Source organism: Variovorax sp. GW821-FHT09B01 (genome assembly GCF_059418345.1).
The window spans coordinates 1,289,669-1,345,243 of the sequence record NZ_JBWKPQ010000001.1 but is presented as its reverse complement, the minus strand read 5'-3'; the positions used below and the strand labels follow the sequence as shown (position 1 = coordinate 1,345,243).

Sequence of the window (55,575 nt, the reverse complement as noted above, 5' to 3'; positions counted from 1 at the left end):
GCGCGCCGATCGGCGATCCGAAGTCGTGCAGGTAGAGCGCGAAGCGCGACAGGCCCAGCGTCTTCACGAAGCGGTCGAGGAAGGTCGCATAGCCGTCGAAGCTGTAGTCGAAGTCCTCGGGCGTGGCGCTGTAGCCCGCGCCCGGGTAGTCGGGCGCGACGAGGCGCCAGCGGTCCGCCAGCCGCGGCATCAGGTTGCGGAACTCGTAGGACGAGCACGGGTAGCCATGCGGCAGCAGCACGGCCGGCGCATCCGGCGGGCCGGCTTCGCGGTAGAAGGTGTCCACGTTGCCGACCTGGATGCGGCGGTGTCGAACGGTGGAGGTCATGCGGTGCTTCCCGTCTCGACCACGAAGGCATGCAGCTCGGCCAGCTTCCCGTCGCGAAAGCGCCAGACATCGCAGTAGCTGTGATGGGTCGCCTTGCCCGCCTCGTCCTTCAGCGTGATCTCGCCGATGGCGGCCACGATATCGCCCTCGGCGACCAGCCGGTGCACGTCGAACTTCGGCGGCTCCTTGTACGTCTGGGCCATCCACTGGCGAACGGCTTCCTTGCCGTCGAGCGTCTGTTCGCCCACGAAGGTCCACTTCGTGTCGTCGGTGCAGGCGCTCAGAAAACCTTCGTAGTCGCCCTCGACGATGGCCGCGTTGGCCTGCTCGAGGGTGGCTTTGTTCGTCTGTGACATCCGGAACTCTCCTTCGTTGAACCAGGAACAGGTCCCGGTATAGAGCTCCGGCGTGTCGCGATCGTCAGCCCATGGGCAACGATGGCGTACGCGATCGGCTGACAGCTAGCGCAGATCGAAACCGAAATGCATCCCGCGCGCGAGCAGGCCGTTGCGGAAGTAGAAGCGCTGCGCGAGCGCGTTGTCCATGCCGGTGTCCAGCGTGAGGCGCGTGCAGCCGGCCTCGCGCGCCAGCGTCTTCAGCGCGCCGAGCAGCGCGCTGCCCACGCCGCTGCTGCGCTCGTCCTGCGTGGTCACGAGGTCGTCGACATAGAGAAAGCGCCCGTGGATCAGATTGCGCTGGAAGCGGTAGCCCGCGAAGCCGCCGGGTGCATCGTGCTGCCAGGCCGCGAGCATGCGATAGCCCTCGCGGCGCTGCTCGGCCACGGCCTGCTGGAAGGCCTCGGGGCTCGCGAGATGCGGACGCAGTTGCCGCACGATGGGGTAGCAGGCGAGGAGGTCCGCGTCGGAATCGACGGGGCGGAAACTGATCGGGGTGGCGGTCATGGGGGTGAAGTCGATGAAAGGACCCGGGCAGTGTGCGGCCGCGACTTCCCCTCCCATTGGACCAACTTCGATGATTCGGGTTGGGCCATGTCGCCATGGCCCCCGCCCCTTGCGTGCAGGCCGTTGCTCAGTTGAGCTTCATCACGGCAACGGGATTCGCCTTTGGTACGAGCGGCATGTCCAGGGTCGTGTTGGCCAGGTCCAGCGAGACCGTCTCACCGCCCCAGTTGTCGTACCCCTCGATCACCACGGAAATCTTTCTGCCCGGCAAGACGGTGAAGTCGCGCGGCATCATCTCCAGCGAGACCTTGTAGGCCGTATCGGGCGCAATGGTCTCCGGCTTCTCGAGGGACTTGTGGAAGCGAGGATTGGCCCAGCCCCAGGTCACCGCTTGTCCATCGACGAACAGCTTTGCCTTGAGATTGCTGACGCCGTTGGAGAGCTTGACGGTTGTCGTCACGTAGATCGTGCCGGCAAAGCGGGTTGCATTCGCGAGAGGCCGGGACACGAAGCTCCCGCTGTCGGCGCCATAACTCAGCGTCAAGGGTTCTCCTGCCGATCCCTCCCCGGCGTCCGGCGTCAACAGAAGACCCGTGTCCGAGGCGGCGTTGCGATGCAGGTAGTACGAAACCGTCTTCGTTGCCGGCCAGGCGTCTTCCTTCACCATGATTCCGCCCGAGGTGACGCAATCCCTCGGGTTGTGAGCACCGGAGCCAGGCTGATTGCAGTGACCTGTCAGTGTGTCGCTCAAGTCGGTCCGCGGCTCGCCGCCGAGGTCTCCGGCAACCTTGTCTCCGGGTGGTGTTTCCCGCACATAGGTCGGCTGGGCCTCGACGCCGTTGTTCACGCCAAAGAGATAGCGCGAATACCACAGCATGATCTGCTTCTGCCATTCCTTCTGCCAGGCAGGATCGTCGTGATCCTTGGCATGGAACCACAGTTGCACCGGCTTCTTCATCCGATGGAGCGTTTGATACAACTGAACGGCGTTCTTCGTCTTGACGTTGTTGTCGCTCTGACCGTGCGAGATGAGCGTCGCGGCCTTGATGTTGCCCGCCAGTGCGAGCGTATTGCGTTCTTTCCAGAAGTCGGTGTAGGCGAGTGTTTCGTCGTCGACCCCTGCGTCCAGTTTGGCAAAGCTGGCGGTGCATTCGGCCGGCGGGCTTTGATCGTTGTATATCTGGGCATAGCCGTTGAGAGTGATGACGCCGAGCTCGTCGGGGACCACACCGTTGTACCGTGAGAAATAGTCGTAGGCATTGCTGATGCCAGCCACCGGAACGATGGCTTCGAGTCCGGTGACCCCCATCGCGGCGGCCATGATGGGCAGGGTCCCACCGTAGGAAATCCCTTCCATGGCGACGTGGTTCGTCGACCAGGAGGCCGCGGTCACCGCAGCACCGTTCTCGTCGAAGCCTTGTGCGGACGGATCGCTCGCCAGCCAGCGAACGACGTCGGCCATGGCCTGACGCTCCGCGCTGTCCATGATGCTGGCGCAACCCTCCGACTGGTAGGTCCCGATCGTGTCGGCGTAGACGACGGTGTAGCCCATTCGCAGGTACTGATCTTCGCCAAGAAAGGGTTGTCGCTTCCCGACGTAGGCCGGGTCCCCGTAGTAGAAGGACGGCCGAACGATCACCGGTGTCTTCAACCCATCGGCCACTTCCGCCGGTTGCACGATGCGCAGCGCGAGGCGATCGGGTTTGCCGTTGTTGTCGGTATCGAGCGCCGTCTGGACCTTGACGCTGAACTTCAACGGTTCCCGGTTCGGAGAGAGCCACGGCAGCACCATGCCGTTCTCGACGGTGGGGCCGTCGTGCCCGGGGTAGAGGCCGGCAAGCTTGGGGTACGGCACGCCCGTCGGGGAGTTCTCGAACTGAGGCCCCACATCGGGCAACGGCACCGGCGCCGGGATCGGCCCGGGAGGCGGCTCTTGCGTGATGGTCTGCGGTGCGTTTGCCACGGGCAGGTAGACAACGGAGGAGGTACCGTCCCCGCCGCCGCAGGCGCCGACGAGCAGAGCCGCCGCGGTGGCTCCGGCGATCTGGCGTCCTCGCGCTGTCAGCCTTCGGCCCTTGTTCGTTGCGGTGTTCGACGCTTCGACATTCTTTTTCATTTCGACATTCCCTTGTGTGGTCGGTGGAGGCGAGCTCAGTCGCCGGCTTCGCTGGCCCGGACAGGTCGTGAACCGAGCGCGCCGATCCCGACGCGACATGCCGCCAGCGCGGCGGCTGAATAAGCCATGAAGATGGTTTGAATTAATCTTCTATTAAGCATTCGTGTTGTTTCCCTAAAGGCAAAAGAAGAACGGCCGATTTGTCATACGGCGTTCACCCACGTGTCGATCACGAACCGCCACTCGCATTGCAAATGGCCGCGCGAACGTCACGTATCGGCACTCTTTCCATGAGCGCCGAATCTCGACAATCTTTGGGTTATTGCTCTAGGCGACAGGCCCTTCGCAACCGGCAATGCGGCGAGCTGGGCATTGCGATGCCTGGGCGTGGCAAGCCCGATGGCATCGAGAGAAGGGAGTCGGGGTGCAACGGAACAGAAGGTGCAGCGAAGACTTCTGTGCGTTGGCGAAAGCGCGATGCTTTGATTCTGAAAAAAGAATGTCGCCCTGGGATTATTTCAGACCGAATCCGTGAATCATTGTTCATTTACTCTCCCTGTTGACTCCAGAAAAAGTCTGCACGAACTGTGCCAATTGGAGGAAATGAACTGGTGATATTTCTTATTTGGCTGAATCGCCTGTTGGATGTGTCACGGTCGTCCGAGGGACATGCAATGCACGCGCCCAGCGAGGCGCCGGGCCCCAGGGACGAGATGACCGAGAAGCTGGCGGCCCGCTAGACGGCCGCGCGATCGCCGCGCGCCGGCGCCACCATGTTGCGGCAGGCGATCAGGTACGCCTGCTCGGTGCTCTGGATGTGCTCGCGCAGGATCGCCTGCGCGCGCGCCGCGTCGTTGGCGCGGATCGCGTCGACCACCACGCGGTGGTTGTCCTGGCAGTGCGTGACCTGGCTGTTCTCGGCCGGCAGCCGGTAGCGCAGGGCGGTGAGCTGCGCCGCCACCAGCGTGTACGCGGACTGGATGTAGCCGTTGGCGCAGCTCTCGATGATGGCGTTGTGGAACTCGGTGTCCAGCCGCGGGAACTCGTCGTGCTGCTGCTTCGAGAAGGCGGCGGCCATGTCGTCCAGGCATTTCTCGAGTGCCTGGATCAGCGCCTCGGGTCGGTGCTCCATGCCGTCGGCCAGGGCCTCGCATTCGATCATCGAGCGGAAGCGGCAGATGTTCGCGACCTCGGCCTCGCCGAGCTGGAACACGAAGGTCCCGCGCTGCGGATGGACCTCGACCAGCCCTTCCATCTTGAGGTGCAGCAGCGCCTCGCGCACCGGCGTCTTGCTGATCCCCAGCGTGGCCGCCAGCACCGACTCCGACAACGCCTCGCCGAAGCCCAACTCGCCTCTGACGATGGCGGCGCGGATCTGGTCGATCGCGAGTTCGGTGAGCGATTTGGGCCGCTCGACCTTGACGGAGAGGGCGGATTGACGGGGCGGGGCCATGCGCGATCCTAACAGGACCGTCCCTCGGGAAATACCGGATCTGATCTCTGGCGTTCCATATCTGGCATCTGATATATTTGTTGCCATAGAACAGGAGACAAGATGAATGCAGCAATGGACCGGCTCTACCGGTGGTTCGAGCACGCGCTCGTGGGTGGCCTGGCCGTGATGTCGCTGATGGTGTTCGCCAACGTGGTGCTGCGCTATGTCTTCGACACCGGCATCACCTTCACCGAGGAGGTGTCGCGCATGCTGTTCGTCTGGCTGACCTTCATCGGCTCGATCGTCGCGCTGCGCCAGGGCACGCACCTGGGCATGGACACGGTGGTCAGCCGGCTGCCGCATGCGGGCAAGCTGGCCTTCTTCGTCCTGAGCCACCTGCTGATGCTGGGCTGCATCGTGATGCTGTGGCTGGGCTGCTGGGAGCAGACCCGGGTCAACCTCGACAACCACGCGCCGGTCTCGGGCATCCCGGTGGCGGCGGTCTATTCGGTCGGGCTGGTCGCCGCGGTGCTGATGGGCATCACCCTGCTCGCCAACCTCTGGCAGGCACTGCGCGGCGACCTCAGCGACGCGCAGCTGGTGACGGTGCGCGAGAGCGAAGACCGCGCCGCCGACTGAGCGCAAGGACAGAGGCCATCCCATGACCGTCTTCACCTTCATCGCATCGCTGCTCGGCGCCATGACGCTGGGCATGCCGATCGCGTTCGCCCTCATGGTCTGCGGCGTCGCGCTGATGCTGCAGATGAACAGCTTCGACGTGCAGATCCTGGCGCAGAAGCTGGTCGACGGCGCCGACAACTACCTGCTGATGTCGGTGCCCTTCTTCCTGCTGGCCGGCGAGATCATGAACCTCGGCGGCCTGTCGCGGCGCATCGTCGATGCCGCGATGGCCGTCATCGGCCACATCCGCGGCGGCCTGGGCTATGTGGCGGTGCTCACGGCGCTGGTGCTGGCCAGCGTCTCGGGCTCGGCCATTGCCGACACCGCGGCGGTGGCGGTGCTGCTGATCCCGATGATGCGCAATGCCGGCTACGACGTGGGCCGCTCGAGCGGGCTGATCGCCGCGGCCGGCATCATCGCGCCGGTGATCCCACCCTCGATCGGCTTCGTGGTGTTCGGCGTGGCCGCGGGCCTGTCGATCACCAAGCTCTTCATGGCCGGCATCGTGCCGGGCCTGATGATGGGTGCCTCGCTGATCGTCACCTGGTGGTGGCTCTCGCGCCGCGGCACGGTGCAGCCGGCGCCGCGCCGCAGCCTGCCCGAGATCGGCGTGGCCGTGCTGCGCAGCCTGTGGGCGCTGGGGCTGCCGGTCATCATCATCTTCGGCCTCAAGCTCGGCGTGTTCACGCCCACCGAGGCCGGCGTGGTGGCCGCGGCCTACGCGCTGTTCGTGAGCACCGTGGTCTACCGCGCGCTGTCGCTGCGCGACCTCTACCGCGCGCTGCTGAGCGCGGCCATGACCTCGGCCATCATCATGTTCCTGGTGGCGGCCTCGCTGGTGTCGGCCTGGCTCATCACGGTGGCCAACATCCCCGACCAGATCGTGGCGCTGGCGCAGCCCTTCATCGAGCACAAGACGCTGTTGATGCTGGTGCTGATGGCGGTGGTCGTGCTGGTGGGCACCGCGCTCGACTTCACGCCCACCATCCTGATCCTCACGCCGGTGCTGATGCCGATCATCAAGGAGGCCGGCATCGACCCGATCTACTTCGGCGTGCTGTTCATCATCAACAACGCCATCGGCATGGTGACGCCGCCCGTGGGCACGGTGCTCAACGTGGTGGCCGGCGTGGCGCGCATCCGCATGGACGACGCGATCCGCGGCGTCATGCCCTTCATGGCGGCGCAGCTCGTCGTGCTGCTGCTGCTGATCCTGTTCCCCGCGCTGGTCCTCGTGCCCGCCACCTGGTTCCGCTGACACCGTTCATTCATCCAACAAGGAGACAACAAGCATGCTCAAGAAGATCATCGTCGCGCTCGCGGCCACCGCGGCGCTCGGCCTGGCCCATGCGCAGGCCGGCAAGTTCGGCTACGGCGCCAGCGACGACAACTCGCAGGGCCTCGCGGCCAAGCGCTTTTCCGAATTGGTGAAGACTCGCACCGGCGGCCGCATCAACGTCAACACCTACGGCAGCGGCAAGCTCGGCACCGACGCGCAGATGCAGTCGGCGCTGCAGGGCGGCGTGCAGGAGCTGATGGTGGGCCCGACCTCGGGCCTGGTCGGCGTGGTCAAGGAGTACGCGCTGCTCGACCTGCCGTTCCTGGTCTCCAGCTTCAAGGAGGCCGACTCGCTGCTCGACGGCCCGGTCGGCCAGTCGCTGTTCCAGAAGCTCGAGGCCCATGGCCTGGTGGGGCTGGCCTACTGGGAGAACGGCTTTCGCCATCTCACCAATTCGCGCCGCTCGGTCAACAAGCTCGAGGACATCGCGGGCCTGAAAATCCGCGTGATCCCGAACCCGGTCTACATCGAGACCTTCAAGGCCCTGGGCGCCAACCCGCTGCCGCTGCCCTACACCGAGCTCTACGGCGCGCTCGAGACCAAGTCGGTCGATGCGCAGGAGAACGGCCTGGGCCTGATCGAGTCGGGCAAGTTCTACGAGGTGCAGAAGTACCTGACCCTGAGCGCCCACAGCTACACGCCCTACATCGTGCTGGCGAGCAGGAAGTGGTTCGACAAGCTGCCCGAGGCCGACCGCGAGCTGGTGCGCAAGGCGGCGGTCGATGCCGGCACCTACCAGCGCCAGATCAACCGCGAGGAGACGCGCAAGCTGGTCGACCAGATGAAGAAGCATGGCCTGCAGGTGGTCGACCTGCCGGCCGCCGAGGCCAACCGCATGCGCGAGAAGGTCAAGCCCGTGCACGAGAAGTTCACCGAGCAGATCGGCGCCGCGCTGATGAAGCAGGCGCGCGAGGAGATCGCCAAGGCCGCACAGTGAGCGCCTGAACCCCCGATTCGTTTTTTCGCCGCCCTCCGCGAGGAGGGCGGGCGGGAGCCTGCCCGCCGTTCCCCGTCTTCCAGCCCATTGCACATACACAAGGAGAGAGATCCATGGACACCCAGCAACTGATCGCCGCCTTCGAGAAGGTCGCCACCGCCTCGGTCGCCGATGCCGTCGACAAGGTCACCGGCAAGCGCGGCTACCTCGACCACGAGATCAAGCCGCGCATCAACGACAAGCGTGTGGTCGGCCCGGCCGCCACCGTGATCGAGGTGCCGACCGACGAGTTCGTGCCGCCGCAGCATGCGCTCGACCTGATCGACGAGGCTCCCGAGGGCAGCGTGATCTGCATCGGCATCGGCGGCGAGAGCGACGTCGCCGTCTGGGGCGGCCTGATGACCGCGGGCGCCTTCGCCAACCGCCATGCGGGCGCGCTGCTCGACGGCGGCGTGCGCGACATCGCCGAGATCCGCCGCGACTACGACTTCCCCGTGTTCGCGCGCAGCGTCTCGCCGGGCACCACGCTGGGCCGCCACAAGACCCTGAGCTCGGGCGTGCCGACCATGATCGGCGGCGTGATGGTGCACCCGGGCGACATCGTGGTGGCCGACATCGACGGCGTGGTGATCGTGCCGCTCGCCCATGCCGAGGCCGTGCTCGCGATGGCGCAGGAGATCGACCAGCGCGAGCTCGAGCAGGCCAAGCTGATCGTGGCCGAGCGCTCGCTGCGCAAGGGGCTGGCGAAATATGGCCGCATCTGAAGCCACCGGCGCGGCACAGATCGTCGCGCTCGGCGAGCCGATGGTGGAGTTCAACCAGGTCCATCCCGGCGAGCCCAACTACCTGCAAGGCTTCGGCGGCGACACCTCGAATGCCATCATCGCCGCGGCCCGGCAGGGCGCGCGCACCGCCTACCTCACGCGCGTGGGCAGCGACACCTGGGGCGACGCGCTGATGGCCCTGTGGCGCGCCGAGGGCGTGGCCACCGACGGCGTGGCGCGCGATGCGCAGGCACCGACCGCGGTGTACTTCGTCACGCACGACGGCGACGGCCATGCCTTCAGCTACCTGCGCGCCGGCAGCGCCGCCAGCCGCATGGTGCCGGCCGGGCTGCCGCGCGACACCATCGAGGGCGCGCGCTTCCTCCATGTGTCGGGCATCAGCCAGGCCATCAGCGCGAGCGCCTGCGACACCGTGTTCGAAGCCATCGCCATCGCGCGCGCCAAGGGCGTGCAGGTCAGCTACGACGCCAACCTGCGGCTCAAGCTCTGGCCGCTGGCGCGCGCCCGCGCCGTGATCCGCGAGACCGTGGGCCTGTCGGACCTGTTCCTGCCGAGCATCGAGGATGCGCAGCAGTTCACCGGCCTCGACGGCGAAGACGCCATCCTCGACTGGTGCTTCGAGGCCGGCGCGCGCACCGTGGTGCTGAAGCTCGGCAAGGCCGGCGCCGTGCTCGCCACGCCCTCATCGCGCGAGCGCATCGCGGGCCACGTGGTGCGGGCGGTCGATGCCACCGGTGCCGGCGACTGCTTCGCGGGCTCGCTGCTCGCGCGGCTGGCCGCGGGCGATGCGATCGCGCAGGCGGTGCGCTATGCCAATGCGGCGGCGGCGCTCACGACCACGGGCTTCGGGGCGGTGGCGCCGATACCGCGGCCGGAGGAGGTGCGGGGCTTGCTGGCGATGGATCCCGACCGGAAATAGCCGGCCACGATCTGGGAAACAGCGGGTGCTCTATCGGAGCCCCACTGTCGACGACTCGAACTGCGGGACCGCGCGCGAGAAGTTCGACGCGGTCTTGATAGCCCTGCACATGACGCTTGCCGTCACCCGGCCTTCGAGAGATTCCGCGTTCGCCATCGATCCATTGCATCGCGTCTATCAAATATCTATTAGCTGTGAATTAGAAATTCAATTCTTTACATCAATTGGAGATCGGGATTTGCATGGGCTGTGAATGAGGGATCGTTGCGCACAATGTCGGTGCGCAATTAACGCTTTCGCCTAAATTGAATTGGCATGCAATGTGCAGGCGAGAGTGTGTCGCGACGAATTGAATCACTCATCCCTCGATAAATCACAACATGAAGAAAAGACTCGTTCTCTCCGCACTGGTTCCATCTCTCGTCGCCGCCACCGTTCTCGTCGCATGCGGTGGGGGAGGCGGCGGTGGTGGTTTCGCATTCCTGCCTTCCGCGGGGAGTGGCGGCAATTCGGCCGCACCTCCTCCTGCGCCCCCTGCGGCCGACACGAGTTGCCAGGCGTTGACCAGCGATGGCGCGGGCGTCGTGGTCGGGTCCAATCTCCCCGGTGATCCATCGCTGCCCGAGGCCGCCTCGGGATACCGGACCGGATTGAAGACGGTCTATGCCAAGAAGTTCATGGTGTCGACGTCCAATGCGCTGGCCAGCGCCGCGGGTTGCGCGGTCCTTCAGAAGGGCGGCACGGCGGCGGACGCCGCGGTGGCGGTGCAGGCCGTGCTCGGGCTCACGGTTCCCGAGGCGACGGGCCTGGGATCGGGAGGCTTCATCGTCTACTACGATGCGGCGACGAAGAAGGTCGTGGCCTACGACGGCCGCGAGTCGGCACCCGCGGCCGCGACGCAGAACTACCTGCGCTACATCGACGACACGACCGACAAGACCACGCCCAAGCCCAGTGCCCGCGCCAGCGGCCGCTCGATCGGCACCATCGGCGTGCCGCGGCTGATCGAGGCCGTGCAGAAGGACCACGGCAAGCTCGCCTGGAAGGACCTCTTCGGCGACGGCATCGCGCTGGCCACCAACGGCTTCAAGATCGGCGGCCGCCTGGCCGACGCCATTTCCTCTAACGCCACCAGCCTGAAGCGCGATGCCGAGGCCAAGGCCTACTTCTTCAACGACGACGGCACGCCGAAGGCCCTGGGAACCCTGCTGAAGAACCCGGCCTATGCACGCTCGCTGACGGCCATGGCGAACAACGGCGCCGATGCCATCTACACGGGCCAGATCGGCCAGGACATCGTGGCCAAGATCGCCACGGCGGTCGACGCCAATGGCGATGTGATGACGCCGGGAAAGACCACGCTCGCCGACCTGGCCGGCTACCAGGTGAAGCGCCGCGAGCCCGTGTGCACGACCTACCGTGCCTACTGGATCTGCGGCGCGCCGCCTCCGACTTCGGGCGGTATCACCGTGGCATCGGCCATGGGGATCCTGGAGAACTTCAATCTCTCCCTCTACAAGCCGGCAACGCTCGACCTGGAAGGCGGCAAGCCCACGGTGATGGGCGTGCACCTGGTCAGCGAGGCGGAGCGCCTGGCCTATGCCGACCGCGACAAGTACGTCGCGGATACGGACTTCGTGCCGCTGCCCGGCGGCACCTGGGACACGCTGCTCAACAAGCCCTATCTGACGAGCCGCGCGGGCCTGATCAATTTCGGCGCCAGCATGGGGACCGCGGTCGCGGGCAACCTTGGGCCGATCCCGCTGGGCGTCGACAACCTGGTCGAGCACGGCACCAACCAGTTCACGATCGTGGACGGGGAAGGGAATGCGCTCACGGCGACGACCACCGTGGAGTCGAGCATGGGTTCGTTCCACATGACCGACGGCTTCCTGCTCAACAACCAGCTGACGGACTTCTCCGCCGCGCCGACCGACGGCAACGGCGATCCGATCGCGAACCGGGTGGCGCCCGGCAAGCGGCCGCGCAGCTCGATGGCACCGACGCTGGTCTTCGGCATGGCGCCCGATGGCTCGAAGGGCGACTTCGTGATGGCAACGGGCTCGCCGGGTGGCGGCACCATCCCGCAGTACGTCGTCAAGACGTTGGTGGGCGCGCTGGATTGGGGACTCGATGCGCAGCAGGCTTCGAACCTGGTGGACTTCGGCGCCAGCAACAGCGCGACGACCACGTTGGGCGGCGAGCATCCGAACATCGACACGTCCAATGGCGGTGCCAACGATCCGCTGATTCAGGGCCTGATCGCGCTGAAGCACAAGATCTCCACCAGCGCGCAGGCGAGCGGCGTCAACACCGTCATGCGGGTTCAGCGCAACGGGGTGCCGGTGCTGGCGGGCGGGACCGATCCGAGGCGCGAAGGCGTGGTGCTCGGGGACAGCTTCAATCCCTGAGCATCGGCCGGGCGGGATGCCGCCCGGCTAGCTGGAAGCCGGCGGCCACAGCACCGGAAACAACGGATGCGCCATCGGCGCGCCCGCCGGCAGCTGCTCGGCCAGCCCCGGGAAATCCGGCGAAGTCTTCCAGCGCCGCGGCGCATGCCGCATGTCGTCGCCCAGCATGCGCACCGAGAACACCCGCCGCCGCCGCCCGGGCTCGAGCCCGGCCGAGGCGTGCAGCGTGAGCATGTTGAAGGCGATGGCGTCGCCGGGTTCCGCGGCCCAGCCGAGGATGTCGTGGGCCGCGCGGTCGGCCTCGATGTCGGGCAGGTCGGCCAGCGCGCCCTCGGGAAACCACTTGGCCTCGTTGGTCATGAAGGTGCGCGGCATCAGCCACGGCCCCTTGTGCGATCCGGCGACGAGCTCCAGCGTCGAGGCACGCGACACCGGATCGACCGGAATCCAGAAGCTGACGTTCTGGCTGCCCTCGACGTTGTAGTAGGGCTGGTCCTGGTGCCAGGGCGTGCGCTGGCGCGTGCCCGATTCCTTGGTGAGCATGTGGTCGTGATAGAGCCGCACCTGCGTGCTCTTCGTGAGCCTGGCCGCGGCGGCCGGCAATGCCGAGCGCGAGATCACGTCCCAGTACGCCGGTATCTCCTGCCAGTTGCAGAAGTCCTCGATGAAGAAGCCCGGATCGTCGGGCCGGCTCGCCACCTTCGCGCGCACGCTCGGCGCGGCGAGGTTGGCATCGATGCCCTGGCGCAGCAGCTCGACCTCGGCGGGCCGCAGGACGCCGCGCAGGACGATGGCACCATCGCGCGAAAATTCCTCGACTTGTTGGTCCGATGGAAGCCGGTCGTCGGGTCGTGCGTTCATGGGCGGTGTCTCCTGCGGGGTATGCAATGGTTGCGAGGCCGAAGGCAGTCTAGAGTGACGGGATGGATCACAGCCCATCCAATCGGACAAGCGATCAAGCAAGCCGGACAACATGAAGCGACCCCTCAAATCCGCCGCCGACGGGCAGCCCGTGCTCTTCAAGGTCGTGCACCTCGCGCCGGGCGGCACCGCGCCGCGCGACAGCCATGAGGAAGGGCAGTTCGTGCACGCGATCTCGGGCGTGATCGAGGTCGGGATGAACGGCCGGGTCTTCCTGGCGCCGCCGCAGTACGGCGTGTGGATTCCGCCGCGCGTCGAGCATCTATCGAGCAACCGCCACGCGGCCAGCTACGCCACGGTCTACCTGGCCGAGGCCTTGTGCGACGTGCTGCCGAAGCGCGCCTGCACCATGGTCATCAGCCCGCTGACGCAGGCGGTGCTCGACAGCCTGCGCAGCCGGGCCATCGAGGTGCCGCGCACCCCGGCCGAGCAGCGCCTGTTCGAGGTCCTGCGCGATGAACTGGCCATCGCGCCCGGCCACGACAGCTACCTGCCGATGTCGGACGACCCCCAGCTGGGCCGCGTGCTCGAGGCCTTGCAGGCGCAACCCTGGGATGGGCGCTCGCTCGCCGAATGGGCCGCCACGGTGCATTCGACCGAGCGCACGCTCGCGCGGCGCTGCGAGCGCGACCTGCAGATGCCGTTCAGCGAATGGCGCCAGCGCCTCAAGGTGATCCGCGGGATCGCCCTGCTGGAGGCGGGGCGCGCGGTGAAGGACGTCGCCATCGAGCTGGGCTACGGCTCGCCCTCGGCCTTCATCGCCATGTTCTGCAAGCAGATCGGCATGACGCCGCAGGCGTACATCCGACAGCGGGGGCGCTGATCGCGTCGATGGCGGCGAGCCATGCTCACCATGCGAGCTGCAAGCGCGAGGGCCGTGCCTCGCCGGGTTCGTCGTTGTGCGGCGGCGCGCGGCGTTCGTCGATTCCGGCATCGACGAAGTCGCTCAGCACGTCGTCACGCAACCGGATGAACGCCGGATCGCTGCGGTTGCGCGGATGCGGCAAATCCACCGCCACGGTGCGGCGGATGCGCCCCGGCGAGGGCTGCATCACCACCACGCGGTCGCCGAGGAATACGGCCTCCTCCACGTCGTGCGTCACCAGCAGCATGGTGATGCGTTCCTTCTGCCAGATGCGCTGCAGTTCGTTCTGCAGCCGCGCGCGCGTGAGGGCATCGAGCGCGCCGAAGGGCTCGTCGAGCAGCAGCACGCGCGGCCGGTTGACCAGGCCGCGCGCGATGGCCACGCGCTGCGCCATGCCACCCGAGATCTGGTGCGGCCACGATTTCTCGAAGCCGCCGAGGCCGACCAGCGCCACGTGCTCGGCCACCAGCTCGGCCTTCTGCTTCGCGCCGAGCGGTGCGTTGCGTAGGCCCACCGCGATGTTCTGCTCGACCGTGAGCCACGGAAACAGCCGATGGTCCTGGAACACGATGCCGCGCTCGCGGCCGGTGCCCGCGATCGGCTGGCCGCCGAGCAGGATCTGGCCCTCGTACTGGTCGTCGAGCCCGAGGACCAGCCGCAGCAGCGTCGACTTGCCGCAGCCGCTCGCGCCCACGATGCTGGTGAAGCTGCCCGGCGGCACGTGCAGGTCGATGTTCTCGAGCACCTGCAGTTCGCCGCCGCACGCCTGTGCCTGCGCGTAGCGCTTGCCGAGGCCGCGGATGTCGAGTTCGTTCGATGCGATGGAGGTGCTCATGGTGCGGGGAAGAAGAGATGTCAGGCCCGGCCGGTCCAGCGCGCCAGCCGGCGTTCGAGTGCGCGCGCCGAGGCATTCATCAGCCAGCCGACGAGGCCGATGACGAACATGCCGAAGATCACCAGGTCCATCTGGAAATGCTCGCTGCCCTCGATCAGGGTGTTACCGATGCCCTTGCCGGCCACCAGCAGGTACTCGGCGCCGATGGTCGCGAGCCAGGAATAGATGAGTGCGAGGTACACGCCCGTGAAGATGGCGGGCAGCGCGGCCGGCAGCACCACCTGCGCGAGCGTCTGCCAGCGCGTGAAGCCGTAGACGCGCGCCACCTCGAGCAGCGTGGGCGGCACGGTGCGGATGCCGTCGCAGGTGTTGACCACCATCGGCACCAGCGCGGCCAGCGAGAGGAACACCACCTTGGCCACGTCGCCGAGGCCGAACCAGACCGAGATCAGCGGAATCCACGCGAACAGCGAGATCTGCTTGAAGGTGTTGAAGCTCGGACCGACGATGCGGTTGAACAGTGGCCACAGGCCCAGCAGCGCGCCGAGCACCAGGCCCGAGGCGGTGCCGATCAGGACGCCCGTGGCCTCGCGCGCGAGGCTGGCGCTTAGCGCGCGCCACAGTCGGCCGCTGACGATCTGGTCGGCGGCGGTCGCGAGCACCTTCTGCGGCGAGACCAGCAGCGCCGAATTGACCACGTCGAGCCATGACAGCAGCGCCCACAGCGCGATCGCCACGGCGGGCAGCACCAGGCCGCGCCAGCGGCTGCGATCGACGGGCCGCAGCGGCTGCACCGCGGCCAGCTCGGCCGCGTCGCGCGACAGCGAGGCGGGCCCGCTCATCGCGCGGCACCGCCCGGTCGGTGCCGGTGCAGCGTGTTCTCGAGCCGCTCGAGCAGGCGGTCGATGGCCCAGCCGATCGCGCCCACGATCACCACCGCGGCCATCACCAGGTCGAGCTGGAACAGCTGGCGGCCATAGACGATCAGGTAGCCCAGCCCTTCGCTCGAGGCGACCAGCTCGACCACCACCAGCGACAGCCAGGCCTTGGTGAAGCCCAGCCGCACGCCCGTGAACAGCGTGGGCACGGCATGCGGCAGCACGATCTCCAGCACCTGCTGGCGCCGGCTGTAGCCATAGACCTCGCCGACCTCGCGCAGCGACTGCGGCGTCTGCCGGAAGCCCTGCAGCGTGTTGAGCGCCACCGGCACCAGCGCCGCCTTGGCGATCAGGATGTACTTGAGCGGCTCGCCGATGCCCACGATCAGCAGCACGAAGGGCAGCCAGGCCAGCACCGGGATCTGCACCAGCGCGTTGAAGCTCGGCAGCAGGTAGGCCTCGACGCGGCGCGACAGGCCCATGGCCGTGCCCAGCAGCAGCCCGAGCAGCGTGCCGATCGCGAAGCCCACGCCGACGCGCGCGAAACTGGTGCTCACGTGCAGCCAGAGGTCGCCGCTGGTCGCGAGGTCGCGCAGCGTCTCGGCCACGAACTCGGGCGGCGGCAACACCTGCGGCGAGATCCAGCCCTGGTCGGCGCCCACGAACCACAGCGCGAGCAAGGCGGCGGGCAGCAGCCAGGGCAGGGCGGCGTCGCCGAGGCGGCGCCACGGCAACGACAGGCGCAGCGGCGCGGCCTCGGCACGCTGCAGGACCGCCGACAGTTCGGCTTCGGCGCTCATCGCGACGCGACCGCGGGCCCGCCCTTCGGCTGACCCTTCGCGTCAGAAGCGGTCCAGTAGCCCTCGAGGCCCTGCTTCTTGAGCGCGGCCTTGAGGTAGCGCGTGTCGAACCAGTCGTCGACCGTGACCTCGCGGCGGATCAGCTTGAGCTTGAGTGCGTCGCCGACCACGGCCTTGTAGCGTGCCACGATGAAGTCGTCGGCCAGCGGCGAGTTGCGCTGCGCCAGCGGCTGCTTGTCGAACTCGGCGGTCCAGGAAGCAACCGGCGTGCCGCTGCGGGCCCAGATGCGGAACAGCTCGTCGCGGTTCTTCTCTTCCGACGACCAGTGGGCGGCGCGCACGAACACGTCGACCACGCGCTGCACCTCGGCGGGGTTGGCCTGCTCGAACTCGCTGCGCACCAGCAGCGCGGCCTGGCGCGTGAGCGCCGGATCGCGGCCCTGGGTGGAATAGACCACCTTCGCGAGCCCCTGGTCGCGCACCTTGAACCATTCGTAGCCGCCGAAGGCCGCGTCCACCCCGTTCGAGACCAGCGCCGCCTGCGCGCTGCCGGTGTCGAGGTTCACGCCCTTGATGTCGCGCTCGGCCAGGCCTTCCGCCGCCAGCACGTTGATGGCGACCAGGTGGCCGTTGGTGCCGCGGAAGATCGACACCGTGCGGCCCTTGAGGTCCTTGATCGACTGGATGTTCGATGGCGTCGGCGTGACCAGGTAGAGGTTGTTGCGCGCGCCGCTGACCAGCAGCACCTTGGTCTTGAGGCCGTTCGAGCGCCCGACGATCGAGGGCAGGTCACCCTGGTAGGCGAAGTCGATCTGCTTGTTCGACAGCGCCTCGTTCACGGCCGGGCCCGCGCCCTTGAAGAACAGCCACTCGACCTTGATGCCCGAGGCCTTGAACTCCTCCTCGAGCCAGTTGTTGGCGCGCGCCACGCCGCCGGGCGAACCGCCCCAGGTGACGGGATCGCCGCCGCCGGCCGTGGCCACGCCGATGCGGATGGTGTCGGGCGCGGCCTGCGCCGAGGCCGCGAGGGCGGTGGCCAGCAGCGCGGTCCAGCGCAGCAGATGCCGCACGGGCTTCATGGCGTGCCTTTCTGCGTGGCCAGCTTGCGGCCGACCTCGGTGCCTTCGAAGAAGCGCGGATTGGCCTCGGTGTAGAAGCGGTGCGGGTTCTCGAACACGAAGGCCCGGAAATCGGCCGCCGAGATCACGCCCTGCTGCACCAGGTCCCAGGTCTCGGCCAGCGGCTCGGTGAACTCGGGCACGTCCCAGTGGCCCACGTCGGACGACCAGATCGCGTTGATCTTCACGCCCAGCGGGTTCACCTTGTCGTTGAAGGCCGCGGCCACGGTGCGGTCGTCGGCTTCCGAGCCGAAGTAGAAGTTGTTCACCCAGCGGTCGCGGATGTCCTCGACCTTCTCGATGCCCGCGAGCGCGAAGTCGTCGATCTCGCTCTCGTTCGGCTCGCGGCTGTGCGGCAGCGCCGAGATGCCCAGGCTGTCGCGCAGCAGCGTGGCCTTGTCGAGCGTGCGGCCCTTGACGAAGTCGCCGCCGTAACGCTCGAACAGCGAGGCCAGCAGCTCGATGTCGGCCTCGGCCGGGTCGTAGTTGCGTACCGCATGCCGGTTGCGTTTCTCCCAGCGGTCCACCAGGTGCGTGTAGACGTGCGAGCCCCAGTCCGCGCCGCCTTCGAGCAGGCCCACGCGCAGCCCCGGAAAGCGCCGCGTCACGCCACCGAAGAACAGCGCCTTGGCGAAGGCCTGCGAGCCATCGGCGAAGTGGCCGATGTGGTTGTTCATGTAGTTGCTGATCGACTGCCGGCCGGTCCAGCCCTGGCTGCCGTAATGCGTCGTCACTGGCACGCCGAGTTCCACCACCTTGGCCCAGAAGGGGTCGTAGTCGTGCTCGCTGTCGATGCCGTAGAAGTCGATGTAGCCGACCTGCCTGGCGATCTCGGGGTGCTCGGCGGCCGGGTACTTCTCGGCGATGGCGCGGATCGGGCGGCGCACGCCGCCCGCGATGTTGATGACCTTCAGGCCCAGCGTCTTGACCGCGAACTCCAGTTCCTCGATGCCCTCCTGCGGCGAGTGCAGCGGAATGCCCGCCACCGGCGTCAGCCGGTCGGCATAGGGCCGGTACTGGTCGGCGTGGAAGTGGTTGATGGCGCGGTGCAGCGGCTGGCGGTACTCGCTGCCGGCCGCGGCCGGCGAGAGCACGTCGTTGGGGAACAGGATCGAGTAGTCCGAGCCCTGCTCGCCCAGGCGCTCGTGCAGCAGCGCGGGCAGCGTGTAGGTCGCGAGGTCGTAGGTGTTGCGCGTGACGCGGGCCCACCAGGGCGCGCGCAGCGTGCGGTGGAACTGGCGTTCCTCGGCCGACTGCTGGTACCAGTCCTTGCCGCCGCCGTTGCGCGTGACGAAGCGCCCGCCGAGCGCCTTGCGCAGCGCGTCGACCAGCTTGTTGCCGCCGTACTGCGCCACGTAGTCCTCGAGCACGGGCGCGAAGTCGTTGACGTGCACGTCGGTGTCGATCACCGGATGGTCGAGGCCGGCCTTCACGGCGGCCGAGCGCGAGGCATGCACGCGCTGGAGTCGGTCGTTCATCTGCGGGGTCCTTGCTGAAAGAGGATCGACGCAGACTAAGGTGGCCGCCGGTGGCGGGCCAACGAAGGCTTTCAGGGATGCTTAGCCGTGGTTCGCATAAGGCCGGATCACGTGGCGGGTGCCGTGCGATCGGCGATGGCCTCGAAGAAGGAAGCGATGAGCCGGCTGTCGCGCCGCTCGCGCAGGCAGCACACGTGGATGTGGGTCGAGACCACGTCGCCCTCGATGCGCACCGGCCGCAGGCGCGGGTCGGGCACGTACTCGGATTCCGAGACCGTGCCGATGCCCAGCCCGCGCGCGACGGCCTCGCGCAGCGCCTCGCGGCTGCCGATCTCCATCGCGACCTGCACCGCGATGCCCTGCTTGGCGAGCGCGTCCTCGAGCGCCTTGCGCGTGGTCGAGCCCGGCTCGCGCATCAGCAGCGGCTGGCCCGAGAGTTCGCGCAGCGCGATCGCCTCGCGCTTGGCGAACGGATGGCCGACATGGACGAAGGCGATCACCGGGTAGCGCGCATAGAGCTGCATGTGATAGCGCTCGTCGGGAAAGCGGCTCGCGACCACGCCCACGTCGCTCACGTAGCGGTCGAGCGCGTCGAGCACCACCTCGGAGTTGCCCAGCGTGACCGAGATCTTGATGCGCGGATGCACCGCGTGGTAGGCCTCGATCATCTCGGTGACGTGGTACGGGCCGACCGCGCCGACCTTCAGCGAACCGTGGCGCAGCTTGCCGCTGTCATCGAGCAGCGAGCTCATGTCGCCCTCGAGCGCGATCATGCGCCGCGCCAGCGGCAGCATCTCGAGGCCGAGCGCCGACAGCTCGACGCGGCGCCCGCGCCGATGGAACAGCTCGGCGCCGTACTCGCGCTCCATCATCTGGATCTGCGAGTTGAGCGTGCTGTGGCTCATGCCCAGCGTGCGCGCCGCGGCCGTGAATCCGCCGTCGTGGGCGACCGCGACGAAGGCGCGGATCTGGTTGAGCGTCACTGCGGGTCTCCGGGATCGGTGGGTCGTTGCGAAACGCACCATGATGCCGGCCGATCGTGATGGCCTCGTGTAAGCGTGCCGCCGCGCTGGGCGGCGGCATCTTGCACTACGAAGCGGCGACGCCCATCGCCGGATCGCTGGTGCCGTCCTGGCCGGTCTCGAGCCGGCCGGCGAAGCGCCGCTCGAAGCCATCACCCATGGTCAGCGTGAAGTCGTACCAGCTGTGGGTGTCCGCGAGGCTCCACGAGGGCTCGAGCTGCATGCCCGGCGACACGGTGTAGGTCCACGGGCCGTCGCCGCGGTAGGCGTTGGCGCGCACCGTCACCGCGGCCGGGGCCTCGCCCATGTTCATGATGGTGAGGCGGACCGCGTTGCGCTCGGGGTCGTAGCACACGCGCACCTCGGGGTTGGCCGCGCCGGCCAGCGCGCCGAGCTCGCCCTTGAAGCGCCGGTGATAGCCGTTCGGCCCCAGCACCCAGAGGCTGTAGCGGCCCGCGTCGTCGGTGCTGGCCTGCCAGGCGTCGGAGATCATCTTGCCGGCCTCGACGGTGTAGCGCCGCGGATAGCGCGTGAGGTTGAGTTCGTCGTAGACGTGGAACACCGCGCCCTGCGTGCCCGTGTTGCTGAAGCTGAGCCACACGCGGCGGCCCGCGAGGTCGACGTTGGCGCTGGTGTGCAGGCGGTAGGGCAGCGCGCGCGAGGGGCGCAGCGCCAATGCCTGCGAGGGCAGCGGCACCGAGCCCGCGGCGGGCACGGGCACGCCCGGCGATGCCACCTGCTGCGAGTAGGTGGCATCGGCCTGCGCGCGCGTGGGCGCGGGCACCAGCGCGGGCCGGGCGCCGTTGGGGTTGCGGAAGTCGAAGCAGGACATCAGGTCGCCGAACACCGCGCGCCGCCACGGGCTGATGTTGGTCTCGCGCACGCCGAAGCGCTGTTCGAGGAAGCGCAGGGTCGAGGTGTGGTCGAAGGCCTGCGAGTTGACCCAGCCACCCACGCTCCACGGCGAGATCACGAGCATCGGCAGCCGCGAGCTGGCGCCGAAGGGGCGACCATCGGGCGTGCGCTGGCTCGAATCGCCGGCCGGCGCCGGCATCGTGTAGTACTCGTTCGCGATGTCCACCGTCGACTTGCCCTCGTGGCTGCCGTCGGCGTTGCGCCAGGGCGGCGCCGGCGGCGGCACGTGGTCGAAGAAGCAGTCGTTCTCGTCGAAGTTGATGATCAGCACCGTCTTGCTCCAGACCTCCGGGTTGGCGGTCAGCATGTCGAGCAAGGTCTGGATGTACCACGCGCCCTGCTGCGGCACCGACATGCTCGGATGCTCGCTGTAGGCGCCGGGCGCGACGATCCAGCTCACCTGCGGCAGCGTGCCCGCGGCGATGTCGTCGGCCACGGCCTGCAGGAAGCCGCCGTCGGGCATGGTGTTGCCGAAGCCCTTGTAGAGCGGCGACAGCGCTTCCATCGCCGGGCCGTAGGCCGCGTTGGGCGAACCCTGCGCGCGCAGCTGCTCGTCGACCGCGCGGTAGGACGCGAAGGCGACCAGCTGGTTGTTGTTGCTGTTGTTGCCGGGGCGCGTGTAGACCTTCCAATTGACCCCGGCCGCCTGCAGGCGCTCGGGGTAGGTGGTCCAGTTCAGGCCGTCGCCCGAGGGACCGAGGCCGCCCCAGTTGGCGTTGGTGACGCAGGCGCGGCCGACGACGTTGGCGCCGTTGGTGCCGCTCCACAGGAACATGCGGTTGGTGAAGGTGCCGGTGTGGATCGACGTGTGGTACGCGTCGCAGACCGTGAAGGCATCGGCCAGCGCCCAGTGGAACGGCAGGTCGGACTGGCGCAGGTGGCCCATCGAGATCTTGGTGTTCTTGGCCTTCGGCCAGGCCGCCATGCGCCCGCCGTCCCAGGCCGCCTGCTGGTCGCCCCAGTCGTGCGCGCCGCCCACGCGCAGCGCGTTGCCCTTGGTGGCGTCGAGGTAGAAGGGCTGCACCGTGTCGGACGCGCCCTGCTGCAGCCACACCGGCTGGCCCGAGGCCATCGGGATCGTGAAGCGGTCGCTGAAGCCGCGCACGCCGGGCATGGTGCCGAAGTAGTGGTCGAAGGAACGGTTCTCCTGCATCAGGATGATGACGTGCTCGACGTCGTTGAGCGTGCCCGTCGCGTTGTGGGCGGGAATGGCCAGCGCACGCTGGATGGCGGGCGGGAAGGGCCCGAGGGCGGCGCTGGCCGCGGCGGCGCGCAGCAGGGCGCGGCGGTTCAAGGTGGTCATGGTGATCGGCGGTGAGGGTGGCTGGCCGGACGCGCGCGCTCAGGGCGCGCAGTCGAGCCTGGAATTCCGGACGGGGACGTCGGCGCCGGATTCGGCGCCGTTGCCGGGCGCCGAGACGATCGGTACCTGGGGTGCGGCGGCACCATCGCCGCTCGCATTGGCCGTGGGCGGCGCGGCGAACGGGGCGCCCGATCCGCCGCCGCCGCCGCAGGCGGCCAGCAGCGCACCTGCGGCGCAGGCCAGGGCGAGCGCCTTCGCGGCGGCGCGCCATCCGGGGAAGAACATGGATGTCATCGCGCTTCCCTTCAGTTGGCCGACAGCGTCGACAGCGGCTTGTTCGACAGGAAGATCGACTGCAGCTCGGCATCGGTCAGCACGCGATTCCACATCGCGAGGTCGCCGAAATGCTCCTGGTAGGTCGGCGCGGTCGCGCACTTGCCCGCGACATACGGCGGCGTGACGGAGCCATTGCACTTGTTCATCAGGAAGGTGCCGGTGCCGTCGTCGCCGATGCCCCAGTGCGGGTACGGCGAGAGCTTCGAGAGGTCCACGGCGCCGGTCGACTTGCCCACCGCCACGCGGTTGGTGGTGCTGGTCACGGGATCGAACACCGTCATGTTCATCGTCTTGGCCACGCCGTCGACCGAGAAGGCGATGTAGACCCAGCGATCGATGGCGATCTGCGTGTAGGGACTGGTCGGCCCGTCCGCGCGCACGCCGCCGCCCGAGCCGATGTTGAAGGCCACGCCGCACTGGTCGCCCGAACTCGCGAACAGGCCGAGCGCGACGCCCGCGTTGCCGCCGCTGACATAGCTCTTGTTGGAGAGGATGGTCACGTTGTTCTTCGAGACGCAGGCCGGCGTCTTGAACCACAGGCCGATGGTGAACTGCGGCGCCGTGCCCTTGGCGATGTCGAAGCCCTCGGCCGGCGTGAGCCGGTAGCCCTCGATGCCCGCGGTGGTGACGTAGTTGGTGTCGATCAGCAGGCCGTGCGTGCCCGGGAACGGACCCGGCACGACCAGGCCGGCGGCCGCGGGCAGGTCGTTCGCGGCCGGGCCCATGGTGCTGTGGCCCATGGCATCGACCGGCGGCAGCGTGGCGCTGAACGGGTAGTAGGAGACCAGGCCGTTCTTCAGCGTCGGCGCGAGAGGCACCGGCGGCACGTACGACACGCGCGGCGAGAGCACGGCCCGCGTGGCCGCGTCGTCGCCGTCGCCGGCCTGCACCGTGTAGTCGAACTGGTAGCTGCCCCTGGCCGTCAGCACCTGCGCGAGCTGGCTGTCGGTGAAGGTGGTAATGCCGGCCGGCAGCTTCGAGGCAATGGGCTGGCCGTCGCGCAGCACCGTGATCGCGCCGGCCGAAGGCGCCACCCAGTCGAGCTTCACGCTCACGGTGGCGGAGTTGTTGTCGAGCACAGAAGCCGTGAGCCGCGACACGGGCTGCGCGCCGGTGAGCCGGCCGCCGTCCATCGGGGACGCCTTCGCATCGGGCAGCGCCTTCAGGTGGCCGAGTACGGTCGGCGCCACGTCGGCGATGCTGGCGTAGCCGTAGAGCTCGGCCAGCGTCTGCGGCAGCGCCGCGCCGATGCCCTGTGCCGCGATGTTGGCGGGCTGGTTCAGGCCGATGAAGGTGCTCGACTCGGGCACCAGCGGCAGGCCATCGTCCTGGCTGTTGTCGCTGAGGCCGTGGTTGCCGGTGATCACGACCAGCCAGCGTTCGTTGGCGCGCTTCGCGGTGGCTGCGAGCAGCGTGCCGACCGCCTTGTCGAGCGTGGCCAGCGTGCCCGCGTACTGCGGAGAGGCGAGACCGAAGTCGAGCGCCGCGTCCTTGCTCGCGCGGTATTGCGCGAGCACGGTGGCGTAGTTGCCGCCGATGAATTGCGTGGCCTGCGTGGTCACGCAGTCGGTGGCGGTCGCATCCTTCGAGCAGTCGGCGAGCGCATCGAGCGTGCCGCTGTCGTGGTCGGAGGCCAGCAACTGGGCCAGCCCGGCCGAGGCCACGGCGGCGCCGTTGCTCGTGCCGTTCTTCGCCTTGGCCAACTGGAACACGGTGGCGCCGCGGATCGCCTGCTTCGGCGCTTCCGACATCACCTGGTGGCGCGCGGCCCAGGTGCCGGTCAGCAGCGTGGCCCAGCCGGGCGTGTCGAGCGTGGGCTGCTGGCTCGGCGTGCCGGCCATGCCGCCGCTGTAGGCGAGCCGCGGCTCGAGCTTCGCGAGGTTGGGCAGCGTGCCGGCGGCGATGCCGCTGCGCACCGCGCCGTAGGTGGCGCCGTCGAGGTCGATGACCAGCGCGCGGCTCACGGCCGGCGTCGAGGGGCCCTCGGGCGTGTTGCCGCCGCCTTGCGTGGGCGGCAGGAAGGGCAGCGAGGCGCCGCCGCCGCTGCCGCCGCCGCAGCCCGCGAGCGCGGCAACGAGCGTGGCGGCGAGCGCGAAGGCGCGCGTCGCTGCGGCCCCGCGGCGGCGCGTGGAATCAGGGAAGCGGCGCGCCGGCGTGGCGCGGTCCGCGGGGGCGTGGGGTCTGCATTGCTCGACTGGCATGTCTATCGGCCTCTGGTGATGGAGTGGCCGAATTACAGAAGAGTGGGGTGACGTGCCAGAGACGAAAGCCCATGAGTATTTCGTTCGTCCTGTCGGTTTTTTCGTCAGATCGATCGGTGCGAGCGCGGCTCATGAGGCGTCTTCGAACGCCCCCTTGCGCAGCTTCAGCGCCACGTCGAAGAAGGACGCGAGCACGCGGCTGTCGCGCCGCACCTGCAGGCAATAGAGGTAGGTCTGCGTCACCGCGGGATCGCCCTCGATGCGCACGGTGCGCAGGCGCGCGTCGGGAATGAACTCGGCCTCGGAGACCGCGCCGATGCCGATGCCGCGCGCGGCCGCTTCGCGGATCGCCTCGCGGCTGCCGATCTCCATCGCGAGCCTGGGCCGGACGCCCGCGCGCGCGAAGGCCTCGTCGAGCGCGCGCCGCGTGCTGGAGCCGCTCTCGCGCTGCAGCATGGGCTGGCCGTGCAGTTCCTCGAGCCGGATCTCGCCGCGCCTGGCGAACGGATGGTCGCGGTGCACGAACAGGATCAGCGCATGGCGCGCATACGGCGTCGCGCTGAAGCCCGGCGCCTCGTGGAAGCGCGCGAGCACGCCGATGTCGACCGCGTACTCCTCGAGGTCCTTGAACACCGACGACGAATTGCCCATGCGGATCGAGACGTCGAGCCGCGGATAGCGCCGGCGGTAGGCGTCGACCATCTCGATCACGTGGAAAGGGCCGACCGCGCCGAGCTTGAGCTCGCCCGACTGCAGGTCGCCGCTGTCGTGCAGCAGGTTGTACGAATCGAGCTCGAGCGCCGCGATCTGGCGCGCGATGGGCAGCAGGCGCTCGCCGACGCTGGTGAGCTCGATGCGGTGGCCCTGGCGGTGGAACAGCATCACCTTGTGCTGGCGCTCCAGCGCCTGGACCTGGGTGGTCAGCGTGGGCTGGCTCAGGCCCACGGCGCGCGCGGCGGCGCTGAAGCTGCCGTGCTGGGCAACGGCGAGGAAGGCGCGGAGTTTGGCGGCGGACATCCATAGATTGTTTGAATGGAATCGTGACAAATCCGTGATCGATCTGATATGCGCCTGTCACATGGCGTTCTTAGCCTTGGGGTAGTCGCAGGCCGATGCCTGCCGTTCCGGTCCCTTCCAGTCCCTTTTCCCATCCCCAACACCACCATGAACACCCTCCTTCGCCTGCGCCGCAGCCTGATCGCCCTGGCCCTTTCGGCAGTTTCCGCGGTTGCCGCCCTGCCGGCCCTGGCCGCGCAGCCCCTCACCATCGGGCTGATCCCGGCCGAGGACTCGCAGGCCATGATCGAGAGCAGCCGCCAGGTGCTCGACAGCCTGCAGCAGCAGCTCGGCATGCCGGTCAAGCCCTTCGTGGCGACCGACTACAACGGCGTGATCGAGGCGCTGCGTTCCAAGAAGCTCGACGTGGCCTACCTCGGCCCGTTCTCGTACGTGCTCGCGAACCAGGTCGCGGACGTGGAAGCCTTCGCGGTGGCCGTGACCAAGAAGACCGGCCAGAGCGCCTACAAGAGCGTGATCATCGCGCGCAAGGAAAGCGGCATCGCCAAGACCGCCGACCTCAAGGGCCGCAGCTTCGCCTTCGTCGACCCGACCTCGGCCTCGGGCCACCTGTTCCCCAAGTCGGGCCTGCTGCAGGCCGGCTACGACCCCGAGACCTTCTTCGGCCGCGTGATCTTCTCGGGCTCGCACGACGCCAGCATCCTGGCCGTGGCCAACAAGAAGGTCGATGCCGCCGCCGTGGCCGACCGCATCCTCGCGAGCGCCATCGCCAAGGGCCAGGTGAAGCAGGACGAGCTCGAGATCGTCTGGTCGTCGAACCCGATCCCCGAGTCGCCGATGGTCTGGCGCAAGGACCTCGATCCGGCGCTGAAGGCGAAGATCGCGAAGGCGCTGGCCAACGTGAAGGACCTGCCCTGGGGCGACCAGGGCGTGCTCAACGGCTTCCAGCCCACCACCGACGCGGCCTACAACGTGGTGCGCGACACCGCCAAGGTGCTCAAGCTCGACCTGCGGAGCATGAAGTGATCCGCATCCGGCAGCTCACCAAGCGCTATGGCGACAACGCCGTGCTGCGCGGTGTGGACCTCGATGCCGCGGCGGGCGAGTTCGTGGTGGTGCTCGGCGAATCGGGCGCCGGCAAGTCGACCCTGCTGCGCTGCGTGAACCGGCTGGCGCTGGCCGACGGCGGCGAGCTCAGGGTCGACGGCATGGACGCCGTGAACTGCGCCGACACGCGCGCGCTGCGCCAGCGCGTGGCCATGATCTTCCAGCACCACAACGTGGTGCCGCGGCTCAGCGCGCTGAAGAACGTGCTCACGGGCCGGCTCGGCGCGGTGTCGACCCTGGCCTCGGTGCTGCACTTCTTCAGCCGCGCCGACATCGCGTTGGCGCACGAATGCCTGGGCCGCGTGGGACTCGCGCACAAGGCCCATGCGCGCACCGATTCGCTGTCGGGCGGCCAGATGCAGCGCGTGGGCATCGCGCGCGCGCTCGCGCAGCAGCCGCGGCTGATCCTGGCCGACGAGCCGGTCGCGAGCCTCGACCCGCAGACCTCGCGCAAGGTGCTGCAGTACCTGCGCGATGCCTCGCGCGACCTCGGCATCACCGTGCTGTGCAACCTGCACCAGGTCGACTACGCGCGCGAGTTCGCCGACCGCATCGTCGGCCTCTCGCAGGGCCGCGTCGTGTTCGACGGCGCGCCGCAGGCCATGGGCCCCGACGACATCGACCGCATCTACGTGCCGCAGCCCGCGGCCGACCGCAAGGAGCCCGCCGCCCCGGCGGCCGTGCCGCTGCCGCTGCTGGCGCGCACCGAAGGACACGCATGAACACCCCCTCGACCCGATACGCCTGGACCGGCCCGCTGCCCGAGAGCCGCCGCGGCTGGTTCAACCTGCTGATCGGCCTGTGCGTGGTCGGCTGGGCGCTGCAATGGAGCGCCGGCGGCGCGCAGCTCAGTTGGTCCGAACTGGCGGCGGGCCTGCCGCAGATCATCGATTTCCTGGGCCGCACCATGCCGCCCGACACCAACATCCTGAGCCGCCTGGTCGCACCCGCGCTCGAGACCATCCAGATCGCCGTCTGGGGCACGCTGCTGGCGGTGCTGCCGGCCATTCCGCTGTCCTTCCTGGCGGCGCGCAACCTGCAGAGCCGGCGCTGGGTCTACCAGTGCACGCGGCAGGCCCTCAACGTGGTGCGCAGCATCAACGAGCTGATCCTCGCGCTGGTGTTCGTATCGGCCGTGGGGCTCGGTCCGTTCCCCGGCGTGCTGGCGCTCGCGCTGCATGGCGCGGGCATGCTCGGCAAGTTCTTCGCCGATGCCATCGAGGAGATCGACCAGGGACCGCTCGAGGCCCTGCGCGCCACGGGCGCGCGGCCGCTGCAGGTCATCGTGTTCGGCGTGCTGCCGCAGGTCGTCACGGCCTGGATCGCCGTCGTGCTCTATCGCTTCGAGGTGAACCTGCGCTCGGCCACCGTGCTGGGCATGGTGGGCGCGGGCGGGCTGGGCTTCGAGCTGGTGAGCAGCCTCAAGCTGTTCCGCTACCAGGAGACCGCCACCTGCATCATCGTGATCACCGTGATGGTGATCGTGGCCGACCTGCTCTCGAGCCAATTGCGCCACCGCATCCAGCACAGCGGCCGGCACTGAAGGCCGCGCGGATCTTTTCTCTCTCGCGCGCCCGGCCGCATGACGCGGCCGTGGCGCCAGCTTTCCCGAACCCATCATGTGGACCTATTACAACCCCGTCGACGTGCATGCCGGCTGCGGCTCGCTCGATGCGTTGCCCGGGCTGCTCGGCGCACGCCGCGCGATCCTGATCGCCTTCCCCGAGGCGGTCGGCCTCGGCCTCGTCGATCGCATCCGTGGCCTGCTGGGCGAGCGCCTCGTGGCCGTCGAGACCGAGGTGCTGCCGAACCCCGACGTGGCCTGGCTGGCGCCGATGTACGAACGGCTGTGGCGCGAGCATGCGGAGGTCGATTGCGTCATCGCACTCGGCGGCGGCAGCGTGATCGACTGCGCGAAGGTGATGCTCACGCGCCCCGCGGCCGGGCGCTTCGACGAACTGCTCGCGCTACTCGAAGGCGCGGACAGCGCGCCGGCCGCGGTCCGGCGGCACCGACAGCTGCTGGCCATTCCCACGACCGCGGGCACCGGCAGCGAGGTCACGCCCTGGGCCACCGTGTGGGACCAGGCGCGCGCGCGCAAGCTGTCGCTGCAACTGCCGTGGACCTGGCCCGAGGCCGCCATCGTCGATGCCGACCTGATGCTGAGCCTGCCGCATGCGGCCACCCTGGCCAGCGGCCTCGATGCGCTGTCGCATGCGCTCGAGTCGCTGTGGAACGTGCACCGCAACCCGGTGTCGGCAAGCCTGGCCGTGAGCGCGGCCCGCAGCATCGTCGCCACGCTGCCCGAACTGCTGGCGCGGCCCGAACGGCCCGAGCTGCGCGAGCGCCTGGCCACCGCGGCGCTGCAGGCCGGCCTGGCGTTCTCCAACACGCGTACCGCGCTCGCGCATTCGCTGTCCTACGACATCACGCTGCGGCATGGCGTGCCGCACGGCATCGCGTGTTCGTTCAGCCTGCCGCGCATCATGCAGCTCGCGGCCGGGCGCGATCCGGCGCTCGATGCGTTGCTGCTCTCGGTGTTCGATGCGCATGACATCGGCCAGGCCGTCGCGTCGCTGAGCGCCTTTCTCGAGGGGCTGGGCGTGAGCGTCGACCCGCTGAGCTATGGCATTCCCGAGGCGGAGTGGAGCGAACGCATCCTGCAGGCGCTGGCCGGTGCGCGCGGGCGCAACTTCATCGCCGCCGACGCCGGCTGATCAGGACGCGCAGGCGGTGTTCGCCGCCGTGCGCGGGTACTCCATCTCCTGCATCACCCAGTCGCGCCGCGCGTTGCCAAAGCGGGCCGCGATCTCGCACAGCGTGCGGTCGAGCTGCTGCACCGGCTTGAGCGCGGCCACCAGCAGCAGCGGCTGTGCTTCGCGCGTGGCGGGACCGGCCACCAGCACGAGACCGCTGCGCAGCTTCACCGGGCCCGAGGCCGAGACCGCCTCGACATCGACATGCCCCGTGCGCGTCCACGCATCGGTGGCCAGCGCGAGCGCGATGTCGTCGGCGCCGTCGCGCACCTCGAGCTGCCGACGCTCGCCGCGCCAGAACGCCGTCTTGTTGAACAGGTACTCGGCACCGCGCCCGGTCGTGAGGCCGAAGGGCGCGCTCGCATGCGCCGGGCCCCAGCCGTCCACGCCGAGCTCGGCTGCCATCGCCGCGGCCTTCGCGGGCCCGCCGATCGCCTCGACCAGCGCGAGCGTCGCGGGCACCGAGGCCGTGATGCCGGTGGTCGTCGCCACGTCGCGGTCGACCAGGTAGCGCCGGTCGGGCACATGCGTGGCGCCGGGCCGCTGGCGCAGCGTGCCGCGGTCGTACCAGTGGCCGGCAAAGCGCCGGCCGTCGAGCAGGCCGGCCTGCGCGAGCACGAGCGCGCCCGAGCACACGCCGATCACGCGCGCGCCCTGGCTCGCCTGGTGCTGCAGCCAGGCCCTCACCGCGGGCGCATCGGCCGGCTCCATCGCGGGCACGATCACGTAGTCGGCGCCCGCGGGATGGGCGCGGTCGAAGGCGGCGAAGTCCTGTGCGCCCTCGACCTGCAGCGCCGGGAACAGCGCGACCCGGCCCGCGCGCGGCGCCACCACACGCACATCGGCCACGTCGGCGCGCTGCAGCACCGCGTGCGGCAGCAGCAGGTCGGTGAGCTCGGTGCCTTCGTTGAGCGCCAGCATCGCGACCACCGGCCGGCCGGGCCGGCGCGGCTTCATGGCCTCGACGAAGGCCTGCCGGTCGCGCGCGAGCGCCGCCTCGTCGTGCACCGCGGGCGGCACCGTCGCCTCGCGCGTGCCCGTGCCGCATCCCGCCAACCCGATCGCCGCCATACTCGCGCACAGCAGCGCGCGCAGCCCGTTCCACATGGAGAATCCCCTTCATGACCTCGATGCACCGAGCTTAGGAATGCCGACCCCCACCCACAAGGACGAAGAAGCCGCGGTTCCTGCCAGCACCGTCGTGCTGGTCGCGTTCGACGGCGTCGAGGCCATCGACGTCGCGGGCCCCGCCAGCGTGTTCAGCAAGGCCGAGCAATTGCGCCCCGGCAGCTACGAAGTGCTGATCGCCTCGCCGGGCGGCGGCACCGTGTCGACCAACAGCGGCCTGCAGCTGGGCGACACCCGCAGCCTCGACGCGCTGCCCGCCGCCATCGACACCCTGATCGTGGCCGGCGGCGACGAGCCCGCCGTGCGCCACGCCATCCTCGAGCAGCGCATCGGCGACTGGATCGCCCAGGCCGCGTCGCGCGTGCGCCGCGTCGCGAGCGTGTGCAGCGGCGCCTTCGCGCTCGCCGCGGCCGGCCTGCTCGACGGGCGCGAGGCCACCACCCATTGGCGCGTGTGCGAGATGCTGCAGGAACTGCGCCCGCAGGTGCGCGTGCGGCAGCAGCGCATCTACGTGCGCGACGGCAAGGTCTGGACTTCAGCGGGCGTGGTCACCGGCATCGAACTCGCGCTCGCGCTGGTCGAGGACGACTTGGGCCATGAGGTCTCGATGGACATCGCGCGCACCCTGGCGCTGCCGATGCTGCGCGGCGGCGAGCAGCCGCAGCTCACCCCCGCGCTGCAGGCGCAGGCCAGCGCGAGCCATCGGCTGCGCGAACTGGTCGCGTGGATCGGCACCCATCCTCAGGAAGAGCTCGCCGTCGAGGTGCTGGCCGAACGCGTGGGCATGAGCCCGCGCAACTTCGCGCGTGCCTTCGCGGCGGAGACCGGGTGCACCCCTGCACGCTTCGTCGAGCGCACACGCGTGGCGGCGGCGGCGCAGTTGCTGCGGCAGACCGGGTGGACGCAGGAACGGATCGCGAGCCGCAGCGGGTTTCGGTCGGTGGATGCGTTGCAGCGGGCGTTCGTGCGGCTGCATGGGGTGACGCCGGGGGGGTGGAGGGAGGGGAGTTAGGCGGGACCCCGCTTCCGGCGGGAAAGCTATTTGCGAGGCTGCAGGAAGGCGTCGTAAGCAGAGGCCGTGAAGCCGGTGAGACCTCGGCCATTCACGAACAGTTGGGGCACGCCATTGTTGCCACCCAGTTGCGCATAGGCCAGCTTGCCTTCGTTGGTGTCGATGTCCACTTCGCGATAACCGATGCCCTTGGCCGCCAGGTAGGCCTTCGCCTGCCGACAGAAGCCGCACCACTTGGCCGAGAACAGCACCGTGTCGCGAGGGGGCGGTGCCGATGCCCGGCTGTCCGCGGATTGGCGCAACTGCTCGATGTACGCGAGGGTCTCCGCGGACAGGGGGCTGGCCGGCAGGTTCCTGAACGTCAGCGTCTTGGATTCGCGTGCCTGTGGCGGCGGGACGTCGCTGTAGATCGTTCGGCCGTCGGGGCCTATGGACTTGTAGAGCGTGGTCGTCGTGGCGGTCGGGCCGTCGGCGGCGGACGCCGCGCTCGCAAGCAGAACCACGAAAATGGGGAGCAACCGCATGGGGCGTACCTGTTGTCTGGTCGAGGCCAAGCAGGGCCGATGTTACAGGGGCCTTTGGTGGTATCCGGCACAAGCCATACGCCATCGCATGGAGGACCGCGGGCAATGAGTCGATCGAACGAGACGGGCCGAACCCAGGACGAGATTTCCGCAGGCGTCACCGTGCCTGGCGATGGTCATGCGGTGCTGATCGCGGGCGCGGGCCCCACCGGCATGATGCTCGCGGGCGAACTGGCACTGGCCGGCGTCGATGTCTCGATTCTCGAGCGGCGCTCGAACCAGGACATCGAAGGATCGCGCGCCGGCGGCCTGCATGCGCGCACTCTCGAGATCTTCGATCAGCGCGGCATCGTCGACCGGTTCCTGGCCGAAGGGCAGACCGCCCAGGTGGCCGCGTTCGGCCTCAACCGGCTCGACATCAGCGACTTTCCGACACGGCACAACCACGGCTTGGCGCTGTGGCAGAAGCACATCGAGCGCATTCTTGCGGGATGGATTGCCGAACTGGGGGGGACCATCCATCGGGAGCGCGAGGTGGTCGGTTTCGATCAGGACGAGGCCGGTGTCGACGTCCATCTGCGCGACGGCCAGACGCTGCGTACGCAATACCTGGTCGGTTGCGATGGCGGGCGCAGCGTGATCCGGAAGGCGGCGGGGATCGAGTTTCCGGGGTGGGATGCCACGATCAGCCACATCCTCGCCGAAGCGGAGGTCGCCGCGGAGCCCGTGTGGGGCATGCGGCACGACGCGATCGGGACCCACGGCCTGAGCCGCATGGACGACGGGAAGACCGTGCGGATCATGGTGACGGAGCGCGAAGTGGGGCGCGCGGACCAGCCCACGCTGCGCGATGTGAGCGAATGCTTGATGGCGCACTACGGCACCGACTTCGGCGTCCACAGCCCGCTTCATATCTCGCGATTCACGGACATGGCCCGGCAGGCGGCCAGTTATCGCAAGGGGCGCGTGCTGTTGGCTGGCGACGCGGCGCATGTGCACTACCCGGCGGGCGGACAGGGGCTCAATCTCGGCGTGCAGGATGCCTTCAACCTGGGGTGGAAGCTGGCGCAGGTGGTCAAGGGGATCTCGCCGGACAGCCTGCTCGATAGCTATCAGGCGGAGCGGCATCCGGTGGGGGCGCTGGTGCTGCGCAATTCGCTGGCACAGGTCGCGCTGCGGCGGCAGGACGAACGCAGCAAGGCGTTGGCGGAGAGCATGTCGGCGCTGCTTCGGATGGAGGAGCCGCGCAAGCGCTTCGCGGGGATGATGTCGGGGCTGGATATCCGGTACGACCTGGGGGAGGGGCATCCTTTGCTGGGGAGGCGGATGCCGGATCTCGATGTCGTGACCGCAGAAGGTACGAGGCGCGTCTTCACGTTGATGCACTCGGCGCGGTCGCTGCTGCTGAATTTCGGGATGCCGGGTGGCTCCGATGCGGAACGCCTGGCCGACAAGGTCCAGGTGATCGATGCCAGCTTCGATGGCACCTGGGAGCTTCCGGTGATCGGCGAGGTCAGTGCGCCGGCGGCCGTGTGGGTCAGGCCCGACGGCTACGTGGCGTGGGTTGGAGAGTCATCGTGGGAGGGTCTTGAAGAAGCCCTGTCCACCTGGGTTGCAGCGCCACGCACGACGTGATGCCTCAGGAAACTACTTGCAGTCCCCACCCATAGACACAGTCCCATCCTTGCACTCGGTCAGCATCGGTTCCCCCACCGAAGCCGAGCCCGGTCCCGCCGCCACCGGCGCCGACCCCGCCCCAGTGCCGACGTCCCTTTCATAGACGATCTTCCTGCCGCCAAGCTCGCAGCTCCCCACCACCTGCCCATTCGTCGATGCATTGGCATCGACGACGGCCACGGTGAAGCGCGCCACGCCGGCGGCGGCGATCTTCGCCTCGATGCGGGTGCGCAGGGCCTCGCAGTCCTCGGCCGCGTGGACGGTGCCCGCCGTGCCGGCCAGGGCCAGCACGGCGGGGAGCATCGCGAGCCAGGAGGGCTTCACGGCTGCCACCCGCGCGATGCCGATCAGCCCTGGGCCGAGGCCAGCGCTGCGTTGAGCGTGGCGCTCGGGCGCATCACGGCTTCGAACTTCGCCTTGTCGGCCAGGTAGTAGCCGCCGATGTCCACGGCCTTGCCCTGCACGGCGGCGAGCTCGTCGACGATCTTCTGCTCGTTGGACGAGAGGGCCTCCGCCAGCTTCTTGAAGCGGCCCTGCAGTTCCGTGTCGTCGGTCTGCGCGGCGAGTTCCTGTGCCCAGTACATCGCCAGGTAGAACTGGCTGCCGCGGTTGTCGAGCTGGCCGGTCTTGGGCGAGGGGTTCTTGTTGTTGTCGAGCAGCTTGCCGGTGGCGGTGTCGAGCGTCTTGGCCAGGATGGCGGCCTGCTTGTTGCCGGTCTTCAGGCCCAGGTCTTCGAGGCTCACGGCCAGCGCGAGGAACTCGCCCAGCGAGTCCCAGCGCAGGTGGTTCTCTTCCACCAGCTGCTGCACGTGCTTGGGGGCCGAGCCGCCCGCGCCGGTCTCGTACAGGCCGCCGCCGGCCATCAGCGGCACGATCGACAGCATCTTGGCCGAGGTGCCGAGTTCCATGATGGGGAACAGGTCGGTCAGGTAGTCGCGCAGGATGTTGCCGGTGGCGCTGATGGTGTCCAGGCCGCGCACGACGCGTTCCAGCGTGTAGCGCATGGCGCGCACCTGGCTCATGATCTGGATGTCCAGGCCCGAGGTGTTGTGCTCGTGCAGGTACATCTTGACCTTGGTGATCAGCTGCGCCTCGTGCGGGCGGTAGGCGTCGAGCCAGAACACGACCGGCATGCCGGAGTTGCGCGCGCGGTTGACGGCCAGCTTGACCCAGTCGCGGATCGCGGCGTCCTTGACCTGGCACATGCGCCAGATGTCGCCTTGCTCGACGTCCTCGCTCATCAGCACTTCGCCGGTGTCCAGGTCGGTGATGTTGGCGACGCCGTCTTCCGGGATCTCGAAGGTCTTGTCGTGCGAACCGTATTCCTCGGCCTTCTGGGCCATCAGGCCGACGTTGGGCACGGTGCCCATGGTCTTGGGGTCGAAGGCGCCGTGCCACTTGCAGAAGTTGATGATCTCCTGGTAGATGCGGGCGAAGGTCGATTCGGGCATCACGGCCTTGACGTCCTTCAGGCGGCCGTCGGCGCCCCACATCTTGCCGCCGTTGCGGATCATCGCGGGCATGGAGGCGTCCACGATCACGTCATTGGGCGAGTGGAAGTTGGTGATGCCCTTGGCCGAGTCGACCATCGCGAGTTCGGGGCGGTGCTCGTGGCAGGCGTGCAGGTCGCGCTTGATCTCGTCCTGGGTGCTCTGGGGCAGCGTGGCGATCTTGGTGTAGAGGTCGACCATGCCGTTGTTGACGTTGATGCCCAGCTCGTCGAACAGCTTGCCGTGCTTCTCGAAGGCTTCCTTGTAGAAGATCTTCACGCAATGGCCGAACACGATGGGGTGCGAGACCTTCATCATGGTGGCCTTGACGTGCAGCGAGAACATCACGCCGGTCTTGTGCGCGTCCTCGATCTCCTTCTCGTAGAAGGCCAGCAGCGCCTTCTTGCTCATGAACATGGAGTCGATGACCTCGCGGTCCAGCAGCGCGACCTTGGGCTTGAGCACGATGGTCTTGCCGCTCTTGGTGATGAGCTCCATCTTGACGTTGCGCGCGCGGTCCAGGGTCATGGACTTCTCGCCGTGGTAGAAGTCGCCGCCGTGCATGTGCGAGACGTGCGAGCGCGAGGCCTGGCTCCAGTCGGCCATGCTGTGCGGGTTCTTGCGGGCGTATTCCTTGACGGCCTTGGGCGCGCGGCGGTCGGAATTGCCTTCGCGCAGCACGGGGTTCACGGCGCTGCCGGTGCACTTGTTGTAGCGCGCGCGGATGTCCTTGTCCTCGTCCGTGGTCGGGTTTTCGGGGTAGTCGGGGATCTTGTAGCCCTTGCCCTGCAGTTCCTTGATGGCCGACTTGAGCTGGGACACCGAGGCGCTGATGTTGGGCAGCTTGATGATGTTGGCTTCGGGCTTGAGCGTGAGCTTGCCCAGCTCGGCGAGGTTGTCCGGCACTTTCTGGTCGTCGCTCAGCAGTTCGGGGAACTCGCCCAGGATGCGGGCCGCCACGGAGATGTCGCTGGTTTCGACGTTGATGCCGGCCGGGTTCGCGAAGGCGCGAATGATGGGCAGGAATGCGTAGGTCGCCAGCAGGGGCGCCTCGTCGGTCAGGGTGTAGATGATGGTAGGTTGCTTCGTGCTCATGCGCTTCTTCCGTAGATGCTGGGCTGTCGGGTCACTGGGATTTCCGGCCGTCGGGAGGCCCTTTTTCTGGCCGTAGACCCGGATTGTCGCGCGGACGGGACCCGGTTCCGCCGCGCGGGCTCCGAAACCCTGGCGTGGGGGTATGTCTCCAGGGGGCACCGACCGGCCGGATGCGGTCTTTTCGGGGTATTTTCGCGCCACGCCGGTGGAGGCGGCCGGCCCGGGTCCCGGGGCCCGAAAATACCCGGCTGCCTCAGGGCCATCCCTGTCCGCCACGGGCCATCCTGCATCGCACAATGGCGCATCTCCCCCGATGCCCCCATGAGCGCCACCACCGTTTCGCCCGTTCCACCCCTTGCGCCCGCCGACCCGCGGATCCGGGTCCTCGTCGCCGACGACCAGCCGCTGATCCGCCGCGGCATGGCCATGCTGCTGGACGCCGCATCCGACATCCAGGTCGTCGGCCAGGCCGCCGACGGCATGGAGGTGGTGGAACTCGCGCGGCGCCTGCTGCCCGACGTGGTGCTGATGGACCTGCGCATGCCGCGCCAGAGCGGCGTGCTGGCCACGCGCGAGATCACGGCCGCGCTGCCGCGCACCCGCGTGATGGTGCTGACCACCTTCGACCGCGACGACCTGGTGTTCGACGCGGTGCGCGCCGGCGCGCAGGCCTACCTGCTCAAGGATGCGTCGGAGGAAGAAGTGCTGGACACGGTGCGCGCCGTGCACCGCGGCGAGTCGCGCATGACGCCGCAGATCGCGCGCAAGGTGATGGACCAGTTCCGGCTGCTGGCCAACCACGTGGCGCAGGACGTGGCGGTGGAGGACCCGCCGGCCTGCGCCGAGCCCGCGTCGGCCGAGCCGCAGGAGGCGCCCGATCCGCTGACCGAGCGCGAGGCCGTGGTGCTCGACCTGATCGCCAAGGGGCAGAGCAACCGCCAGATCGCGGCGGCGCTGAACCTGGCCGAGGGCACGGTGAAGAACCACGCGAGCCGCATCATGCAAAAGCTTCACGCGAACACGCGCACCGAACTGGCGGTGCTCGTGCTCGCGCGAAGAAAACAGCCCTGAAGAAAAAAAAGACGCCGGGTCGTGCCCGGCGTCGTTCATTCGCTCATTTGTTCGAGCGGGTCATTCGCTCAATCCGAAGCGTCCATGCTTGCCCGCGGGATTCGCGGACGAGGCTTCCACGTGCGCCTTGAGCATCGGCCGCAGCGCCACGATGGCCAGGAAGGCGGCGAACAGGTCCAGCGCCGCCACGGTGTAGAGCACGGTCGACCAGGTGCCGGTGGCTTCCATCATCAGGTTGCCGATGGGCACGAACAGCGCGCCGACGCCCTTGGCGCAGTACAGCACGCCGTAGATCTTGCCGATGTGCTTGGTGCCGAAGGCGTCGCCGGCCAGCGCCGAGAACAGCGAATACACCTCGCCCCAGGCCAGGAACACGACGCCCGACAGGATCAGGAAGGCCCACGGGTTGTGGCCGAAGTAGCCCAGCGCGATGATGCCGATGCCCTCGAGCGTGAAGGCGATCACCATGGTCTTCTCGCGGCCGATGTGGTCGGAGATCCAGCCGAACAGGGGGCGCGAGATGCCGTTCATCACGCGGTCGAGCATCAGCGCCAGCGGCAGCGCGGCCATGACGAAGAAGTAGAGGTCGACCTTGAACTCCTTCACGCCCAGGTCCTGCGCGATCACGCCCAATTGCGCCACGGCCATCATGCCGCCGGTGACCACGCACGAGAACATCAGCAGCATCAGCCAGAACAGGCGGGTGTTCAGCGCTTCCTTCAGCGTGTAGTCGCGGCGGCTCTGCGTGAGCTTGGCCGAGGCGCGGATCTCGTGCGCCTTCGGGGCGCGCAGGAACCACGCGGCCAGGAAGGCCAGCGAACCCTGCATCACGCCGAAGAAGAAGAAGGCTTCCTGGAACCCGGACGATTCGATCATCGCGGCGATCGGCAGGATGGTCGCGGCCGAGCCGGCGCCGTAGCCGCCGGCGGTCAGGCCCACGGCCAGGCCGCGGCGGTCGGGGAACCACTTGAGCGCGTTGTTGATGCAGGTGGCGTAGATCGATCCCACGCCGATGCCGCCGACGGCCGCGCCGATGTAGAAGCCCAGCAGCGTGGTCGCCTGCGAGTTGATGACCCAGGCCGCGCCGATGAAGAGCGCACCGAAGGCCACGATCAGCCGTGGCCCGAACTTGTCGATGAAGTAGCCCTCGATCGGCGCGAGCCAGGTCTGTACCAGCACGAAGATGGTGAAGGCGATCTGGATCGAGGCGCGCTCCCAGCCGAAGGACTTCTGGATTTCCGGCACGAACAGCGTCCACGCGTACTGGATGTTCGCGGTCGCGATCATGCAGACGATGCCGACGACCAGCTGCGTCCAGCGGCTGGCGTACCAGCGTACCGGGACGCCGGCGGAGGCGCCGACGGCCGGCGAGAGGGATGTGGGGGTGCTCATTGTCGAATGTCTCCTTGGCAGGTCACGCCGATCGCGTCGCGGCGTTGTCGAACGGGGTGGATGTGGCGCATCTCTCGACACGCTGCGCGATGGACGCAACTGTCGTCTCGAAAATAACTGCTCGCGCCTGCCGGAAGTCACGCCGCGACCCGAGGAAAACCCCGAGATCTCAGGGTAAGTGCCCATACCGAAAGTCATGGGCTGACGCGCCCCGGGTCCTTTGCGACAATGCGCCGCCCATGACCGCGCGCCCCCCTCCCGCCCCGCCGGCTTCGACCTCTCGATGAGCCTGCTGCAGCGCATCGACCCCCGACGCAGCCTCGCCGCTGCGATCGGCTGGCTGATGATCGCGCTGGCCATCTGCCTGGCGCTGGCGGCCAACCTCTGGCTGCGCAGCTTCGTGCGCTCGACCCTGCTCGAGGTGCACTCGCAGCGGCTGGAGACGGCCGGCGAGCACGTCAGCGCCGAGCTCGACACCGCGATGCTGCTGCGCCTGCAGTCGGTGAGCGTGGTGGCCTCGATCCTGTCGCAGGACGTGCAGGGCGACGACGCCGCGTGGCGGCAGCGCTCGCTCGAGGCGGTGCACCGCGGCGTGCCGGACCTGATCTGGCTGGCGCTGACCGACGCGGACGGTTTCATCGTCGCGGCCACCGACCCGAAGGTGGTGGGCGAGAACGTCAACCAGCATGCGTGGATCTCGCAGGGGCTGGCCGATGCGTGGATCGAGGAGGGCCGCTCGCCGGGCGAGCACTTCCTCAAGCTCAGCGCGCCGGTGAGCAACGCCGACGGCGCCATCGTCGGCGTGGTGGCGGCGCAGCTCAGCTGGCAATGGGTGGACCACACGGTGTCCGGCATCAAGGCCTCGCCCGGCGAGTGGCTGCTGATCGACCGCGACGGCATGGTGCGCCACGGCCCGGCGGCCCTGCTCGGCACGCGCTGGCGCGAGAGGGGCGACCTGGCCGCGCCCTTCGACCCGACGGTCGCCGGGCTGGGCACCGATGGCGCCGACCTGCCGGCGCGCATCCGGGTGCGGCGGCTGGTCGACAACAAGCCCTTCCTGGTGGCGGCGCCACGCACCGAGCGCGACGGCACCCTGCGGCGCCTGGGCTGGCGCGTGGTGGTGGTGGAGCCGGTGGCCTCGCTGGCCTCGTTCGCGACCGCCATCGAATGGCGCATCACGCTGGTGCTCAGCATGCTGGGCCTGTGCGCCGCGGTGGTCGGCGTGGCCATGACGCACCGCCTGACCCATCGCGTGAGCGTGATCGCGAGCTCGGCCGACGCGGTGCTCGCCGGCAGCGCCTCGCGCATCGAGGTGCCCGAGGGCGCCGACGAGGCCGCGCGCCTGGGCACCGCGCTCGACCGGCTGCTCGACACGCTGCAGCGCGAGCGCGACGAGCTGCGCCTGCTCAATGCCGAGCTCGACGAGCGCGTGCGCCAGCGCACGGTCGAGATCAGCCGGCTGGCGCAGGAGTCGCGCGAGTCCGCCGTGATGCGCGAGCGCCTGCGCATGGCGCGCGACCTGCACGACACGCTGGCGCATTCGATGATGGCCATGCTGACCGAGATCCGCGTGCTCAAGCACATCGCGACCACGCAGCCGCAGGAACTGCCCGACGAGCTGATGCGCGCCGAGCAGGCCGCGCGCGAGGGCCTGGACGAGGCGCGCCGCGCCATCGACCAGCTGCGCAGCAACCCGGTGCGCGACATCGGGCTGGGCGCGGCGTTGGTCGAGCTGGCCCGGGGCATGAACGAGCGCACGGGGATCGTGCTCGACTGCGAGCTCGCGCCCGAGCTGCCGGCGCTGGTCGCCGAGCCCGCCGAGACCGTGTATCGCATGTGCGAGGAACTGCTGCGCAACGTCGAGCGGCATGCGGGCGCGCGGCACCTGGGCCTGCGCCTGCAGCCTGCCGACCCGGGCGTGCTGCAGCTCGAGATCGTGGACGACGGCGTGGGCTTCGACAGCCAGGCCATCGCGCCCGGGCACTATGGGCTGGTGGGATTGCGCGAGCAGGCCGAGGCCATGGGCGTGCGGCTGGCCATCGACAGCCGGCCCGGCCAGGGCACGCGCGTGACCCTGCGCTGGGCCGCGCCCGGCTACGCGCCGATCGTCTGAGCGCGGGCCTCGGCCGGCGGCGTCGCCGGGCGCGCCTGCGCCATCTGCCGCGCCGCGATGTAGCCGAAGGTCATCGCCGGCCCGATGCTGCTGCCGCCGCCCGGATAGCGCCCGCGCATGATCGAGTTCATGTCGAGCCCGGCCGCATAGAGCCCCTCGATCGGCGTGCCCTGCGGCGTCAGCACCCGTGCCTCGGCATCGGTCTCGAGGCCGCCCACCGTGCTGAGATCGCCCGGATGCAGCGCGAGCGCGTAGTAGGGCCCGTCGCCGATCGGCGCCACGCCCGGATTGGGCGCATGCGTCGGGTCGCCGCGAAAGCGCGAGTGCGCATCGGCGCCCTTGCCGAACTCGGGGTCCTCGCCGCGCGCCGCGCCGTCGTTGAAGCGCCGCACCGTGGCCTCGAGTTCGTGCGGATCGATGTGGAGGCGCCCGGCCAGCTGCGCCAGGGTCGGCGCCTCGATCAGGTAGCCCGCCTCGATCAGCGAGCGCGCGCTGAAGGGCGCGGGCCGCGCGAGGCCCAGGCCGTAGCGGCGCAGGAAGTCGCGGTTCGCGATCAGGTGCGCGGTGGTGATGCCAAGCCGGTGCATCGTGCCCACGAAGGTCTGGTACGAGCCGCCTTCGTTGACGAAGCGCCGCCCGTCGGGCCCGACCGCGATGCAACCGGGCATGGCACGGTCGATGAAGATGTGCGGATACCTGACGATGCCGCCGTCGGGCTTGCGCAGCACCGACACCGGCGTCCAGATGCAGTCGCCCGCATGGGCCGGATCGTGCAGGCCGCCGACCGCCACGCCGAGGCGCACGCCGTCGCCGACATTGCCCTCGGGCTGCAGGGAATGGTGGTGCTCGGCGAACGGGATGTGCTTGCGGCGCATCGCCTCGCTCGCGCCATAGCCGCCGGTGGCCAGCAGCACGCCGCGCCGCGCGACCACCTGCATGCGGCGGCCCTCGTGCTCGATCTCCACGCCGGTCACGCGGCCGTCCTGCATCGTGAGCTCGAGCGCGGGCGTGTTCTTCCACAGGGTCACGCCGGCCTGGATCGCCGAATGGAACAGCCGCGCGGCCAGCGCGTTGCCGTTGACGATGCGCGTGCCGCGCCCGTAGCGCAGCCGGTCGACGACGAAGCGCCGCATCACGCGCGCGGTGTGGCGAAAACCGGCCCAGGTCTTGAGCGCATGGCGCATCGGGTGGATGTCGGCGCCCTCGATCTGCATGCTGCCGAACAGCATGAGCTGCGGCAGCGGCATGCGCAGGTCGGCCAGGCGGTGGCCGAGCAGCCGGCCGTCGAAGGCCTGGGTCAGCAGCGAGCGGCTGCGCGCCGCGCCCGGCAGGTCGGATTCGTAGTCGGGCAGCGGAAAGGGCTTGAAGCGCACCTCGGAGTGCCGTTCCATGAAGGCCAGCATCTCGGGCGCATGGTCGAGGTAGCTCGCGACGAGGTCGTCGCGGTAGGCCTCGCCGAGCACGGCGCGCAGGTAGGTCTCGGCGGCCGCGCGCGAATCGTCGAGGCCGATCTGCTTCATCACGTGGTTGCACGGAATCCACGGCGCGCCGCCCGAGTAGGCGGTGGTGCCGCCGAACAGCGCGGTCTTCTCGACCACCAGCACCTCCAGGCCCAGCTGGCGCGCGGTGATGGCGGCGGTGAGTCCGGCCGCGCCGCTGCCGATGACGACCACGTCGGTTTCGATCATGGGGAACCTCTGGGAAATGATGGGATGGAAGGGAGTCAGTCGATGGCGAGCACGACGTTGCCGAGGACCTCGCCGCGCTCCACCAGTTCGTGCGCGCGCACGATCTCCTCGAGCGGCAGCAGCTGGCCGATGGTGTGCAGCAGCAGGTCGTCCTCGAGCAGCGGCAGCAGTTCGCGCAGGCAGGCCTCGCGCTCGCCCGGCGCGATCTCGTAGATGGTGAAGAAGCTCAGTGCGGCGCTCTTCTGCATCAGCACCACGGCCGGCAGCACGGCATCGAGGCCGGTCGTGCCGTAGACCACGACGCGCGCGCCGGGCTTCAGCAACTTGGGGTAGTGCGCCGCGTTGTTCGCGAGATCGACCTCGATCACGCGGTTCACGCCCGCGCCGCCCGTGAGGGCCTGCACGCCGTCGCCGAGGTCCTGCTCGCGGTAGTCCACGACATGGTCGGCACCGGCCGCGACGGCATGCGCGGCCTTGCGCGCCGAACTCACGCTGGCGATGACCTCGGCGCCGCGCAGCTTCGCGAACTGGATCGCGTAGTGGCCCACCGAACCCGCGCCGCCGGCCACCAGCACGCGCTGGCCGGGGCCGCAGTCGGCCAGGCGCACGGCATGCAGCGCGGTGAAGGCGGGAATGCCGAGGCAGGCGCCCTCGGCGAAGCCCAGCGCGGCCGGCAGCGGCACGGCCTGCGCCGACGGCAGAGCGACGTAGTCGGCCGCGGTGCCGAAGGCGCGCCGCCATTGGGCGTTCCAGGTCCACACGCGTTCGCCGATGCGCGCGGCGGGCACGCCATCGCCCACCGCATCGATCACGCCGGCGCCGTCGCTGTGCGGGACGATCAGCGGCGCCACCAGCGCGCGGCCACCGCCGCCGCGCCGCATCTTCCAGTCGGAGGGGTTCACGCCCGAAGTGCGAAGCCGCACCCGCACCTCGCCGGGACCGGGCTCGGGCCGCGGCTGCTCGCCGATGCGGATCACCTCGGCCGCCTCGCCCTGCCGCGTGTAGAAGGCGGCGCGCATCGTGCTCATGCCTCGCAGCCCGCGACGACGCCGCGCCGCTTGAGCTCGGCGATCTGCGCGGGCGTGAGTCCGATCTCGGCGAGCACCGCGTCGGTGTCCTGCCCGAGGCGCGGTGCGTTGCGCCGCTGCGCACCGGGCGTGCGCGAGAGCTTGGGCACGATGCCCGGCACCTGCAGCGCATCGCCGTCGCCCATGGCGATGGTCTGCAGCATGCCGCGCGCGAGGTAGTGCGGATCGGCCGCGATGTCGGCCACCGAGTAGATGCGGCCGGCCGGCACCGAGGCCTCGTCGAGCCGCGCGAGCACCTCGGCCACATCGCGCTGCGCGGTCCAGCCGCCGATGGCGGCATCGAGCTCCGCCACGCGCGCCACGCGGCCGGCGTTGTCGGCCAGCGCCGGATCGGCCGCGAGATCGGGTCGCTCGATCGTGGCCATGAGCCGGCGGAAGATGCTGTCGCCATTGCCCGCGATCAGCGCATAGCCGCCGTCGCCGCAGCGGTAGGCATTGCTCGGCGCGATGCCGGGCAGGGCGCTGCCGGCCGCGCCGCGCACCGCGCCGAAGGCGCTGTACTCGGGCAGCAGGCTTTCCATGCAGTTGAACACCGCCTCGTAGAGCGCCACGTCGATCACCTGGCCGCGGCCCGAGCGCTGGCGCTCCTGCAGCGCCATCAGGATGCCGATCACGCCATGCAGCGCGGCCAGCGTGTCGCCCAGCGAGATGCCCACGCGCACCGGCACCCGGCCGGGTTCGGCCGTGAGATGGCGCAGCCCGCCCATGGCCTCGGCCACCACGCCGAAGCCGGGGCGGTCGCGGTAGGGGCCGGTCTGGCCGTAGCCGCTCACGCGCAGCACGATCAGCCGCGGGTTGGCCTCGAGCAATGTTTCGGGACCGAGTCCCCAGCCCTCGAGCGCGCCGGGGCGGAAGTTCTCGATCAGCACGTCCGACTCGGCGGCGAGCCGGCGCACGATGGCCTGCGCCTCGCTGTCCTTGAGGTCGAGCGCGATCGAGCGCTTGTTGCGCGACTGCACCTGCCACCAGACCGAGGTGCCGTCCTTCAGCAGCCGCCACTTGCGCAGCGGGTCGCCGGCGCCGGGTGGCTCGATCTTGATGACCTCGGCACCGAAGTCGCCGAGCGTCTTGGCGGCGAAGGGGCCCGCGATCAACTGGCCCATCTCGAGCACCTTCAGGCCCGCGAGCGGACCGCGCGCTTCGCTCGCTGCCGTCATGCCGGCACGATGCGCATCGGCAGCCGGTCGAGCGTGCGCATCTGGTTGATCGGCCGGTAGCTGGCCGGCGCCGTGAGTTCCATGCGCGCCACGTGGCGGCTCAGCGCGCCGATCAGCGCTTCCGATTCCTGGCGCGCGAGCATCTGGCCGATGCAGGCATGGATGCCGTTGCCCAGCGCGACGTGGCTGCCCGCGAGCGCGGGGCGGTCGACGTCGAAGCGCTCGGGCTCGGGGAACTGGCGCGGGTCGCGGTTGGCCGCGCCCATGAACACGCCGATCTTCGTGTCGGGGGCCAGGCGCACGCCCGAGAGCTCGGTCTCGCCGCGCGTGGTGCGGTAGGTGACCTGGAACGGCGTCTCGTGGCGGATGCCTTCCTCGAACGCGGCCTTGACCTTGGCCGGCTCGTTGCGCACGCGCTCCCACTGCGCGGGATTCCTCGCGAGCTGGTGCAGCGTGAAGCCGATGCCGGCGATGGTCGAGTCGGTGCCGCCGCCCACGAAGCTGCGGACCACGTTCGAGGCGATGCCTTCGTCGAGTTCGCCCGCGTCCTCGGCGCGGAACAGCAGCTCGGCGATCGAGTCGGGAATCACGCCCTGGCGCGACACGCTCTGCTCGAACCACGCGAGGTAGGGCTGCGCGGCCTGCATCGCGCGTTCGTAGAGCGCGTTGCGCGGGCCGCTCTGGTTGAAGCGCATCTCGCCGATGGCCAGGGTCTCGGTACGCGGCAGGCGCACGCCCACCGCGGCCGGAAAGGCCTCGAGCACGAAGCGTTCGGCGCAGTCCTCCACGCCGTCGAACTCGCGCTGGTCGAGCAGTCGTTCGACCAGCGACTCGGCCTTGCGCTCGAAGCCTTCCTTCCAGCGCCGGATCACGAGCGGCGACAGCAGGCGCGTGACCACCGAGCGGATCTTCGTGTGGTCGGGCGGGTCGGCCTCGAGCAGCCGGCTCGGGATGCGGAACTCGCCGGGCTTGCGGATGTCCTGGATGCCGATGCCGCCCGCGTTGGTGAAGCGCGCATGGTCGGCCAGCACGGTCTTGGCCTCGGCATGGCGGCCCACGGCATAGATGCCGTGCGGCGCGATGTAGGCCACGGGACCGGCTTCGCGCAGCGCCTCGTGGAACGGATAGGGATCGAGCAGCACCTCGATCGCGTACGGGTCGATGTCCAGCACGGGCGCGTCGCGCAGCGCGACGGGTTCGGCGGTGGTGGTCATGCAGGGGCTCCTGGCGTGGGGGAATGCATCGAGTCTCGATGGCCGCCCGCCGTGCGTCAGTCCCCTTGACGGGGACGGCGCGGGCCTGTCGAGAGGCTGCGTCCCCGGCAAGGGGACAGACGCCGCGCGCGCCGCTTGATGTACTCGCGCCGGCTCGAAGAACGACCATCCCCGGAACCAGGAGACACACACATGCGCGCTTCCCTGCTAGCCCTCGTGGCCTGCACCGCCTTCGCGACCGCGGCGACGGCACAGGCCCAGAAGACCTACGGCCCCGGTGCCAGCGACACCGAGATCAAGCTCGGCCAGACCGTGGCCTACAGCGGTCCCGGCTCGGCCTATTCGATGGTGGGCCGCATGTCGGTGGCCTACTTCAAGATGCTCAACGAGACCAGGGGCGGGGTCAACGGACGCAAGATCAACCTGCTGTCGGTCGACGATGCCTACAGTCCGCCCAAGACCGTGGAGGGCACGCGCAAGCTGGTCGAGTCCGACCAGGTGCTGGCGCTGGTCAATTCCATGGGCACGGCCTCGCAGACCTCGGTGCAGAAGTACCTCAACGGCAAGAAGGTGCCGCAGGTGTTCTTCTATGCCTCGAGCCCGAACCTGCACGACTCCGCCACCACGCCGTGGACCGTGCCCTTCTCCTTCGCCTACGACATCGAGGGCTCGATCTACGGCAAGTACCTCGTCGAGGCCAAGCCCAACGCGAAGATCGGCGTGCTCTACCAGAACGACGACGTGGGCAAGTCGTACATGCGCGGTTTCCGCAAGGCGCTGGGCGCGAAGCAGTTGAACATCGTGAAGGAGGTGAGCCAGGAGATGAGCGACCCGACCGTCGACTCGCAGATCCTGCAGCTGCAGGCCTCGGGCGCCGAGGTGCTGGTGGCCTTCACCTCGAACAAGGCGCAGGCGCAGGCGATCCGCAAGGCCGCGGCGATCGGCTGGAAGCCGTTCTACATCGTGCCCTACGTGTCGAGCTCGATCAGTGGCGTGCTGACCCCGGCCGGCCTCGACAACTCGGTGGGGCTGGTGTCGAGCTACTGGTTCAAGACGCCGTCGGATCCGACCTGGAACAACGACAAGGCGATGCAGGAGTACCTGGCCTTCTTCAAGAAGTACCTGCCCAACGACGATCCGGGCGACACCACCTCGGTCTACACCTACATGGGCGCGCAGCTCACGGCGCTGGTGCTCGAGCGCTGCGGCGACAACCTCACGCGCGAGAACTTCCTCAAGCAGGTGCAGGGGCTCAAGGACATCGAGCTCGGCATGCTGCTGCCAGGCATGAAGATCAACTTCCGCGCCGACGACTACTACCCGATCCGCCAGGCGCGGCTCGCGCAGTTCGATGGCAAGTCATGGAAGCCCATGACTGAACTCATCACCATCGAGCGCTGAGCATGCGCGGTGTCAGGGCCGCGGCTGGCGCTCGATGCTGAGTTCGCGCCGGCAGCTCATGTCGGCCATGCGGATCGCCTGCGGCGCGCTGTCCATCGAACGGCCCGTGGGCTCGAGCGCGCCCCACTGGTTGCGCGCGAGCTCGACGCCATAGCGCATCTCCCAGCGCTTGCCGACGATCTGCTCCATGCAGTGCTCGGCGTCCGCATAGCGCTCGGCCATCTCCATCGCATCGGCGGGCTCCGCTCGAACGGCGGCGGTGGCGAGCAGCGAACACAGGAGGAGGGCGGAGTGTGCGGGGAAGCGAAGGAGCATGGGGAGACGAATGAGGGGATTGAAGGAAAGTCGCGGATTTTAACGACCGGCCCGCGCACGATGCCGGCCGTTGCGGATGCCCGACCCGCGGGCTCAGAAGGTGTGAAGGAACCGTCGCGAGCGCCCCGAGGTCGCGTCGAGGACCGGAGTCGTACTGACGTACGGCGAGGACCGCAGATGCGAGATCGGGGCGCGCAGCAGGTTCATTCACACCTTATCAGTCGCGCAGGCTGCTCGCGAGACGCACCACCTCGGCCAAGGTCGCGAGCTGGTCGGCATGCGCGGTCGCGAGGCGCGCGAGCTTCTTGCGGCCCGCGGGCAGCAGGTGCACTTCCACCTGCCGGCGATCGACGGTGCTGGGCTTGCGCACGACCAGGCCCGCTTCCTCGCAGCGCGACACCAGCGCCACCACGCCATGCGGCTGCGCCTGCAGCCGTTCGGCCAGTTCGCCGATCGAGGCCCAGTCGCGGTCCGGAAAACCCTGGGTGTGGAGCAGCAGCTGGTACTGCAGCGCCGTGATGCCTTGCTCGCGCGCGGCGTCCTCGCTGAAGCGCAGGAAGCTGCGCAGCGTGTGGCGGAAATTGGAGAGGGCCTCGAAGCGCTGCTTCTGGGCCGGGCCGGAGGAGGTCGACATGGGCGGGATCGGCGGGGGACGCGGGAATGTAGCAGCCGGTCCGTCAGCCGCCTGTGTAGTCCCAGGGATTCATCAGCGGCACGCCGGACGCTTCGAAGTGCTTGAGGTTGCGCGTCACCACCGTGGCGCCGTGCACCAGCGCCGTCGCGGCGATCAGGGGATCGCGGTAGTCGCGGCCATCGGCCCAAGCAAGGCTGGCGGCACGCCGGGCCACCACGTGATCGACGGGCAGGATCCTGCCGGCGAAGGCCGGGAGCACCATGGTCTCGAGCCAGCGATGGAAGACCTCGGCCTGCAGTTCGTCGCCGCGCTGCGCGGCCTGGCTGATGCCGCGCTGGATTTCCAGCACCGTGACCGCGGACAGGTACATGTCGCCAGTGGCATGGGCAGCCATCCAGGCCAGCACGTTTGGGTGGCAACTGCTCTTGCGGACTTCGGAAACGACGTTGGTGTCCAGCAGCCACATCATGCGCGCCGTCCTTCCTCGGGCTCGTTCGTGTGCGAGGGATCGCGCTTCATGCGTCGATGTCCTTGGCGCCGATGCGGATCGGCTCGACGTCCAGGTCGAAGGCGTCGGCTTCGGGCATGCGCAGCAGCTCGACCAGGTTCTTGTCGGTCTTCGTGAGGCGGCGGTATTCGGCGATCGGAATGAGCGCCTGGGTCGGCTCGCCGCGGTCGGTGATGATGACCGTGCCGCCCTCGCTCACCACGCGCCGGGCGGCGCTGACGTTGTGCACGAACTCGCGGCTGGAAACCGTCTTGATCTGTGCGTGTCCCATGGTGCGTCCTTTCGATGAGGCGGAACCCGCCATGCAATGTGCATCGCGCCGTTGTCGCCTTCTATGAGAATGTTAGCTACGTTGCTAACTTACGTCAAGACAAGCGTTCGCGCACGCGTAATCCAAAGATCGAGTCCACGCGTCAATAAGCATTAACGCCTAAGGCAGGCACGTCAAAAGCACCTACGATCCGCCTGAAATGTACTTTGTCATCAAAGTACAAAACAAACGGATCATGAACTTCGACACAGCACATCAAGCAACGACGGCCGGTGCCTTGGCCGCCGCCTACGCCCGGCGCGAGCTCACGCCCACGCAGGTCGCCGAGCGCTGCCTGGCCCGTGCGCAGACCGCGCGCGGTGTGTTCACGCAGCTCACCGTGTCGCGCGCCCTCGCGCAGGCCGAACGGGCCACCGCGCGCTGGCGGGCCAGCACACCGCTCGGTCCGATGGACGGCGTGCCGCTGACCTGGAAGGACCTGTTCGACATCCGCGGCACCCCCACCACGGCCGGCTCGGCCTTGCTCGCGCACGCGGAACCGGCGAAGGCCGATGCCACGCTGGTGGCGCATGCCGAGGCGGCCGGCATGGTCTGCATCGGCAAGACCAACCTGAGCGAGTTCGCCTATTCGGGGCTGGGCCTGAATCCGTTCTTCGGCACGCCGGTGAACCCGGCCCTCGGCACGCGTGCCAGGGCACCGGGCGGATCGTCCTCGGGGGCCGCGCTGGCCGTCGCGCTCGGCATCGCGCCGATCGGCATCGGCACCGACACCGCCGGCTCGGTGCGGGTTCCGGCGTCCTTCAACGGGCTGGTCGGCTACCGGGCCAGCAGGCGGCGTTATGCGATGACGGGCGTGTTCGCGCTCGCTCCCTCGCTCGACACCGTCGGCCCGCTCGCGCACTCGGTGGCCGATTGCATCGCCATGGACGCGGTGCTCCAGGGCGGCAGCGGCAACGAAGCACGCGAACTGCTCGCCGGTGACTTCGACCAAGCCCGCCGCATCCTGGCGCGGCAGACCTTCGTCGTCGATCCCGCCATCCTCGACGACGAGCGCGTCGCGGCCGCGGTGCGCGAGAACCTGCGGGCGCGGATGCGCTGGCTGCGCGCCGCGGGCGCGACGGTCGTGGAGCGCGAGGTGAAGAGCCTGCACCTCGTGCAGGCGCTGATCGACAGCCACGGCTGGCTCGGCGCCAGCGAGGCCTTCGCGATGCACCAGGCGCGGCTCGAAGCGCCGCAGGCCGAGGCCATGGACCCGCGCGTGCGCCGCCGGCTCGAAGCGGCGCGCGATGTCAGCGCCGCGCGCTATCTGCACCTGCGCTGGGAGCGGCAGCGGCTGATCGCCGCCTTCGAGCGCGATCTCGAGGGCGCGACCCTGGTGCTGCCCGCCACCGCGCACACCGCGCCGCTGCTGCAGCCGCTGGAGGCCGACGACGAGCTCTTCGCGCGCACCAACCTCGCGACGCTGCGCCTCACGATGCCCGGCAGCTTCCTCGACACGCCCGCCGTCGCGATGCCCAGCGGCGTCGAGCGCGTGGCCGCGCCCGACGGCAGCACCGACCTCCTGCCCACCGGCCTGCAGCTGATGCGCCCGCGCGGCGAGGACGCGCGGCTGCTGCAGATCGCCCTTTCCCTCGAGCACCTGTTTTCTTCACCCCACTTCAAGGAGCAATGACATGACCAAGGAAATCTTCATCACCTTCGGCGTCGACGTGGACGCCGTCGGCGGCTGGCTCGGTTCGTACGGCGGCGAGGACTCGCCCGACGACATCTCGCGCGGCATGTTCGCGGGCGAGGTGGGATCGCCGCGGCTGCTGAAGCTGTTCAAGAGGTACGGCCTGACCACCACCTGGTTCGTGCCCGGGCACTCGGCCGAGACCTTTCCGGACCAGATGAAGGCCGTGGTCGACGCGGGCCACGAACTGGGCATCCACGGCTACAGCCACGAGAACCCGATCGCGATGACGCCCGAGCAGGAAGAGGCCGTGCTCGACCGCAGCATCGACGTCATCACGCGCCTCGCGGGCCGGGCACCGACCGGCTATGTCGCGCCGTGGTGGGAGTTCAGCCCGGTCACCAACGAGCTGCTGATCAAGAAGGGCATCAAGTACGACCACAGCCTGATGCACAACGACTTCCACCCGTACTACGTCCGCGTCGGTGACCGGTGGACCCGGATCGACTACAGCAAGCATCCGGACAGCTGGATGAAGCCGCTCGAGCGCGGCACCGAGACCTCGCTGGTCGAGATCCCGGCCAACTGGTACCTGGACGACCTGCCGCCGATGATGTTCATCAAGAAGGCGCCCAACAGCCACGGCTTCGTGAATCCGCGCGACATCGAGCAGATGTGGCGCGACCAGTTCGACTGGGTCTACCGCGAGCACGACTACGCGGTGTTCCCGATCACGATCCATCCGGACGTCTCGGGCCGGCCCCAGGTGTTGCTGATGCTCGAGCGGCTGATCGAGCACTTCCAGTCCCACGCCGGCGTGCGCTTCATGACCTGCGACCAGATCGCGGACGACTTCCTGCGCCGCCATCCGCGCGGCTAGGCCCCGGCATTGCACCGCCCCTTCCACAGAGAACGACCATGACCGCCTCGATCCCTCCCCAAGCCGCGGCCGACGCCGCCTGGACGCCGCCGACCGTGACGAAGAAGCAGGTGAACTACGCCACCTGGGTGTGCTTCTTCGCCTGGGTGTTCGCCGTCTACGACTTCATCCTGTTCGGCACGCTGCTGCCCCGGCTCGGCGACCACTTCAAGTGGACCGCCGACCAGCAGACCAACCTCAACACCTGGGTCACGCTCGGCACGGTCATCGTGGCCTTCGGCATCGGGCCGATCGCCGACCGGCTGGGCCGGCGCAAGGGCATCATCATCGCGGTCGCCGGCGCGGCCCTGTGCTCGGGGCTGACGGCCTTCGCGGGCTGGGTGATCGGCCTGTCGGCCGGGGTGGGCTTCGTGTTGCTGATCCTGGTGCGCTCGCTGGCCGGGCTCGGCTATGCCGAGCAGAGCATCAACGCCACCTACCTCAGCGAACTGTTCTCGCTGGTGCACACCGACCCGGCCGCCACCCGGCGGCGAGGCTTCATCTACTCGCTGGTGCAGGGCGGCTGGCCGGTGGGCGCGGTGCTCACCGCGGCGCTGGTGGCGGCGCTCTATCCGCTGGGCGAACGCTGGTTCGGCGAGGGCGGCGGCTGGGCGCTGTCCTTCGTGTTCGCGATGTTCCCCGCCATCGTGATCGCGATCCTCGGCCGCCGGCTGGTCGAGACGCCGCAGTTCATCACCGGCCAGCGCATCGCGCGGCTGCAGCGCGAAGGCCGGGCCGCCGATGCGCAGCGGCTCGCGCAAGCGCAGGGCATCGACCTGTCGGCGCGGCATCACACCGGCATCTCCGCCATGTTCAAGGGGGCATCGCTGCGGCCCACGCTGTCGCTGGCCCTGAGCTTCTTCCTCAACTGGTTCGCCATCGTGATCTTCGCGGTGCTGGGCACCTCGGTGCTCGGCGGTTCGGGCGGCACGCCCGGCAAGGGCGTGGACTTCTCCAATGCGCTGCAGGTGCTGATCGTCTCGAACCTGGCCGGCTTCCTCGGCTACATGTTCCACGGCTGGCTCGGCGACCGCATCGGCCGGCGCAACGCGGTTGCCATCGGCTGGGTGCTGGGCGGGCTCGCGTTCTACCTGATGCTGCAGGCGCCGCAGGGCGACTTCTGGCGCATCGTGCCGTTGTACTCGCTCGGCCTGTTCTTCCTGATCGGCCCCTATGCCGCGGTGCTGTTCCTGGTCGGCGAGAGCTTTCCGAGCCACATCCGCGCCACCGCCAGCTCCTTCGTCAACGCGATGGGCCAGGTGGGCGCCATCGCGGCGGGCTTCGGCGTGACCTACACGCTGTCGCACGGCGCCGACTGGGTGCAGGCCGCGGTCGTCTGGGGCGCGATTCCCTGCACGATCTCCGGCATCGTGATGCTGCTGGTGCCGCACGTCGACCCGAAGTCGGTGCGCTGAAGGAGCAACCCGATGACTTCATCGAAAGCAAGTGCGGGCCGCGTGGCATTGATCACCGGCGCCGCGAGCGGCATCGGCCAGGCGCTGGCGCTGGCCTATGCGCAGATCGATGTCGCGGTCGTGGGCGGCTATTTCCCCGGCGATCCGCACGATCCGGCGCAGACCGAGCGGCTGGTGAACGACGCCGGCGGCCGCTGCGTCATGGTGCCCGTCGACGTCGGCGATGCCGACCAGGTCGAGCGCTTCGCGCAGACCGCCATCGAGCGTTTCGGCCGCCTCGACCATGCGGTGGCGAATGCCGGCCTGCTGCGCCAGGCGGCGCTCACCGCCATGAGCGATGCGCAATGGATGGACGTGATCAACGTCGACCTCAGCGGCGTGATGCGCACCTTCCGCGCCGCGGCGCGCCACATGGGCGAGGGCGGTGCGATGGTCGCGGTGTCGTCGATCGCCGGCGGCGTGTACGGGTGGGAGAACCATGCCCACTACTCGGCCGCGAAGGCCGGCGTGCCCGGCCTGTGCCGTGCCGTGGCGATGGAGCTCGCGCCGCGCGGCATCCGCTGCAACTGCGTGATTCCCGGGCTGATCGAGACGCCGCAGTCGCTCGACCCGGTCAACTCGCTCGGTCCCGAGGGCCTGCGGCAGGCGGCCGCCGGCATTCCGCTCGGCCGGGTCGGCAGGGCGCGCGAGATCGCGACGCTGATCCGCTTCCTGACCGGCGACGACGCGTCGTACATCACGGGCCAGTCGGTGATCGCCGATGGCGGCCTCACCGTGCGCTGGCCCGGTTGAACTGGCAGGAGCACCCATGAACGACAGACTCCTCAACGGACGGCGCGCCGTCGTGACCGGCGCCGGCAGCGGCATCGGCGCCGCCATCGCGCTGGCCTATGCGCGCGCCGGCGCCGACCTGCTGCTGGCCGACATCGATCGCGCGCGGGTGGACGACACCGCGCGCCGCTGCCGCGAAGCCGGTGGCCGCGTCGAGACAGCCGTCGGCGACATCGGCGACGAGGCGGTCGCCAACCAGGCCATCGATGCCTGCGTGGCGGCCTTCGGCGGCATCGACATCCTGGTCAACAACGCCGGCATGCTGACCCAGTCGCGCTGCGCCGACATGCCGACCGCCATGTGGGACGACATGCTGCGCGTCGACCTGCGCAGCGTGTTCCTCTGCGCGCGCCGCGCCGTTCCCCACATGGCGGCGCAGCACTGGGGGCGTGTGATCAACGTGGCCTCGCAGCTCGGCATCAAGGGCGGTGTCGAGCTGTGCCACTACGCGGCCGCCAAGGCCGGCGTGATCGGCTTCACCAAGTCGCTGGCGCTCGAGATGGCGCCGGCCAACGTGCTGGTCAACGCCATCGCGCCCGGCCCGATCACCACACCGCTGGTCGACGGCATCAGCGCCGACTGGAAGCGGGCCAAGGAAGCCAGCCTGCCGCTGGGCCGCTTCGGCCGCGTGGAAGAGGTGGCGCCCACCGCCGTGCTGCTGGCCTCCGATCCCGGCGGCAATCTCTACGTGGGCCAGACGCTCGGACCCAATTCCGGCGACGTGATGCCCTGAAAGGCGGTGGACCATGTGCGGGATGTGCGGCTTGCTGCAGGGAACGGCGCACTGGAGCCATGCGGCGGCCGGTTCGGTGCAGGGACGGCGCCAGCGGCTGCTCCAGGTGGCGCGGGCCAACCGCCTGCTGCGGCTGTTCCGGCTCGAGCTGCAGGACTTCCATGGGCAGTCCTACCTGCTGCAGGGCCCGACCGGCGCGAGCGTGCTGGTGCCCGACTTCAGCGCGCTGTGGAGCGCGGCCGAGCAGTTGCTGGGCCGCACCATCGATCCGCTGGCCATGCCATGGCCCGCGAAGGACGACGCGCCATGACGGACATCGCCTTCGAGGTCCTGCCCGTCGGCATCCTGACCGGCTTCCTCGGCAGCGGCAAGACCACCTTGCTGCGGCGCTGGCTGCAGGGCAGTGCCGCGGGCGACACGGCCGTGCTCATCAACGAGTTCGGCGACGTCGGCCTCGACCACCTGCTGGTCGGTGCGATCGACGCCGACACCGTGCTGCTCGACAACGGCTGCATCTGCTGCTCGATCCGCGGCGAGCTCAAGGAGGCGCTGATGCGCCTGCTGTCGCGCCGCCAGCGCGGGGAGCTGCCGGCGTTCCGCCGCGTGCTGATCGAGACCACGGGCCTGGCCACGCCGGGGCCGGTGCTGGGCACGCTGCTGGGCGATGCGCAGCTGCGCCATCACTTCCGGCCGGCCTTCGTCGCCACCGTGGTCGATGCCCTGCATGCCGAGCGCCAGCAGGCGCAGCATCCCGAATGGATCGCGCAGGTCGCGGCGGCCGACACGCTGTGGCTCAGCAAGACCGACCTGGTGGCACCCGAG

The 55,575-nt window shown here is 69.1% G+C and carries 52 protein-coding genes (2 of these 52 only partly in view); 23 read left to right on the top strand and 29 right to left on the bottom strand.

Annotated elements, in window-relative coordinates:
* The 5 genes from AC07RV_RS05945 to AC07RV_RS05925 all read right to left on the bottom strand — a co-directional run.
* Positions 1-328, bottom strand: partial view of an alpha/beta fold hydrolase gene (locus AC07RV_RS05945; protein WP_296786389.1) — the 5' portion only. Its footprint begins 539 nt before the window's first position; only the first 328 of its 867 coding nucleotides appear in the window; the start codon lies at positions 326-328; its stop codon lies off the left edge, out of view.
* Positions 325-684 (bottom strand): nuclear transport factor 2 family protein, encoded by a 360-nt coding sequence (locus tag AC07RV_RS05940; RefSeq protein WP_296786386.1) that lies wholly within the window; start codon positions 682-684, stop codon positions 325-327. The genes AC07RV_RS05945 and AC07RV_RS05940 overlap by 4 nt, the downstream gene beginning before the upstream one ends.
* A gap of 105 nt (positions 685-789) precedes the next feature.
* Positions 790-1,230: a GNAT family N-acetyltransferase gene (locus AC07RV_RS05935; protein ID WP_296786383.1), complete on the bottom strand. Its 441-nt coding sequence runs from the start codon at positions 1,228-1,230 to the stop codon at positions 790-792.
* Between the two features lie 127 nt (positions 1,231-1,357).
* Complete coding sequence (locus tag AC07RV_RS05930) at positions 1,358-3,127, bottom strand: CocE/NonD family hydrolase (protein WP_444813671.1); 1,770 nt, start codon at positions 3,125-3,127, stop codon at positions 1,358-1,360.
* Between the two features lie 955 nt (positions 3,128-4,082).
* A complete protein-coding gene (locus AC07RV_RS05925) occupies positions 4,083-4,799 on the bottom strand; it encodes a GntR family transcriptional regulator (RefSeq protein ID WP_177239424.1) in 717 nt (238 codons plus the stop codon).
* A gap of 102 nt (positions 4,800-4,901) precedes the next feature.
* Here AC07RV_RS05925 and AC07RV_RS05920 point away from each other — a divergent pair, with 102 nt between their 5' ends.
* From AC07RV_RS05920 to AC07RV_RS05895, 6 genes are all read left to right on the top strand, one after another.
* Positions 4,902-5,420: a TRAP transporter small permease gene (locus tag AC07RV_RS05920; RefSeq protein WP_208510795.1), complete on the top strand. Its 519-nt coding sequence runs from the start codon at positions 4,902-4,904 to the stop codon at positions 5,418-5,420.
* A 22-nt stretch (positions 5,421-5,442) separates the two neighbouring features.
* A complete protein-coding gene (locus AC07RV_RS05915; RefSeq protein WP_093346726.1) occupies positions 5,443-6,720 on the top strand; it encodes a TRAP transporter large permease subunit in 1,278 nt (425 codons plus the stop codon).
* 34 nt (positions 6,721-6,754) lie between these two features.
* On the top strand, positions 6,755-7,738 hold the full coding sequence (locus AC07RV_RS05910; protein ID WP_296786374.1) for a TRAP transporter substrate-binding protein: 984 nt from the start codon (positions 6,755-6,757) through the stop codon (positions 7,736-7,738).
* 113 nt (positions 7,739-7,851) lie between these two features.
* On the top strand, positions 7,852-8,502 hold the full coding sequence (locus tag AC07RV_RS05905) for an RraA family protein (protein WP_093346731.1): 651 nt from the start codon (positions 7,852-7,854) through the stop codon (positions 8,500-8,502).
* On the top strand, positions 8,489-9,442 hold the full coding sequence (locus AC07RV_RS05900) for a sugar kinase (RefSeq protein WP_296786369.1): 954 nt from the start codon (positions 8,489-8,491) through the stop codon (positions 9,440-9,442). The genes AC07RV_RS05905 and AC07RV_RS05900 overlap by 14 nt, the downstream gene beginning before the upstream one ends.
* A gap of 380 nt (positions 9,443-9,822) precedes the next feature.
* Complete coding sequence (locus tag AC07RV_RS05895; protein WP_296786366.1) at positions 9,823-11,853, top strand: gamma-glutamyltransferase family protein; 2,031 nt, start codon at positions 9,823-9,825, stop codon at positions 11,851-11,853.
* Between the two features lie 27 nt (positions 11,854-11,880).
* Here the strand turns inward: AC07RV_RS05895 and AC07RV_RS05890 are convergent, their stop codons facing one another.
* Positions 11,881-12,714, bottom strand: a complete 834-nt coding sequence (locus AC07RV_RS05890; protein ID WP_296786363.1) for a phytanoyl-CoA dioxygenase family protein — start codon at positions 12,712-12,714, stop codon at positions 11,881-11,883.
* A gap of 112 nt (positions 12,715-12,826) precedes the next feature.
* On the opposite strand from AC07RV_RS05890, the gene AC07RV_RS05885 reads away from it, so the two are divergent.
* Entirely contained in the window at positions 12,827-13,597 is a 771-nt protein-coding gene (locus AC07RV_RS05885; RefSeq protein ID WP_296786360.1) for an AraC family transcriptional regulator, read from the top strand.
* Positions 13,598-13,622: 25 nt separating this feature from the next.
* Here the strand turns inward: AC07RV_RS05885 and AC07RV_RS05880 are convergent, their stop codons facing one another.
* The 10 genes from AC07RV_RS05880 to AC07RV_RS05835 form a co-directional block, all read right to left on the bottom strand.
* Positions 13,623-14,474: an ABC transporter ATP-binding protein gene (locus AC07RV_RS05880; RefSeq protein ID WP_296786357.1), complete on the bottom strand. Its 852-nt coding sequence runs from the start codon at positions 14,472-14,474 to the stop codon at positions 13,623-13,625.
* A 20-nt stretch (positions 14,475-14,494) separates the two neighbouring features.
* Positions 14,495-15,316 (bottom strand): ABC transporter permease, encoded by an 822-nt coding sequence (locus AC07RV_RS05875; RefSeq protein WP_296786354.1) that lies wholly within the window; start codon positions 15,314-15,316, stop codon positions 14,495-14,497.
* The gene (locus AC07RV_RS05870; RefSeq protein ID WP_296786350.1) at positions 15,313-16,152 is read right to left on the bottom strand and encodes an ABC transporter permease; all 840 of its coding nucleotides are present in this window, start codon (positions 16,150-16,152) and stop codon (positions 15,313-15,315) included. The genes AC07RV_RS05875 and AC07RV_RS05870 overlap by 4 nt, the downstream gene beginning before the upstream one ends.
* Entirely contained in the window at positions 16,149-17,231 is a 1,083-nt protein-coding gene (locus tag AC07RV_RS05865; protein ID WP_296786347.1) for an ABC transporter substrate-binding protein, read from the bottom strand. Before AC07RV_RS05865 ends, AC07RV_RS05870 begins: the two co-directional genes overlap by 4 nt.
* On the bottom strand, positions 17,228-18,748 hold the full coding sequence (locus AC07RV_RS05860) for an amidohydrolase family protein (RefSeq protein ID WP_296786345.1): 1,521 nt from the start codon (positions 18,746-18,748) through the stop codon (positions 17,228-17,230). The genes AC07RV_RS05865 and AC07RV_RS05860 overlap by 4 nt, the downstream gene beginning before the upstream one ends.
* A 107-nt stretch (positions 18,749-18,855) precedes the next feature.
* A complete protein-coding gene (locus tag AC07RV_RS05855; RefSeq protein WP_296786343.1) occupies positions 18,856-19,731 on the bottom strand; it encodes a LysR substrate-binding domain-containing protein in 876 nt (291 codons plus the stop codon).
* A gap of 106 nt (positions 19,732-19,837) precedes the next feature.
* Entirely contained in the window at positions 19,838-21,988 is a 2,151-nt protein-coding gene (locus tag AC07RV_RS05850) for a phosphocholine-specific phospholipase C (RefSeq protein ID WP_296786340.1), read from the bottom strand.
* A 39-nt stretch (positions 21,989-22,027) separates the two neighbouring features.
* On the bottom strand, positions 22,028-22,282 hold the full coding sequence (locus tag AC07RV_RS05845) for a hypothetical protein (protein ID WP_296786337.1): 255 nt from the start codon (positions 22,280-22,282) through the stop codon (positions 22,028-22,030).
* An 11-nt stretch (positions 22,283-22,293) separates the two neighbouring features.
* Complete coding sequence (locus AC07RV_RS05840; protein WP_296786335.1) at positions 22,294-24,525, bottom strand: alkaline phosphatase family protein; 2,232 nt, start codon at positions 24,523-24,525, stop codon at positions 22,294-22,296.
* Positions 24,526-24,654: 129 nt separating this feature from the next.
* Positions 24,655-25,542, bottom strand: coding sequence for a LysR substrate-binding domain-containing protein (locus AC07RV_RS05835; RefSeq protein WP_296786332.1), 888 nt, complete (start codon positions 25,540-25,542; stop codon positions 24,655-24,657).
* Positions 25,543-25,689: 147 nt separating this feature from the next.
* On the opposite strand from AC07RV_RS05835, the gene phnD reads away from it, so the two are divergent.
* The 4 genes from phnD (at position 25,690) to psrA (ending at position 29,366) form a co-directional block, all read left to right on the top strand.
* Positions 25,690-26,568: a phosphonate ABC transporter substrate-binding protein gene (gene phnD, locus AC07RV_RS05830; RefSeq protein ID WP_296786329.1), complete on the top strand. Its 879-nt coding sequence runs from the start codon at positions 25,690-25,692 to the stop codon at positions 26,566-26,568.
* Positions 26,565-27,371 (top strand): phosphonate ABC transporter ATP-binding protein, encoded by an 807-nt coding sequence (gene phnC, locus AC07RV_RS05825; RefSeq protein WP_093346793.1) that lies wholly within the window; start codon positions 26,565-26,567, stop codon positions 27,369-27,371. The genes phnD and phnC overlap by 4 nt, the downstream gene beginning before the upstream one ends.
* Complete coding sequence (gene phnE, locus AC07RV_RS05820) at positions 27,368-28,192, top strand: phosphonate ABC transporter, permease protein PhnE (RefSeq protein ID WP_296786325.1); 825 nt, start codon at positions 27,368-27,370, stop codon at positions 28,190-28,192. Before phnC ends, phnE begins: the two co-directional genes overlap by 4 nt.
* 76 nt (positions 28,193-28,268) lie before the next feature.
* Positions 28,269-29,366: an iron-containing alcohol dehydrogenase PsrA gene (psrA, locus tag AC07RV_RS05815; RefSeq protein WP_296786322.1), complete on the top strand. Its 1,098-nt coding sequence runs from the start codon at positions 28,269-28,271 to the stop codon at positions 29,364-29,366.
* Here the strand turns inward: psrA and AC07RV_RS05810 are convergent, their stop codons facing one another.
* A complete protein-coding gene (locus AC07RV_RS05810; RefSeq protein ID WP_296786319.1) occupies positions 29,367-30,512 on the bottom strand; it encodes a DJ-1/PfpI family protein in 1,146 nt (381 codons plus the stop codon).
* A gap of 40 nt (positions 30,513-30,552) precedes the next feature.
* Here AC07RV_RS05810 and AC07RV_RS05805 point away from each other — a divergent pair, with 40 nt between their 5' ends.
* Positions 30,553-31,545, top strand: coding sequence for a GlxA family transcriptional regulator (locus AC07RV_RS05805; RefSeq protein WP_296786316.1), 993 nt, complete (start codon positions 30,553-30,555; stop codon positions 31,543-31,545).
* Positions 31,546-31,571: 26 nt separating this feature from the next.
* On the opposite strand, the gene AC07RV_RS05800 is transcribed toward AC07RV_RS05805, so the two are convergent.
* Positions 31,572-32,069 (bottom strand): glutaredoxin family protein, encoded by a 498-nt coding sequence (locus AC07RV_RS05800; RefSeq protein WP_296786313.1) that lies wholly within the window; start codon positions 32,067-32,069, stop codon positions 31,572-31,574.
* Between the two features lie 105 nt (positions 32,070-32,174).
* Here AC07RV_RS05800 and AC07RV_RS05795 point away from each other — a divergent pair, with 105 nt between their 5' ends.
* The gene (locus AC07RV_RS05795) at positions 32,175-33,704 is read left to right on the top strand and encodes an FAD-dependent monooxygenase (protein ID WP_296786310.1); all 1,530 of its coding nucleotides are present in this window, start codon (positions 32,175-32,177) and stop codon (positions 33,702-33,704) included.
* Between the two features lie 12 nt (positions 33,705-33,716).
* On the opposite strand, the gene AC07RV_RS05790 is transcribed toward AC07RV_RS05795, so the two are convergent.
* Entirely contained in the window at positions 33,717-34,070 is a 354-nt protein-coding gene (locus tag AC07RV_RS05790) for a DUF1161 domain-containing protein (RefSeq protein WP_296786307.1), read from the bottom strand.
* Positions 34,071-34,093: 23 nt separating this feature from the next.
* The gene (locus AC07RV_RS05785) at positions 34,094-36,331 is read right to left on the bottom strand and encodes an NADP-dependent isocitrate dehydrogenase (RefSeq protein ID WP_093346814.1); all 2,238 of its coding nucleotides are present in this window, start codon (positions 36,329-36,331) and stop codon (positions 34,094-34,096) included.
* 321 nt (positions 36,332-36,652) lie between these two features.
* Here AC07RV_RS05785 and AC07RV_RS05780 point away from each other — a divergent pair, with 321 nt between their 5' ends.
* The gene (locus AC07RV_RS05780) at positions 36,653-37,402 is read left to right on the top strand and encodes a response regulator transcription factor (RefSeq protein ID WP_208508293.1); all 750 of its coding nucleotides are present in this window, start codon (positions 36,653-36,655) and stop codon (positions 37,400-37,402) included.
* A gap of 60 nt (positions 37,403-37,462) precedes the next feature.
* Here AC07RV_RS05780 and oxlT read toward each other — a convergent pair whose 3' ends face one another.
* The gene (gene oxlT, locus AC07RV_RS05775) at positions 37,463-38,794 is read right to left on the bottom strand and encodes an oxalate/formate MFS antiporter (protein ID WP_093346820.1); all 1,332 of its coding nucleotides are present in this window, start codon (positions 38,792-38,794) and stop codon (positions 37,463-37,465) included.
* A 283-nt stretch (positions 38,795-39,077) separates the two neighbouring features.
* Here oxlT and AC07RV_RS05770 point away from each other — a divergent pair, with 283 nt between their 5' ends.
* Entirely contained in the window at positions 39,078-40,907 is a 1,830-nt protein-coding gene (locus AC07RV_RS05770) for a sensor histidine kinase (RefSeq protein WP_296786301.1), read from the top strand.
* Here the strand turns inward: AC07RV_RS05770 and AC07RV_RS05765 are convergent.
* The 4 genes from AC07RV_RS05765 to AC07RV_RS05750 are packed head-to-tail and all read right to left on the bottom strand — an operon-like array spanning position 40,889 to position 46,054.
* The gene (locus tag AC07RV_RS05765) at positions 40,889-42,595 is read right to left on the bottom strand and encodes an FAD-dependent oxidoreductase (RefSeq protein ID WP_296786298.1); all 1,707 of its coding nucleotides are present in this window, start codon (positions 42,593-42,595) and stop codon (positions 40,889-40,891) included. The genes AC07RV_RS05770 and AC07RV_RS05765 overlap by 19 nt on opposite strands.
* Before the next feature lie 35 nt (positions 42,596-42,630).
* A complete protein-coding gene (locus AC07RV_RS05760; RefSeq protein ID WP_296786295.1) occupies positions 42,631-43,623 on the bottom strand; it encodes an NADPH:quinone reductase in 993 nt (330 codons plus the stop codon).
* Positions 43,620-44,840, bottom strand: a complete 1,221-nt coding sequence (locus tag AC07RV_RS05755; RefSeq protein ID WP_296786293.1) for a CaiB/BaiF CoA transferase family protein — start codon at positions 44,838-44,840, stop codon at positions 43,620-43,622. Before AC07RV_RS05755 ends, AC07RV_RS05760 begins: the two co-directional genes overlap by 4 nt.
* Entirely contained in the window at positions 44,837-46,054 is a 1,218-nt protein-coding gene (locus AC07RV_RS05750) for a cytochrome P450 (RefSeq protein ID WP_296786291.1), read from the bottom strand. Before AC07RV_RS05750 ends, AC07RV_RS05755 begins: the two co-directional genes overlap by 4 nt.
* 192 nt (positions 46,055-46,246) lie before the next feature.
* Between AC07RV_RS05750 and AC07RV_RS05745 the strand changes: the two genes are divergently transcribed.
* Positions 46,247-47,455 carry an ABC transporter substrate-binding protein gene (locus tag AC07RV_RS05745; RefSeq protein WP_296786289.1) on the top strand — a complete coding sequence of 403 codons (1,209 nt, stop codon included), beginning with the start codon at positions 46,247-46,249 and terminating at the stop codon, positions 47,453-47,455.
* 12 nt (positions 47,456-47,467) lie between these two features.
* Here the strand turns inward: AC07RV_RS05745 and AC07RV_RS05740 are convergent, their stop codons facing one another.
* From AC07RV_RS05740 to AC07RV_RS05725, 4 genes are all read right to left on the bottom strand, one after another.
* Positions 47,468-47,770, bottom strand: a complete 303-nt coding sequence (locus AC07RV_RS05740) for a hypothetical protein (RefSeq protein ID WP_296786287.1) — start codon at positions 47,768-47,770, stop codon at positions 47,468-47,470.
* Between the two features lie 217 nt (positions 47,771-47,987).
* Positions 47,988-48,404, bottom strand: coding sequence for a MarR family winged helix-turn-helix transcriptional regulator (locus tag AC07RV_RS05735; RefSeq protein ID WP_093346839.1), 417 nt, complete (start codon positions 48,402-48,404; stop codon positions 47,988-47,990).
* A gap of 43 nt (positions 48,405-48,447) precedes the next feature.
* Positions 48,448-48,873: a type II toxin-antitoxin system VapC family toxin gene (locus tag AC07RV_RS05730; RefSeq protein ID WP_296786284.1), complete on the bottom strand. Its 426-nt coding sequence runs from the start codon at positions 48,871-48,873 to the stop codon at positions 48,448-48,450.
* Positions 48,874-48,919: 46 nt separating this feature from the next.
* Positions 48,920-49,183, bottom strand: a complete 264-nt coding sequence (locus AC07RV_RS05725; RefSeq protein WP_177239426.1) for a type II toxin-antitoxin system Phd/YefM family antitoxin — start codon at positions 49,181-49,183, stop codon at positions 48,920-48,922.
* 235 nt (positions 49,184-49,418) lie between these two features.
* On the opposite strand from AC07RV_RS05725, the gene AC07RV_RS05720 reads away from it, so the two are divergent.
* The 7 genes in view from AC07RV_RS05720 to AC07RV_RS05690 are tightly spaced (at most 38 nt apart) and all read left to right on the top strand, a layout consistent with a single transcriptional unit that may run on beyond the window.
* Positions 49,419-50,855 (top strand): amidase, encoded by a 1,437-nt coding sequence (locus AC07RV_RS05720; protein WP_296786280.1) that lies wholly within the window; start codon positions 49,419-49,421, stop codon positions 50,853-50,855.
* 1 nt (position 50,856) lies between these two features.
* Positions 50,857-51,735: a polysaccharide deacetylase family protein gene (locus AC07RV_RS05715; RefSeq protein ID WP_296786278.1), complete on the top strand. Its 879-nt coding sequence runs from the start codon at positions 50,857-50,859 to the stop codon at positions 51,733-51,735.
* Between the two features lie 38 nt (positions 51,736-51,773).
* Positions 51,774-53,189: an MFS transporter gene (locus AC07RV_RS05710; RefSeq protein WP_208510698.1), complete on the top strand. Its 1,416-nt coding sequence runs from the start codon at positions 51,774-51,776 to the stop codon at positions 53,187-53,189.
* 12 nt (positions 53,190-53,201) lie between these two features.
* On the top strand, positions 53,202-53,981 hold the full coding sequence (locus tag AC07RV_RS05705; protein ID WP_296786275.1) for an SDR family NAD(P)-dependent oxidoreductase: 780 nt from the start codon (positions 53,202-53,204) through the stop codon (positions 53,979-53,981).
* A 16-nt stretch (positions 53,982-53,997) separates the two neighbouring features.
* A complete protein-coding gene (locus tag AC07RV_RS05700; RefSeq protein ID WP_296786272.1) occupies positions 53,998-54,753 on the top strand; it encodes an SDR family NAD(P)-dependent oxidoreductase in 756 nt (251 codons plus the stop codon).
* Positions 54,754-54,775: 22 nt separating this feature from the next.
* Positions 54,776-55,063, top strand: coding sequence for a hypothetical protein (locus AC07RV_RS05695; RefSeq protein WP_256222711.1), 288 nt, complete (start codon positions 54,776-54,778; stop codon positions 55,061-55,063).
* Positions 55,060-55,575: the beginning of a CobW family GTP-binding protein gene (locus AC07RV_RS05690; RefSeq protein WP_296786269.1), read on the top strand. The gene runs 588 nt beyond the window's last position; 516 of the gene's 1,104 nt are visible here — the first part of the coding sequence; the start codon lies at positions 55,060-55,062; its stop codon lies off the right edge, out of view. Before AC07RV_RS05695 ends, AC07RV_RS05690 begins: the two co-directional genes overlap by 4 nt.

Bases quoted from the DNA above. Each gene is read 5' to 3' on its own strand.
- AC07RV_RS05940 (WP_296786386.1), bottom strand. From the start codon at position 684: ATGTCACAGACGAACAAAGCCACCCTCGAGCAGGCCAACGCGGCCATC.
- AC07RV_RS05935 (WP_296786383.1), bottom strand. From the start codon at position 1,230: ATGACCGCCACCCCGATCAGTTTCCGCCCCGTCGATTCCGACGCGGAC.
- AC07RV_RS05925 (WP_177239424.1), bottom strand. From the start codon at position 4,799: ATGGCCCCGCCCCGTCAATCCGCCCTCTCCGTCAAGGTCGAGCGGCCC.
- AC07RV_RS05920 (WP_208510795.1), top strand. From the start codon at position 4,902: ATGAATGCAGCAATGGACCGGCTCTACCGGTGGTTCGAGCACGCGCTC.
- AC07RV_RS05915 (WP_093346726.1), top strand. From the start codon at position 5,443: ATGACCGTCTTCACCTTCATCGCATCGCTGCTCGGCGCCATGACGCTG.
- AC07RV_RS05910 (WP_296786374.1), top strand. From the start codon at position 6,755: ATGCTCAAGAAGATCATCGTCGCGCTCGCGGCCACCGCGGCGCTCGGC.
- AC07RV_RS05905 (WP_093346731.1), top strand. From the start codon at position 7,852: ATGGACACCCAGCAACTGATCGCCGCCTTCGAGAAGGTCGCCACCGCC.
- AC07RV_RS05900 (WP_296786369.1), top strand. From the start codon at position 8,489: ATGGCCGCATCTGAAGCCACCGGCGCGGCACAGATCGTCGCGCTCGGC.
- AC07RV_RS05895 (WP_296786366.1), top strand. From the start codon at position 9,823: ATGAAGAAAAGACTCGTTCTCTCCGCACTGGTTCCATCTCTCGTCGCC.
- AC07RV_RS05890 (WP_296786363.1), bottom strand. From the start codon at position 12,714: ATGAACGCACGACCCGACGACCGGCTTCCATCGGACCAACAAGTCGAG.
- AC07RV_RS05885 (WP_296786360.1), top strand. From the start codon at position 12,827: ATGAAGCGACCCCTCAAATCCGCCGCCGACGGGCAGCCCGTGCTCTTC.
- AC07RV_RS05880 (WP_296786357.1), bottom strand. From the start codon at position 14,474: ATGAGCACCTCCATCGCATCGAACGAACTCGACATCCGCGGCCTCGGC.
- AC07RV_RS05875 (WP_296786354.1), bottom strand. From the start codon at position 15,316: ATGAGCGGGCCCGCCTCGCTGTCGCGCGACGCGGCCGAGCTGGCCGCG.
- AC07RV_RS05870 (WP_296786350.1), bottom strand. From the start codon at position 16,152: ATGAGCGCCGAAGCCGAACTGTCGGCGGTCCTGCAGCGTGCCGAGGCC.
- AC07RV_RS05865 (WP_296786347.1), bottom strand. From the start codon at position 17,231: ATGAAGCCCGTGCGGCATCTGCTGCGCTGGACCGCGCTGCTGGCCACC.
- AC07RV_RS05860 (WP_296786345.1), bottom strand. From the start codon at position 18,748: ATGAACGACCGACTCCAGCGCGTGCATGCCTCGCGCTCGGCCGCCGTG.
- AC07RV_RS05850 (WP_296786340.1), bottom strand. From the start codon at position 21,988: ATGACCACCTTGAACCGCCGCGCCCTGCTGCGCGCCGCCGCGGCCAGC.
- AC07RV_RS05845 (WP_296786337.1), bottom strand. From the start codon at position 22,282: ATGACATCCATGTTCTTCCCCGGATGGCGCGCCGCCGCGAAGGCGCTC.
- AC07RV_RS05840 (WP_296786335.1), bottom strand. From the start codon at position 24,525: ATGCCAGTCGAGCAATGCAGACCCCACGCCCCCGCGGACCGCGCCACG.
- AC07RV_RS05835 (WP_296786332.1), bottom strand. From the start codon at position 25,542: ATGTCCGCCGCCAAACTCCGCGCCTTCCTCGCCGTTGCCCAGCACGGC.
- phnD (WP_296786329.1), top strand. From the start codon at position 25,690: ATGAACACCCTCCTTCGCCTGCGCCGCAGCCTGATCGCCCTGGCCCTT.
- phnE (WP_296786325.1), top strand. From the start codon at position 27,368: ATGAACACCCCCTCGACCCGATACGCCTGGACCGGCCCGCTGCCCGAG.
- psrA (WP_296786322.1), top strand. From the start codon at position 28,269: ATGTGGACCTATTACAACCCCGTCGACGTGCATGCCGGCTGCGGCTCG.
- AC07RV_RS05810 (WP_296786319.1), bottom strand. From the start codon at position 30,512: ATGTGGAACGGGCTGCGCGCGCTGCTGTGCGCGAGTATGGCGGCGATC.
- AC07RV_RS05805 (WP_296786316.1), top strand. From the start codon at position 30,553: ATGCCGACCCCCACCCACAAGGACGAAGAAGCCGCGGTTCCTGCCAGC.
- AC07RV_RS05800 (WP_296786313.1), bottom strand. From the start codon at position 32,069: ATGCGGTTGCTCCCCATTTTCGTGGTTCTGCTTGCGAGCGCGGCGTCC.
- AC07RV_RS05795 (WP_296786310.1), top strand. From the start codon at position 32,175: ATGAGTCGATCGAACGAGACGGGCCGAACCCAGGACGAGATTTCCGCA.
- AC07RV_RS05785 (WP_093346814.1), bottom strand. From the start codon at position 36,331: ATGAGCACGAAGCAACCTACCATCATCTACACCCTGACCGACGAGGCG.
- AC07RV_RS05780 (WP_208508293.1), top strand. From the start codon at position 36,653: ATGAGCGCCACCACCGTTTCGCCCGTTCCACCCCTTGCGCCCGCCGAC.
- oxlT (WP_093346820.1), bottom strand. From the start codon at position 38,794: ATGAGCACCCCCACATCCCTCTCGCCGGCCGTCGGCGCCTCCGCCGGC.
- AC07RV_RS05770 (WP_296786301.1), top strand. From the start codon at position 39,078: ATGAGCCTGCTGCAGCGCATCGACCCCCGACGCAGCCTCGCCGCTGCG.
- AC07RV_RS05765 (WP_296786298.1), bottom strand. From the start codon at position 42,595: ATGATCGAAACCGACGTGGTCGTCATCGGCAGCGGCGCGGCCGGACTC.
- AC07RV_RS05760 (WP_296786295.1), bottom strand. From the start codon at position 43,623: ATGAGCACGATGCGCGCCGCCTTCTACACGCGGCAGGGCGAGGCGGCC.
- AC07RV_RS05755 (WP_296786293.1), bottom strand. From the start codon at position 44,840: ATGACGGCAGCGAGCGAAGCGCGCGGTCCGCTCGCGGGCCTGAAGGTG.
- AC07RV_RS05750 (WP_296786291.1), bottom strand. From the start codon at position 46,054: ATGACCACCACCGCCGAACCCGTCGCGCTGCGCGACGCGCCCGTGCTG.
- AC07RV_RS05745 (WP_296786289.1), top strand. From the start codon at position 46,247: ATGCGCGCTTCCCTGCTAGCCCTCGTGGCCTGCACCGCCTTCGCGACC.
- AC07RV_RS05740 (WP_296786287.1), bottom strand. From the start codon at position 47,770: ATGCTCCTTCGCTTCCCCGCACACTCCGCCCTCCTCCTGTGTTCGCTG.
- AC07RV_RS05735 (WP_093346839.1), bottom strand. From the start codon at position 48,404: ATGTCGACCTCCTCCGGCCCGGCCCAGAAGCAGCGCTTCGAGGCCCTC.
- AC07RV_RS05730 (WP_296786284.1), bottom strand. From the start codon at position 48,873: ATGATGTGGCTGCTGGACACCAACGTCGTTTCCGAAGTCCGCAAGAGC.
- AC07RV_RS05725 (WP_177239426.1), bottom strand. From the start codon at position 49,183: ATGGGACACGCACAGATCAAGACGGTTTCCAGCCGCGAGTTCGTGCAC.
- AC07RV_RS05720 (WP_296786280.1), top strand. From the start codon at position 49,419: ATGAACTTCGACACAGCACATCAAGCAACGACGGCCGGTGCCTTGGCC.
- AC07RV_RS05715 (WP_296786278.1), top strand. From the start codon at position 50,857: ATGACCAAGGAAATCTTCATCACCTTCGGCGTCGACGTGGACGCCGTC.
- AC07RV_RS05710 (WP_208510698.1), top strand. From the start codon at position 51,774: ATGACCGCCTCGATCCCTCCCCAAGCCGCGGCCGACGCCGCCTGGACG.
- AC07RV_RS05705 (WP_296786275.1), top strand. From the start codon at position 53,202: ATGACTTCATCGAAAGCAAGTGCGGGCCGCGTGGCATTGATCACCGGC.
- AC07RV_RS05700 (WP_296786272.1), top strand. From the start codon at position 53,998: ATGAACGACAGACTCCTCAACGGACGGCGCGCCGTCGTGACCGGCGCC.
- AC07RV_RS05695 (WP_256222711.1), top strand. From the start codon at position 54,776: ATGTGCGGCTTGCTGCAGGGAACGGCGCACTGGAGCCATGCGGCGGCC.